Below are 57,671 nucleotides of genomic sequence, written 5' to 3' on the forward strand. Positions count from 1 at the left end.
GAACCCGCCGCGCGAAACAACGGCAAGCTCTACCGAATCCTTACCCAAGAATGTGCCGGCCACTACTACCTCCGCGTGAATGGAAACAACTTAGCCATGCTACGCCGTCTACGGCCTGCCGCTAGCGTGGGAGAAGCAGCAAGGAGGAAATCCACCATGACTCAAACCTCGCGTCGAGTGCTCGTTTTGGGATCTACCGGTTCAATCGGTACGCAGACCCTCGACATCATTCGGCAGCATCCTGAACGATTCACCGTGGTGGGATTGAGCGCGGGCAGTGACTCGGAAGGACTTTCGCGGCTCGCAAGGGAATTTCGGGTGCCGACCGAACGGACAGCGCTCGGGGCTGTGGCCGCCGAGGCACTGACCCGCGAGATGGACTCCGATGTTGTGGTCAATGGCATCACCGGCTCGGCCGGCCTCGGCGCAACCCTGGCGGCACTTGAGTGCGGTAGCACCCTCGCCCTGGCAAATAAGGAATCCCTGATCGTCGGGGCACCGCTAGTGCGAAAACTTGCGGGGCCAGGGCAAATTGTTCCCGTAGATTCAGAACATTCCGCCATCGCACAGTGTCTTGGCGCAGGTAAACGTGAGGAAGTCTCACGGCTCATCCTCACCGCATCCGGCGGCCCGTTTCGAGGTCGTACCCGAGCAGAGCTCCAAGACGTGATCCCGGCGGAAGCCCTCGCGCATCCCACCTGGAAGATGGGTCGCGTGGTCACCACGAATTCGGCCACCCTCATCAATAAGGGACTCGAAGTGATTGAAGCGCATGTGCTCTTCGAGATGCCGTTTCAGCAGATCGACATTGTCGTGCATCCGCAGTCGATCGTGCACTCAATGGTGGAATTCTGCGATGGCGCAACCATTGCGCAGGTGTCGCGGCCGGACATGCACCTCCCGATTGCTTTGGGGTTGGACTGGCCGGAACGCATCCCGGGCGCGGTAGCGGCCATGGACTGGACCCGCGCACAGGAATGGACCTTCGAACCGCTAGATGAGCAGGCGTTCCCCGCCGTACAGCTCGCGAAAGAGGTCGGTTACGCGGGCGGCTCCTATCCGGCAATCTTCAATGCTGCCAATGAAGAAGCCGTGGATGCCTTCCATGACGGCGCAATCGGATTCTTAGAAATCGTCGACACGGTGCGTGCAGTGGTTGATGAGTGGGCGCAGGAGGAAGCCGAGGTCACCCTCGAGTCGCTCCTTGCCGCAGAATCCCGGGCACGCACAGCCGCTCATCAGCGGATCCGAGCGTAGGCTAGTCGTCCGTGACCGGAGTACTGCTGTTTATCGTTGGCATCGTCGCGGCCCTCATCGGACTGGGACTGTCTATTGCCCTGCACGAAATCGGGCACCTCTCCTTCGCGAAACTCTTCAAAGTTCGCGTACCGCAGTACATGGTCGGCTTCGGGCCGACAGTCTGGTCCAAACAGACCAAAGAAACCGAGTACGGAATCAAGCTCCTTCCGCTGGGTGGCTATATCTCGATGATCGGCATGTACCCACCCAAACAGGGGGAGCACGCCACCGCGCAGGGAACCGGATTTGTTTCGCAACTCATCGAAGACGGCCGCCAATCGAGCGCGGAAAGCATCCCCGAGGGGGAAGAAGACCGAGCGTTCTATAAGCAGGCAGTCTGGAAGCGACTGCTCATCATGCTCGGCGGCCCCTTCATGAACTTCGTGATCGCCGCCGTGTGCTTTGCGATTGTGGCCTTTGGTTTCGGCGTCTATCAGCCCACCACCACCGTGAGCGAGGTGTACCAGTGCGTGGTGCCAGCCGGGACTGAAGAGGTGCCAGAGGAATGCGCGGAACCCGCTCCCGGCTACGCCGCGGGGCTCGAGCCAGGTGACACCGTGACCGCGGTCAACGGAGTGGAAATCTCCGGCTGGGATGAACTGCAGGGGATTATCCGCGAGAGCGTCGATGAACCCCTTACCCTCACGGTGGAGCGCGGCGAGACCGAGCTGGACCTCACCGTTACACCGCGGCCAAACGAAGTGTATGTTCTCGATCAAACCACCGGGCAGATCCTCGAAGACGATAACGGCAACCCGGTCACCCAGACGGTTGGGTTTGTGGGGTTCACCGCAAGCAGTGAACGTGCCCAACAAGACATGGCCTATGTCGGTGAAATGTATGGGCAAACGGTCTCCGGTGTGGTGAACGTGGTTGTGACGCTCCCACAGCGTGTGGTGCAGATGTTCCAGGCGGGTTTCCTGGGTGCCGAACGTGATCCCAACGGTCCCATGAGCGTGGTTGGAGTGGGCCGCATCACCGGCGAGATTGCCGCACAAGACGAAATCCCGGTGATCGATCGCATTGCCACGATCGTGCAGATTATCGGCTCCTTGAACATTGCCTTGGCAATCTTCAACCTGATTCCGCTACCGCCACTCGACGGTGGGCACGTGGCCGCCGCCCTCTTTGACGGGCTGCGTCGCTGGTTCGCGAAACTGCGCGGTAAGCCCGACCCGGGGCCGTTCGACGCCGCAAAACTGCTCCCCATCACGATGGTGATGGCCGTGGTGTGGATGGTGATCGGTGTGCTCTTCATCTTCACCGACATCGTGAATCCGATTCATCTCTTCCAATAACGCGGTCGACGAAGCGCAGCAGACAGACAGGCCACGCAGGGCTGGCACAGCACCGTGATATCCGACACGTAGACTGTGCCGCGTGAGCACAGTGCACCTTGGTATTCCCGAACTTCCAGAACTGATCACACCGCGGAAAAAAACCCGCAAGGTGAAGGTCGGCTCACTCTATGTGGGAGGGGATGCCCCGTCACGGTGCAATCAATGACCACGACGCCCACGCACGATATCAACGCCACGCTGCAGCAGATTGCCGAGCTCACTGCCGCCGGATGCGACATCGTCCGCGTCGCAGTACCGCGCAAAGAGGATGCGGAAGCTCTGGGGATCATCGCCATGAAGAGCCCCATCCCGGTGATCGCCGATATTCACTTCCAACCGAACTACGTATTCGCCGCGATCGACGCCGGCTGTGCCGGGGTGCGGGTAAACCCCGGCAATATTCGCAAGTTTGATGACCAGGTCGGTGCCATTGCGAAGGCCGCGAAAGCCGCCGGTGTGGCATTGCGCATTGGCGTGAACGCGGGCTCGCTCGAACCCTCACTGCTGCGGAAATACGGTCGGCCAACGGCCGAGGCGCTCGTCGAATCGGCGGTGTGGGAAGCCAGTCTCTTCGAAGAACACGACTTCCACGAATTTGGCATCTCGGTCAAGCACAACGACCCGGTGGTCATGGTCAAGGCCTACCGGATGCTCTCCGAACGCGGAGACTGGCCCCTACACCTCGGCGTCACCGAAGCGGGCCCGGCATTTCAGGGCACGATCAAGTCGGCCGTGGCATTCGGGTCACTCCTCGCCGACGGTATCGGCGACACGATCCGCGTTTCACTGTCCGCCCCGCCGGTCGAAGAAATCAAAGTGGGTATGCAGATTCTGCAGTCCCTTAACCTCCGCGAGCGGCGACTGGAAATCGTTTCCTGCCCATCCTGCGGTCGCGCACAGGTCGACGTGTACACCCTTGCGGATTCCGTTCAGGAAGGCCTCAAACATCTGACTGTGCCAATTCGCGTCGCGGTAATGGGATGCGTGGTGAACGGACCCGGCGAGGCTCGCGAAGCCGATCTTGGCGTCGCCAGTGGCAACGGTAAGGGGCAAATTTTTGTCAAGGGTGAGGTCATCCGCACCGTGCCAGAAGCAGAGATTGTCGCCACACTGATCCAGGAAGCCGAGCGGATCGCCGCGCAGATGCCGGAGGATGCCGTCGGCGCGCCCGAGATCCTCACCTAGGGTTCGGGATCAACGACCTACGATGGAATTCATGACTTCACCACGCCAGCGTATTTCCTCGGCAGAACTCGCATCCGCGAATCAAGTCATCGGCAAGATTGTCCGGGCGTTCAGCGGAAAAGTTGTTGGCCAGCTGCCACTGCGGGAAACGCTGCTGATCGCGCTGCTGACCGGCGGTCACGTATTGCTGGAGTCGGTGCCGGGACTTGCGAAAACTACCGCTGCGGAAGCTCTCGCGGCCTCACTCGGCGGCACCTTCCGACGGATCCAATGCACCCCCGACCTGCTGCCGAGCGACATTATCGGCACCCAGATTTACGATGCGCAGCAGAACGAGTTTGTGACGAAGCTCGGCCCGGTACACGCGAATTTTGTTCTGCTCGATGAGGTTAACCGCTCAAGCGCAAAGACCCAGTCGGCAATGCTCGAGGCGATGCAGGAACGGCAGACCACGATCGGTGGGGAACGCTTTCCGCTACCCAAACCCTTCCTGGTGATCGCGACGCAAAACCCGATTGAGCAGGAGGGCACCTATGTCCTTGCTGAGGCGCAACTCGACCGATTTATGTTGAAGGACGTCTTGGACTATCCAACGCCCGCCGAGGAAGCCGAGATCCTGCGCCGAATTGATGCGGGAGTATTCGAAGACGACCAAGAACCCGTCGCGAGCCTCGAGAATATTCTCGAGCTGCAGCGGCTGACCAGGCGCGTATATGTTGACCCGGCCATCACCGAGTACATCGTCTCATTGACGTATGTCACTCGCCACGTCGAGCAGTATCTCGAACCGGAACTTGCTCGCCTGGTAGAAGTAGGCGCCTCGCCACGAGCCGCGATCAACCTCACCGCGGGTGCGCGTGCCAGCGCGCTGCTGCAGGGACGGGACCATGTTATTCCGGAAGATATTCGCCGACTCGGCCACCGCATCCTTCGCCACCGAACCCTGCTGAGCTACGAGGCGGAGGCGACCGGGGTTACTCCGGAACGAATCGTCGACGCAATTTTTGCTTCAGTGCGGACCCCCTGACGTGACCTATTCGCAGCCACTCGAGCAACCACCGCAGCCCGCCGGGCAAAGTCTGCTCCAACGCGTGAAATCGCGACTCTTCTTGCGTTCCCGCCGCAAGGCGACACACCTGCTCGACGGCCACTACGCATCCATTCACCGCGGGCGAAGCCTCGACTTCGACGATCTGCGCGAATATGTTCCGGGGGATGCGGTGGCCGATATCGATTGGAAAGCCACCGCTCGCGCGAACACCACGCTGATTCGACGCTGGGCAGACGAACGGCGCCATCGGGTGCTGTTCGTGGTCGATTCGGGCCGGAACATGGCCGCAAGATCGCTCGGCGACGATCTGAAGCGAGACATCGCGGTGACCGTCACCGGCACGCTCGGCTACCTCTCGCTCCGTCACGGGGACGAGATCGGGCTGATTACTGGGGATGCGAACGGGATTCGCCAGCGCCCATTTCGCAGCAGCGAAGCCGCGCTGGAAGCGTTGCTGCGGGACATCCACGACGCCGCAACCCTTGCGGCACCGATTTCGGACACCCAAGCCTTGCTGGACCGAGCCCGATTGACGCTCCGGCAGCGTGCGCTCATTGTCGTGGTGACCGATGAGATTGGCCTCAGCGAAGACTTGGAAACGAGCATCATCGCACTCGCCGCACAGCATGAACTCGTCTGGGTGGAAGTGCTCGATGCGGACCCGACCAATCACGCTCGGGGAAGTGCGCGCATCTTCGATGTCGATGGTGAGTGGGAGCTGCCCGCGGCCCTGCGAGATAATTCGCGCTTGCAGCGAGAATTCGAGCAGCAGGCTGTCACCAGGCGCGAACGGATGCGCGATCTCCTCGAGCATCGCGGGATCACTGTCGCGCGGATCGGTCGCCACGAGGATGCCGTGCCCGAGTTGCTGCGGGCACTGAAGGCGAGGCAATATGCTCGCCGCTAGACCGCTCGCGCTCGATCCGCTCGCCACGCGTCCTTTCGGCGGGCCGTATCTATCGCAAAGCACGCCAACTCCGGAACCGAACCCCGGGGAAGTCATGCCCCTGGTTGGTTACAGTCCGTTTTGGCTCGTACTCGGGATCGCCATCCTCGCGGTGATCGCGTTGTTTTATGTAGTGGTGTTGCTGCTGACCACCGAGCGAAAGCCGCGAGCCAAAATAGCCACACCGCCAGAACCACCGGTGGATGTCGCCAAGTTGCAGCAGGAAGGCTACGCGAAGGTCGCCGATATCGAAACGGCCACGATGAATGGCTCACTGGATTCCCGCTCAGCGCATGAACAATTGAGCGCCGTGGTCCGGGAATTCATTGCAGAGTCCACCGGCATCCCTGCCGATCACATGACACTCAGCGATTTGCAGCGCACCGAACTCCGAGGCACCACTCGCGCTGTGGCGCAGTTTTACCCGGGCGTGTTCGGTGCCGAACCCGAGCAGGATCTCGCTAAGAGCATCCACATGGCGCGGGAGGTGCTCTCCGGATGGCGCTAGCGTACTGGTGGCTACCGTTCGCGGTTGCGGTCATCGTGGTGATTCTGGCCGTGGTGGTATTTGTCTGGGACCCCAAGCGCAAGCACGGGGGAGTCGCGATCGCGAACTCGCAGCGATTCACGAAACTGCCCGGCTATCTCAAAGCGATTGACCGCGCGAATATCTCCGTCATTGTGGCCGCGATCGTATTGGTGTGCCTCATTGGTGTCAGTACGGTTGCCGGTGCGCGCTGGGTGTACACGAAGGTCGAGACACCCGAGAAATACAACCGCGATATTGTGCTGTGCCTGGACGTTTCGGGTTCCATGGTGGATTTCGATGCGGAAGTGATCGACCGCTACCTCGAAATGCTGCCCGGATTTGAGGGTGAGCGCATGTCGCTGGTGCTGTGGAACTCCTCCGCGGTCCCGGTGTTTCCGCTCACCGATGACTATCGGTTCATCGAGGAACAGCTGACCAAGGTACGCGATGCCATGCTCACGGGGATGGACGAGTCCTACTACAACTCGGGCACGCTGAATAATGCCGGTGCATCCCTCGTTGGTGACGGGCTCGCCTCCTGCGTGATGCAGTTCGAAGGGGCTTCACCCTCCGAGGGTAGTGAACCGGTGGATGATGGCAGGTCGCGTTCGGTGATTTTGGCTACCGATAATGTCGTCAACGGCTCACAGACGGTTTCGCTCCCGCAGGCTGCGGATTTCGCGCGGCAACACCTCGTGCACGTCTACGCACTCGATGCGAACGATCTGGGGGATGCCTACGCTGCGGAGTATCGCAATGTCATCGAGTCGCACGGAGGACAGTACTTCTCGTTGCAGGATGAAGGCGCCATCGACACCATCGTCGATGACATCACGAGTGACCAGACGAATAAGATTCTCGGTGCCCCGCAGCTGCTGGTGATCGACCGGCCGGAGACCTGGCTGTGGTGGATGCTCGCGCTCATTCCCGTCTACCTCGTGCTGGCAAGGAGGTTGCGGCTGTGATCTTCAATCCAATGCTGCCAGTGTGGCTCCTCGTGGTGATCGGCGCGGTGCTGCTTGGCTGGGTCGGGTATTGCCTCGTTCGTGCGCCACGCCGAGCGAGGATGCTGTGGTTGGGGCGCGGGGTGATGGTACTCGCGCTGATCGGCGCGTTGCTGCGACCGGGCATCGGTGCGGTAGCCACCGAGGTCGCCGATGAATCCGTGGACGTGCTGTTCGTGGTGGACACTTCGGCCTCGGCGGCGGCGGAGGATTGGGCTAGTTCGGAACCCCGACTGGCGGGCATGCAGAGTGATATTGCGTCCCTGGCACAGCAACATCCGGGCGCTCGCTACTCACTCGTGAGCTTCGGTTCTGGTGCGGTGCAGCGACTGCCATTCACCACCGATGTGAGCGCGCTCGAGCATGCGGTGTATAGCCTGCAGCCGGAGGAGCTGCTCTTTGCCTCGGGAACTTCCATTGGCGCCGCCGCGGAACTCGTCACAGAAATTCTCAGCAGCGCCGCAAGAGAGTATCCGGATCGAGTTCGGGTGGTGTATTACCTCGGTGATGGTGAGCAGACCGCCGACGGTGCGCCAGAATCCTTCGCAGACTCCGCGGACCTGCTTCAGGGTGGCGCGGTGCTCGGCTACGGCACGAGTGAAGGTGGTCGGATGCTCGAATATGACCGTTACGGGTCCACCGGCAGCTACGTGCGGGGGATCGGTGGCGAGGAAGCAATCTCCCGAATCGAGGAAGCGAATCTCCAGGACATCGCCGAACAGCTCGAAGTGCCGTACACCCTGCGCACCGCGGCAGAGGGCCCATTGGCCGCGGAAGTGGACCCCGGGCGGGGCCAATCACTGGATGGTGCGGCCACGCAACTGACGACCTTCCCGCTGTACTGGGTATTCGCACTCATCGTCTTGGTATTCCTACTCATTGAGGTGTGGGCGCTGGGACGTGCGGCACGCGAATTGCGTGATGCGAGGGAGCTGGTCGAATAATGCGAAAACTGCGTCGACGGATCCTCCTTTGGAGTCTGCCGGTGGTCTTGCTCGCGGGAGCCTTCGGGCTGCTGATGATCGGGCAGCACGTGATTGCTCAGAACGCGATTGCGCAGCACTTCGAGGACAAGCACGAAGAAGCGCTCAACACCTCCGGGCAACTAGCTCTGGTGAACCTTGTCGAGCGATGGAAGCCCCACTACAACATGGGCACGAGCTATCTTGAACTCGATGCCCTCACCGAGGCGGGGGAGCAGTTCACCGTGGCCCTCGACCTCGCGGTGCCCGCGGAACAATGCCCCATCCGAGCAAACTACGCAATCACCTTGGAGCGTGAGGGTGATGATCTTATCGCCGCCGAGAACGCGGAAGCCGCGTTCTCGAAATACCAGCAGGCGATCGAGGTAATCGAGGCTCAAGACCCGACCTGTGATGCATCCACCTCGAATCGTTCCCTCGACGACAGCTACGAGCGCATCCTGGAAAAACTCGAGCAGTTCCAGCAGCAAAACCCGCAACCGGATGACGAGCCTGAGGAGAGTCCGTCGCCGGAGTCGCAGCCGAGTCCAGACGCTTTGGACGAGCTCGAGGACGGCATGGACAGCAATAAACAAGACCGTGATCAAGACCTCGACGACAACCAGAACTACGGTGGTGGCGGCGGGAACGTGGACGAACCCTGGTAGGCCAGCACTTGGTATTGCGGACCGGCGCGAGGGTTGCTCGTGATCGATGCAAATCCGCGGTCAATTGTCGGTCTCGATGGGCGGTACGATTGCTGGCGTGATTGATCGCCTTTCCTCTTTGTTTGTTCGCACGCTGCGTGAAGACCCGGCGGATGCGGAAGTTGCCAGCCACCGTTTGCTCGTCCGTGCCGGATATATCCGGCGGCAGGCACCGGGCATTTTCGCCTGGTTGCCGCTCGGCCTGCGGGTGAAGAACAAGGTCGAGACCATCATCCGCGAGGAAATGGCGCGCGCCGGTGCCCAGGAAATGTCCTTCCCGGGCCTGCTGCCCGCCGAAACCTACGAAGCTACGGGGCGTCTCAATGACTTTGGCGACTCGATGTTCCGCCTCGAAGACCGCAAGGGTGCACCGATGGTGCTCGCACCCACGCACGAAGAGGCCTTCACTGTCGTTGTGAAAGACCTCTACTCTTCGTACAAAGATCTGCCGCTGACGATCTATCAGATCCAAGACAAATTCCGTGATGAGGCTCGTCCCCGGGCGGGCCTGCTGCGCGGACGCCAGTTCACGATGAAGGATGCCTACTCCTTCGACGTGGATGACGAGGGTCTTGCCGAGAGCTACCAGCGTCAGCGCGACGCCTATGAGCGCATTTTCCAGCGGCTCGGCCTCGAATATGTGATTGTGGATGCGCAGGCCGGCGCCATGGGCGGGTCGAAGTCGGAGGAGTTCCTGCACGCCACCGAAGTCGGGGAAGACACCTTCGTGCAATCGCCGGGCGGATACGCGGCAAACGTAGAAGCGTATGTCTCCACGCAGGCACCGGCGCGTGATTTCTCGGCCGACGCTGCGATTGAGACCTTCAGGACTCCCGGATCCACCACCATCGCGACGCTCGTCGATGCGGCAAACCGTGAGGTTCCCAGGGAACGCCCCTGGGCTGCCGTCGACACGCTCAAGCACGTCGTACTCGCGGTCGTCGACCACGAGGGTAACCGCGAAGTTATCGTCGTTGGTGTGGAAGGCGATCGGGATGCAGATCTCGGCCGGATTGAGGCCGCGTTCACTCCTCGCGAGGTCGAAATGGCGACTGAGGAAGATCTCAAGGCGTACCCGCAACTGGTTCCCGGTTATATCGGCCCTTGGCTCGACGGCCGCCAGGTCCTGGGTAAGGACCAAGAGTGGGGCATTCCCTACTACCTGGATGCGCGCATCGGCGAAGGTTCGACATGGATTTCCGGCGCCAATGCTGCTGACACGCACCTGCACTCGCTTGTCATCGGCCGTGATGTCGTCCCGGACGCGCGGATTGAGGCTGCGGATGTTCGTGACGGTGACCCCGCCCCGGACGGTTCCGGCCCGGTCACTACCAAGCGCGGCACCGAAATTGGCCACGTGTTCCAACTCGGTCGCAAGTATGCTGAGGCGCTCGACCTGCGAGTGCTGGACAAGAACGGCAAGCTGGTTGTTGTGACCATGGGCTCCTATGGCATCGGTGTTACCCGGGACTTGGCCCTGGTTGCCGAACAGAATCACGATGACCGCGGGCTCATTTGGCCGGAAGCTGTTGCTCCCTACGATGTGCATGTGATCGCCACCGGCAAGGGTGAGGTGCCATTGCAGGTAGCCGAGCAGCTCGCTGCAGAAGCCGAAGCTGCCGGACTTGAGGTGCTTCTGGATGACCGCCCCAAGGAATCGCCGGGCGTTAAATTCGGTGACGCCGAGCTCATCGGTGTGCCATGGATCCTGATCGCCGGCCGCAACGCCGCCGATGGCACCGTCGAGCTGTGGAATCGTCGCACGAATGAGCGCAATCAGGTAGCTGTCACGGAAGCCGTTGCTGCGCTACTCGCAGCTCGTGAGGTATCCTTAGAGGCTGCTGGTAAGTAGTGGGGCCCTGGCCCCTCGCACAGCAAATACTTGAATACCGTCATAGCTGAATAAGGAGCGCCAATGAAGATTGACCTGGCTGTACTACGTACGCTCGAACGCGAACGCGAGGTTCCGTTTGATGAATTGGCATCGATCCTCGAACAGGCGATCCTTACCGCCTACCAAAAGCACACCACTCAGGAAGCTGGGCAGACCCCGCCACCGGCGGGTTCGCGTGTGCACCTCGACCGCAAGACCGGGGAAGTGAATATCTTCATTCCGGAGCTGGACGAGGAAGGCGAAGTAATCGGTGAGGCGATCGAAGAACCGGAAGACTTCGGCCGAATCGCGGCTGCAGCTGCCAAGCAGGTAATTACCCAGCGACTTCGCGACCTGGGTGATGACAAGGTGCTCGGGGAATTCCGCGGCCGCGAGGGCGATATTCTCGTCGGCGTAATTCAGCAGGGTCCGAACCCCCGCATGATCCAGGTGGATCTTGGCCCCGTGGAAGCAATTCTGCCGCCAGAAGAACAGGTGCCGGGTGAGGACTACTCGCACGGTACCCGGCTACGCGTATTCGTGACCAAGGTTGAACGCGGTATGAAGGGCCCACAGATCACGGTCTCGCGTACCCACCCGGGCCTTGTGCGGAAGCTCTTTGCCCACGAAGTGCCGGAGATTGCGGATGGGGTGGTGGAGATTATCTCGCTGGCTCGCGAAGCCGGTCACCGATCCAAGGTCGCGGTACGTGCCAATGCCGAGGGCATTAATGCCAAGGGTGCTTGCATCGGTGAGCTCGGTGCCCGCGTTCGTGCGGTAACGAATGAGCTCTCGGGGGAGAAGATCGACGTGGTCGACTACTCGCCGGATCTTGCGACCTTCGTGGCGAATGCACTGAGCCCAGCCAAAGTCTCCAGCGCCTTTGTGTTGGATGAAAAGGCGAAGGCTGTCCGCGCCTTGGTCCCCGATTTCCAGCTCTCTCTGGCGATCGGTAAAGAGGGCCAGAATGCGCGACTCGCCGCAAAGCTCACTGGCGCGCGAATCGACATTCAGCCCGATAGCATCTTGGAAGACTCCGAATAGTCGTTCGGAGGAGTAGTATGGGTCAAGTGCGAACGTGCATTAGCTGCCGATCGCAAGCCCCAAGGTCAGAACTCACGCGCATTGTCGTCTCTGAGGGAAGGCTCCTGGTTGACCGGGAGGCCTGCCAATCTGGACGCGGGGCGTGGCTGCATCCGAAGCTTGAGTGTGTGCATAACGCACTTGAGCGGCGGGCCTTTCGAAGGGCTCTGCGCATTCGAGATGTAGACGACACGGAAGTACGAAAGTACGCCGAACAATTGGCCGAAGCGACCGCTTCGGCTCAGACAGCAAAGGTTGTTGATCGGACTATGGACCAATCATGAGTGGCTCACGATGAGGCACAACCGAAGTTATTAGGTCTGCTCCCCACCGGGGCAGACCCTGGTGAGGAGAAAAGTGGCAAAACCACGCGTACATGAGATCGCCGCCGAACTTGGCGTCGAATCGAAGGTCGTACTGTCGACCTTGCAAGAAATGGGCGAGTTCGTAAAGACGGCTTCGTCCAGCGTTGAGCCTCCGGTTGCTCGACGACTGCGCGACGAATTCAAGCGTCGCGCCGAAGCTGGCGATGGCGCATCGAAGGCAGCTCCCGCTGCGGCAGAAGCTGCAGAGAAGCCCGCGGCACCGGCTGCGAAGCCCGCAGCGAAGCCGAGCGCAACGCCTGCGGCAACCCCGGCGGCTCCGAAACCCGCACAGGCTGCTGCACCCAAGCCCGGTCAAAAGGCTGCGGCTCCAAAGCCGGGTCAAAAGGCTGCGGCTCCCAAGCCTGGCCAGAAGGCTGCGCCCAAGCCCGGTCAGAAGGCTGCACCGAAGCCCGGTCAGGCTCCGGAACCGCGTCCACGTTCGGGCGTCGCGCCAACGCCGACACCGGCTTCGACCCCCGCGCCGGCAGCTCCGCCGACTCGTTCGGCAGTCGCCCCGACGCCAACTCCGGCCGACACTCCCGCACAGGAGCAAGCAGCTCCCGCGGCAAAGCCCGGTCAGAGCGCCCCGAAGCCTGGCCAGTCGGCTCCCAAGCCGGGTCAGGCGGCACCAAAGCCCGGTCAGGACAGCGCAAAGCCGAGCCCGAACGCGATCCCGCGCCCGCGTGGTCCGCGCCCCGGCAATAACCCCTACGCTTCGGCGCAGGGCATGGGCCGTCCTCGCGGTGGTAACAACCCGTTCAGCTCGAAGCAGGGTGGCGGTCAGCGTTCCGGCGCGCCGCGCCCCGGCGGTGGCGGCGCTGCTGCACCGAAGCCAGGTCAGGCCCCGCGTCCCTCGGCACCTCGTCCGGGTCAGCCGCGCGTGCTGCCCGGTGAGCGCCCGCAGGGTCCCGGTCGCGGTCGCGGCGGTGCCGGTGGTGGCGCACGCTCCGGCGGTCCCGGTGGCGGCGGCGGTTTCACGACCGCCCGTCCCGGTGGTGGTGGCGGTGGCCGCGGCGGTGGTCGCCGTGGCGGTACCGCTGGTGCCTTTGGTCGCGGTGGCGGCAAGTCCAAGGCACGCAAGTCGAAGCGGACGAAACGGGCAGAGTTTGAGATGCGGGAGGCACCGTCGATTGGCGGTGTAAAGGTTCCCCGCGGCACCGGTGAGACGCAGATCCGTCTGCGCCGCGGTGCATCCATCTCGGACTTTGCCGACAAGATTGACGCTTCGCCCGGCGATCTCGTAACCGTACTGTTCCACCTCGGTGAAATGGCCACGGCTACCGAATCGCTTGACGAGGCCACCTTTGAGATCCTCGGTGAGGAACTCGGCTACCGGATTGAAATCGTTTCGCCTGAGGACGAGGACCGTGAGCTCCTCGAGGTCTTCGACATTGACCTTGAAGGTGAAGAGGCCGCGGAATCCGATGACGTGCTTGAGGCACGTCCGCCGGTGGTAACCGTGATGGGTCACGTTGACCACGGTAAGACCCGACTGCTGGACGCGATCCGTCGCGCCAATGTCGGTGCCGGTGAAGCCGGTGGCATCACCCAGCACATCGGTGCCTACCAGGTCTGGGGCGAGCACGAAGGTGTTCGCCGTGCGATTACCTTCATCGACACCCCGGGTCACGAGGCGTTCACGCAGATGCGTGCTCGCGGTGCGAACGTCACTGACGTCGCGATCCTGGTGGTTGCGGCAGACGACGGCATCATGCCGCAGACGATTGAAGCCTTGAACCACGCACAGTCGGCCGGAGTGCCGATTGTTGTCGCGGTCAACAAGATCGATGTCGACGGCGCGAACCCGCAGAAGGTTCGTTCGCAGCTGACCGAATACGGCCTTATCGCCGAAGAGTTCGGTGGCGACACGATGTTCGTCGATGTCTCGGCGAAGCAGGGTGACGGTATCCGCGAACTGATCGACTCGGTGCTGCTGACCGCAGACGCATCCCTTGACCTGCGCGCGAACCCGAATAAGGACGCTCGCGGTACCGCAATCGAAGCGAAGCTCGACCGCGGTCGCGGCTCGGTTGCTACCGTGCTCATCCAGTCGGGAACGCTGCACGTCGGTGACTCGATCGTCGCCGGTACCGCTCACGGTCGCGTCCGCGCGATGGTGGACGAGAACGGTGACCCGGTCGAGGCCGCAGGTCCGTCGCGTCCGGTGCAGGTGCAGGGCCTCAGCTCAGTGCCGCGCGCCGGTGACACGTTCATCGTGACCGATGATGACCGCACCGCACGTCAGATTGCCGAGAAGCGTGAAGCGGTTGAGCGTAACGCTCAGCTCGCGAAGGCTCGCAAGCGCATGTCGCTGGAAGACTTCACTCGCGCCCTCGAAGAGGGCAAGGTGCAGTCGCTCAACCTCATCCTCAAGGGTGACGCCTCGGGTGCTGTGGAAGCCCTCGAAGACTCGCTGCTCAAGATCGAGGTTGACGACACCGTTCAGCTACGCATCATCCACCGTGCGGTGGGTGCGATTAGCGAATCGGACGTGGACCTCGCAACCATCGACAACGCGGTAATCATCGGCTTCAACGTTCGCCCCGACCAGAAGGCTCGCGCAAAGGCAGCCTCGGAAGGCGTGGACATCCGCTTCTACTCGGTCATCTACGACGCCATCGAAGACATCGAGAAGTCCCTCAAGGGCATGCTCGAGCCCGAGTACGAAGAAGTTCAGTCCGGTGTGGCAGAGATCCGCGAGATCTTCCGCTCGTCGAAGTTCGGCAACATCGCCGGTGCGCTCGTACAGACCGGTACGATCACCCGCAACGCCAAGGCGCGCATCCTGCGCGACGGCGTCGTGGTGGCAGACGGTCTCGCAATCGAGTCGCTGCGTCGCTTCAAGGACGACGTAACCGAGGTCCGCGAGGGCTTCGAGTGCGGTATCGGCCTTGGCAAGTTCAACGACCTGCAGATCGGCGACGAGATCGAGACGACCGAAATGGTGGAGAAGCCTCGTGACTGATAACGGCCGCGCCGCTCGCCTGGCCGATCGCATCAAGGTGCTGGTGGCGAAGATTCTGGAGCGAGGGATCCGCGATCCTCGCCTGGGCTTCGTCACCCTCACCGATGTGCGAGTGACCGGCGACCTGCAGCATGCAACCATCTTCTACACGGTCTATGGCACCGACGAAGAACGGAAGAGTTCCGCCGTGGCGCTCAAGCGGGCCACCGGACGCATCCGCTCGGAAGTCGGCAAGAACCTGAACATCCGTCTCGTGCCGACGATCGAATTCGTCCACGATGCCCTGCCCGAAAACGCAGCGCACCTGGAAGACCTGCTCGCCAAGGCGAAAGCCCAGGACGAACAGGTTGCCAAGGAACGCGAAGGCAAGACCTTCGCGGGGGATGAGAATCCCTACGACATTGCCGACGAAGACTAATCTTCGCCAGGCATAGGCAAGTGCCCCGTATCGAATCACTTCGATATGGGGCACTTTGCTCTTCGCAGGGTACGACTGGTGTGGATGGCTGGCTTGCGCTGCTGGCTAGTGCGGCAGCTTAGTGTGGCAGGCGGATGCGCTCGGCCGCGCGGGTGGCGAGCCCGTCACGGATGAGATCTTCCGCGAGTAAGAGGGTCCGTTCGGCGTGGCTGATATCAACGCTTGTGCCACTGTCCGCCGCGAGCGGTTCCACGAGGTCAGGGAGCGAATCGAAGAGCACGCCTTCCGGATGTCTGCGGAGTATCGCCATCACTCGCCCGCGTAATTGTCGATCTGAACCCGCAAACTTTGCCTGACCGCGAGCCTTGCGGGTGGAAGCTGGATAGTTGCGCGCACGCCACTCACACAGCTGCGCGATTGGGCAGACTTCGCACTGCGGTTTCTTTGACGGGCAGACAATGGCGCCAAGCTCCATGGCCCCGGCATTCCACAGTTTTGCTCGCTGCGGATCCTCGGGGAGCAGCTCCGACATTTCGGCATCATCGCGGCGGGGATTCGCATCCCAAGCGATCGCTTCGCCGTGTATCGCGCGGGCAAGCACCCGGCGGATATTCGTGTCAACTACCGGTTCGCACCGCAAGAACGCGAAGGACGCCACTGCGGCAGAGGTATACGCGCCGATTGCAGGGAGCGCGAGCAGCGCATCCCGGTCACTGGGCACCTCGCCACCGTGGTTCTCAACGATGGCCGTGGCACAGCGATGCAGATTCACCGCACGACGCGGATAGCCGAGTCGATCCCAGCGGCGAATGACTTCGGCAACGGGAGCCGCCGCCATATCGGCGGGTGTGGGCCATAGCGACATGAACTCATGCCATTTCGGCTCCACACGGGACATCTGCGTTTGCTGCGACATCACCTCGCTCACAAGAATGCCCCAGGGGCTACATTCGGGCTCGCGCCAAGGGAAATCGCGCTGATTTGCGCTGAACCAGTCGATCACTCGATCGACGATCTCGGTGCGTCGGCTGCGCTCACGAAGGCTCATGAGCGGCCCACGGTAGGTGTCTTACGCGCGGGGCGGCCTGGCGTTCGATCGTGGCCGCAAGACGGCATTTCAAGCCCGTTGTCATTCGAAGCGCTGGCAATCCACGCAGTCACCCGCCTAGCTACCGCCGTGGCGGAAAAGAATTGACCCTTTAGAGCCACCTCGTGTACGAGCGTCACCATGGCTTCGTGTACGGGCGCCCGCATCCTCACCTCGGCGGCGGCTCGAATGACGGCCCCGTCAAGATCATCAATCTCAGTGGGGTCGCCGCGACGCAGCGATTGCAAGGTGGATGCGGGATTCGGCACATACCCAAATGCCGTGGCGAGCCGTCCCGTTACGACCTGGAGTGCTTGCCCGGCGCGGATTTGCGCCACGTGGGCCGGTTCGATTACCCCGACACCCCCGAAGCGAATTCGCTGCGCGTCTCCCACCCGCACCGCTTCGGTGAGTGACTGGGCCAGAATTCCGCGCAGCAGCGGGTGCCGACACACCGCCTGCACGCTCAAGTCGGTGATCGCGGGCAACGCGTTCACATGGTTTACCAACAGCTTCGACCACAGGGCGCCCCGCAGATTCGAGATTGCCACGCTCGGGATCGCGGAATTCAATATCGTCGCAATCTGAGCCGCGAGGGCCTGCTCACCGGGATGCGCGTGTCCGACCCGGAGTCCGCCGAGCCCGGTGAGGCGAACCGCAGTCGAAGACAGCCGAGTGGCTGGAAACAGCGCGAGCCCAGCGAAGACACCGGCCCCATCGGGGCGTCCGAGAAGCTCGGCCGCGAGATCGGGACCTGCCAAGCCGTTTTGCAGCAGCAGCACTGGCCTATTCTCGATGCCCTCTGCGTGATCTCGCAGGGCACTCTCGGTGGCGTAGGTGCGCACCGCAAGAAGTACGAGTTCCGCGTCTTCCGGAACCGTCTTGGAGACGGGGAGCTGCGCACGGTGTTCACCGCGCGCTCCGGTAAGCAGCAGTCCAGTTGCGGCCAATTCGGCGGCGGTCTGCGGCCGCACCACCGCGGTGACCTCGTGGCCGGCCCGATCCAGCAGCGCAGCGAGGGCGCCGCCAACGGCACCGACACCGATTACCGCAATGCGCATCCTCACCCCAATAGTTTGCCGAGCCAGTACAACTCCGTGAGTGTATCGCCCGCCGGGTGCCAGCACCGAACTAGACTGGCCAGACTATGTCAACGCGTTCCGAAGCTCCCCACGGGCTCCTTGTACTCAATAAGCCCGGCGGCATCACCAGCCACGATTTAGTTGCTCGCACTCGTCGAGCGCTCGGAACCCGCAAAGTCGGCCATGCTGGCACCCTCGACCCCATGGCCACCGGGCTGATGCTGCTCGGAGTGGGCGACGCGACGCGGCTATTGACCTTCTTTGTCGGCGCAGACAAAACCTATGAAGCCACGGTGCGCTTCGGCCTCGGAACGAGTACCGAGGATGCCGAGGGTGAGACCACCGCGATCGCACAGGACGGAACGGTCGAAGCAATTAACACCGAACGCATCCTGGGCGCTGCCCGCGAACTCACCGGCGAGATTGAGCAAGTTCCCAGTGCGGTCAGCGCGATCAAAGTCGACGGGCGGCGGGCCCACGAACGGGTGCGCGCGGGGGAGGACGTGCAACTCAAAGCACGGCCGGTCACTATTCACGGTATTGAGTTACTCGAAACCCGCGCAGCCGAGGCGACCCTCACATCCGGGAAGAGACTGCAAGTACTCGATGCGGATATTCGGGTGGATTGCTCCTCAGGCACCTATGTGCGGGCCCTTGCGCGCGACCTCGGCAATCTGCTCGGCGTGCCGGCGCACCTCACCGCGCTCAACCGCACTCGAATTGGGGATCTCACGCTCGCGGATGCACGCATCCTGCCCAGCCGGGAAGAAATTGATGCCGGCGCCCCGGCCCCCGAACTCATGCCCCCTGCAGCGGCGATCCAACAGCAATTTGCATCGGTGGTGGTCGATTCAGCCCAGGCCAAAGCCCTGCGATTCGGGCAACGCATCCCGGCTCCAGACGGGTATGCGGAATACCGCGAACCAATCGCGGTGATCGACGAGAAAGGCAGCCTGATCGGCGTTGTCGAGATTATTGCCGGTAAGACGAAAACCGTGATGAATATGCCAGAACAGCAGGACACGAAGGGGCAGGCAACCAAGTGATCGAATGGTTCACGTGGATTCAGTTTGGCGTGGGAATCCTCGCGGGGCTGTTTTGTCTTGTGGCGGCCTTTGCCAACCGAAAACCAAGTGACTATACGGCGGGCGCAGTGCTGATCGTGGCGATTCTGACCGTCGTGCAGCTGGTCGTCGCGCTCCTGGCACCACTTTTTGGAAACCCCTGCCGCGGTGATGGACTGGAATTTTGGATGTACATGATTACCGCGGTGATCATCCCGCCGGCGGCGATTCTGTGGGCGTTGATTGAACGGTCACGCTGGTCGAACGCGGTGCTCGGGGTTGCGGCCCTGGCCATTGCGGTGATGGTCTTCCGAATGCAACAAATTTGGTTGGCTGCGTCACCGTTCATTAGCGCCTAAAACTGGTGGGATACTTGAGGAATTATGTCGATCGCCACTGCCACTGAAACCGAGTCGAAAGCCGGAGCCTCGCGCATTCTCGTCGCGGTGTATGTCGTACTGTTCTTAGCCGCCACGGGGCGGAGCGTGGTGCAAATCGTTCGTGATTTCGACACAGCTCCGCTCGCCTATTCGCTGAGTACCGTGGCCGCCGTGGTTTACCTGATTGCGGGAATTTGCTTGGCGATGGCGCACCGTTCGGCGACTTGGCGACCCCTTGCGTGGCTGGCGCTGATATTCGAACTTGCGGGAGTGCTCATCGTGGGTGTCCTTTCCGGCACCCATCCGGAACTTTTCCCCGCGGATACCGTATGGAGCGGATTCGGTCGCGGATACGTGTACATTCCTTTCGTGCTCCCTTTGCTGGGCATTTCCTATCTTGAATCGATGCGCGCCTCGCGTGGGAAGGTGGTCACGGCGTGAAAATAGTGACTGACCCGGCGGAATTTCCTGCCGAACTCGAGCCGACTGCGATCACCATTGGCAAGTTTGAGGGTCTACACTTCGGGCATCGTCGACTGATCTCTGAACTGCGGCTGGTCGCGCAGAAGCGCCAATTGAACCCCGTGGTGGTTACCTTCGACCGGCATCCACTAACGCTCGTGGCGCCAGAAAAGGCACCGGTACCGCTGGTGTCTGTAACCCAAAAGACCGACCTGATCGCCAGGCAAAACGTAGCCGCGACGGTCGTCCTGGCATTTACCCGCGAACTTTCCTCGCTCACGCCACTTGAATTTGTTCGGGATCTGCTTGTCCGTCAATTGCGGATGCGTGCCATCGTGATCGGCCGCGACTTCAAGTTTGGGAATAAGGGTCTTGGCAATGTGGAGTTCCTGCAGGACCACGCGCACGAGTTTGGCTACGAAGTAATTGTGGTTGATGACGAGCTGGGTGATAACGGCCGACGCGCATCCTCGACCTGGGTGCGTGAGTGCCTCGACATCGGTGACGTTGAAAACGCCACGGAGGTGCTCGGTCGCTACCACGAGGTGCGTGGCACCGTGGTGCACGGCGCCAAGCGAGGCCGCGAACTCGGCTTTCCGACCGCAAATCTTGAACCGGAGACCCTCGAAGGATTTATTCCAGCTGACGGCGTGTATGCCGGTTGGGTGCACATCGGTGCGGATGCGCATCCCGCCGCTATCTCGATCGGGAATAATCCGACGTTTGAGGGTGTGCCACAAAAGCAGGTGGAAGCGCACATCATCGATGTCACCGGCATCGACATTTACGGAGAACAGGTGCGCGTCTCATTCGTGCGTCGACTGCGAGGCATGAAAAAGTTCGACTCGCTCGACGCGCTCATCGATCGGATGCAGTTGGACGTGGATGAGACCCGGCTATTGCTGCAGGGCGATCAGAACGACCGCGGCATCTGGTAGCGAAGACGTAGCGCAGCGAGCGACTACACCAGCGAGCGTCGGCCAAACAGGTGCATCAGGATTTCACCGGCCGTCGCGTCAATGGGGGAGCCTGTGCCAACCAACCAACGCGCATCCGTGGCCCGCAGCGAATTTGTTCGAGCGATGCGCGTGTGCTTGTTACCGGGCACCGCATTGGCCTGAGCTCGAGCAATTGCGCCGGTGGAGCGAGGGCTTAGCCGCAGCGGAATATCCAGTGCCTCGGTAATGTCATAGGAATGCACAACGGCCTCAATGAGCTCGATAAAGCCGGTGCGACCCTCACCCTGTAACTTGGCCGCCGCAATCTCATGCAAGCGGGCAATGAGTTCCTCCGGGGAACCATCGCCATGCTCGACACCGATTGTGGCGACCACCTTCGAAAACCGAAAACCGCCACGGCCGATGGCCCGCAAGCCGGTGCGTAGCATCGTACCGTTAGCTTCGCCCACACGCCAAATAATGTGGCCGACCACATCCCGCACCCGCCATTCCGAACACAGGCTTTGCGCATCCCATTGCTCGGGAGTCAGGGTTTCGAGTACCTCAGCGAGGCGTTCGAGTGTGGTGGCAATGTGCGCGCTCCAGTCACCGGTGCTCTTTTTCGTGGGGCGCGAGAAAGTCTCGTCGTTCACTGGCAGGTGCTCTGGTTCAATCGGCGTTGTCACGCGGGCAATTATTGCACCGACCACTTGAAGACCTGCCGCCAGCAAAATTCGCTCATGTTGATTCGCAGGCGGTACACTATTGGGGACGCCCGCATTCCCGGGATCTCTCTATGTCCTCGAGGCCGCGTCACCACGCAGTTGGTCGTAACCACGGCACAGTTTTTTTCGTCGCTTGGCCGAGAACGCCAGGAGGCGTCGACAACGGCATATTTTGCTGAATTGTTCACCGAAGGAGGGGCATGACGCCCAAAACCCGATCGCGCTTGAACCACCACGCTTCGCGCCGTCGCCATCGGAATCCCGTCGATAACACCGGGATTATTCCGCAGCTCGCTAAAGCTGCGCGTGAAGTCGAAGCGGCAGCGGCTCGCGGTCGAGTCTCACCCGCAAATCGCACCAAGTTTCAAGTTGCTGCCCTCCTCATGCGCGAGGAGAAGGCTCGGCTGAAGACCGATTCGAGTGTGAGCGATCGGGAGCGTGACGAGTCGATGAAGCGACTCGACGGGCTCGCGGCGATCCTCGCGAAAACGGCCGCGCGGGACACGAGCCTGATCGCGCTACTGGACGCCAAGGCCCCCACCACCCCGCAGGCACGCGAGATGCGGAAGCAGATGCTCTTTGCCGGTGGCGTGGAAATGGTCGTGGATGAACCAGAGGAAGCGGAGGAGCCCAAGGAAGGGCTCGAGCAGAAGATTCTGGAACGCCAGGTGCTGCCGGTGAGCGTCAAGACCCGAGTACGCTCTTCGCCGTTCTTGGCGCCCGATCTCAGCAAGATCCGCCCGCTCGAAGAGCACTATTCACGTCTGCGCAACTGGGAACTGCTCAGTCCCATGCTCAAGGCCTTCGAAACCGGTGCCGGTGGGGGAGCAGCATCCATGTACCTACCCGAACCGCCGCGTTTTGACCGAGTCGCCCCGCAGGGGCAGGAGCTCATGCCGCACCAGGCACAGCTGATCGAATCGGTGCGCGAGGGACATCGAACCTTCCTGCTTGCCGACGAACCGGGCCTCGGTAAGACTGCGCAGAGCATCCTAGCCGCCTCGGTGGCCGACGCCTACCCTCTTTTGTGTGTCGTACCCAATGTCGTGAAGACCAACTGGCAACAGGAAGTGCATCGCTGGACGCCGGGCCGCCGCGCCACGGTCATCTCGGGCGACGGCCACGACGTGGATGCGTTTAGTGACGTGTTCATCGTCAACTACGAAATTCTCGACCGGCACATCGGCTGGCTGCGCAAGATCGGCTTCCGCGGCATGGTGGTCGACGAAGCACACTTCATTAAGAATCTGCAGTCGCAGCGCTCGCGCCTCGTACTGCAACTTTCGCAGGCGATCCGCCAGCACATCCCCGGGGTCGACCCGCTATTGATGGCACTGACGGGTACGCCGCTGATCAACGATGTAGAAGATTTTAAGGCGATCTGGCAGTTCCTAGGCTGGCTCGATGGCGATAAGCCGGCGCCGAAGCTGATGGATGCGCTCGACGAGACGGGTTTGGTCCCCTCGGACCCGGGCTTCCTCGCGGCCGCACGCCGCGCGGTAATCGATATGGGTATCGTGCGTCGCCGCAAGATCGATGTTGCAAAGTCGCTCCCCTCGAAGCGAATTATCGACATGCCGGTGGAACTTGACAGCGAAGAGGGCAATTCAATCCGCAAGGCCGAGCGGATGCTCGTGGAGCGACTGCTCGCTCGCTACGACCGGATGATCGCGGCGGCAGATTTGCCTGCGGACACGGTGGACGAGAATCGACTGCGCATGCTCGCGCGTCAAGAAGTCGAAGAATCGAAAGCCTCATCCGCGGGAGATTCCATCTTCTCGATGCTGCACCGTATCGGTGTCGCAAAATCCGAGTTGGCAGCTGAATACACCGCGCAGCTGGCGCACTCGGTTGGCAAAGTCGTGTTCTTTGCGAAGCACATTGAAGCGATGGACCGCGCCCAGACCGTGTTCGAAAACGAGGGCGTACGAACGGTCGCGATCCGGGGCGATCAGACCCAGGCGGCTCGTGACCGCGCAATTGAAGCTTTCCAAAAAGACCCCGAAGTGCAAGTCATCATCTGTTCGCTGATGGCAGCGGGTGTCGGTATCAACCTGCAGGTCGCAAGCGACGTGGTGCTCGCTGAACTCAGCTGGACCGCTGCCGAACAGACCCAGGCGATCGACCGCGTGCACCGCATTGGTCAGGATGAACCGGTTACCGCTTGGCGCATCCTGGCATCTCAGACCGTGGATGCGCACGTTGCCGAACTCATCGACTCGAAGCAGGGCCTTGCCGCCCGTGCGCTTGAAGGTACCGATGAGGGCGAAATCCAGAGCGAGGACATCCAGGTTGAGGCGATCGTGACGATGCTGCGGGAGGGTCTGCAGCACCGATTGGGCAACTGAACAACTTCCGAGAATTTCGCTGTGGCAATTCGACACCGGTAGCTCGGTAGGGGCGACGTAGACTCGATGGCGGCAGTGTAGCCATCGAATCTACGAAGGTGAGTTCAATTCAAATGACTGATCAGCAGTTCCGTGTCGAGCAAGACTCAATTGGGGAAATCAAGATCCCTGCGGATGCCTATTGGGGTGTGAATACGGCCCGAGCAGTCGAAAATTTTGATATCGCGCGTCGGCAGATCAACGTGTATCCCGACTTTCTCGTCGGTCTCGCACAGGTCAAGCAGGCCGCCGCGCGTGCGAACCTGGAAACGGGCGAGCTGGATGCGGAGCGGGCCGAGCTGATCGATCGTGCGTGTCAGGACATTATTGACGGCAAGCTGCACGATCAGTTCATCGTTGGCGTGATTCAGGGTGGTGCCGGTACCTCCTCGAACATGAACGCCAATGAGGTCATCGCAAATCGCGCGCTTGAACTCGCTGGTCGCCCGCGAGGTGACTACGCCTACATGTCACCCAATGACCACGTGAACCTCTCGCAGTCCACGAACGATGCGTATCCCTCGGCGCTCAAGCTCGGGCTCGTGCACACCACGCACAACCTCATTGCCGAATACCAGCTGCTGCAGGACGCGTTCCGCAAGAAGGGACACGAGTTCCGGGAAGTGCTCAAGGTCGGTCGCACCCAGATGCAGGATGCGGTACCAATGACCCTGGGGCAGGAGTTCCACGGGTTCTCGGTCACGATTGGTGAAGACATCCAGCGACTGCGGGATGTCCAGCCGCTGCTTTTGGAACTCAACCTCGGGGCGACCGCCATCGGTACCGGGATCAACACCCACCCCGGGTATCGGGAGTCCGTGATCAAGCACCTGCGCGAGATCACCGGATACGACTACCTGCAGACTGCCACTGACCTCATTGAGGCAACCAGCGACACTGGTGTGTTCATGTCGCTGTCCTCGGTGATGAAGCGTGGTGCGATGAAGCTCTCGAAGATCTGCAATGACCTTCGCCTCCTCTCCTCGGGTCCGCAGGCCGGGTTCGGCGAAATCAACCTGCCGGCGCGCCAGGCGGGGTCATCCATCATGCCGGGCAAGGTCAATCCTGTTATTCCCGAGGCAGTTAGCCAGGTGGCCTTTGTGGTTGCCGGCGGTGACGTCGCGATTTCCTTCGCTTCGGAAGCGGGCCAGCTGCAGCTGAACGCCTTCGAACCGGTGATGATGCACACGCTCATGCAGAACTCGGTCTGGCTGCGTCGCGCCATGCGCACCCTGCGAGTGCACTGCGTGACCGGTATCACCGCCAACGCGGAGAAGACCGCCGCACAGGTGGCGTCAAACATTGGTCTCGTTACCGCACTCAACCCGCTGATCGGCTACGCGGCCGCATCCCGTGTGGCCAAGCTCGCACAGAAGACCGGCGAGAATGTCGGCGACCTCGTGGTGGCAGAGGGACTGTTGACTCGGGAACAGGTTGATGCCATGCTCGTCCCCGAAGTCCTCGCCGGCCCACACCCGGATTCTTCCGGTGAGTTCCTCAGCGAGGAAGAGATCGCCGAGCGCGAGCGCAAGATCGACTCGCTGGACACGACCGAACTCGCGCACTTTTTCTAGACTCGCGTAGTTCTACTCCCTAAAATGCCGGATGCCCGCAATTATTTCGATTGCGGGCATCCGGCATTCTTGGGGCTTGGCCCGAGTGTTATTCCTTGAGATTGCGCTCGTCGGCGCGACCCTCATCGACCATCTCGTCCTGCGCATCGTCAAGCTCAGCTAAGGCTTCGGCGCGCATATCGCCGACCGCGACCACGTTCTGAGCCTGGAATTCGATGCTTCGCTCCTTCGTGGTGTCTACCCACTCTTTGGCGGAGCTGCGGGCCTCATCGAGGCTGGACTTTGCATCCTCGGTGCGACGTCGGAGCTCTTCACGGAGTTCCTCGGCGGTGTGCACCACCTTGGACTCGAATTCGCGGGAGGTCTCTGAGACGCGACCGGAAAGTTTGGCCAGCTGGTCGGCAGCCGAATCCGTGCCCTGCTGCGCGAGGTCGAGTGCCCGCTGCGCCGGTGCAGATTCAGCCGCGGCGGTCGCGGCACGTTTGATCTGCTCGTAACGCTCTCGCCCGGCGCGTGCGCCCAAGACGAAACCGATACTCGCACCGACGACAAACATCAATCGCTTCATGGTTCTAATCTACCCGGCGGATTTCACAAGTCGTGCAGCCGAAGCAAGGTAAATGTCGGTAGATCCCCGATTGTCGGGGTGCTGCATGATCGATAAGACTGCGGTCGCGATACCCTTGGGGTTCGTCCTCAACTATTCGACTCGTAGTGGAAGCTTTTGAATTCAACTCCCGTTGACGCAGGTGCCCGGCACAACCGCTATATCCGCCTCCCAAGGGCACCGCTCATTTGGTGGTCGGTGCTGGCGGTAGTTCTCATCATCGGGCTCATTGTCGTCGGTTGGCTACTGGTGAACTGGCAGGTGAACGCAATCATCATGGCGGTGCCAGCGCTCATTCCGCTGGCGATCTCGCTCGCGGTGGTGCGATGGCTTGATCGTTGGGAACCCGAGCCGCCGATTCTGCTGACGCTGTGTTTTATCTACGGCGCCGGGGCTTCAATTCTTGGCACGCTGATTACCGGTAACTTCCTGCTGGACGTCGCTCGGGAGTACATGGTCGATGACGGCGCGGTGGATGCGTTCTCGGTGCTGGTGCAGGGGCCGATCACCGAGGAAGTGATTAAAGGCGCCGGACTCATCGTGCTGCTCTTGATTGCTCGCCGAGAGTTCAACGGACCGCTCGACGGTTTCATCTACGGTGCAGTGATTGGTGCCGGGTTCGCGTTTACCGAGAACATCGTCTATTTCGCATCTTCTGGCTCCACTGGGATTGATTTCGTCTGGCTGCTTGTGGTGCGGTGCATCCTCTCGCCGTTCGCGCACGTGCTCTTTACCGGGATGATCGGGATGCCGATTGGCTGGGCCGCGCGCCGAAGCGAACCCTGGCGCTACGTGGTTGCAATTATTGGTGGGCTCGCCTTTGCGATCGCGCTGCACGCGCTCTGGAACGGTGGCAGCGTGTTGGTGCTGCCACTGCTCGGGCTCGAACCGACCGACCCGATCGGCTGGATCGTGTATTACGCAGTGGTGCAGGTGCCACTTTTCCTCCTTGCCGGTTGGTTTCTAATCAAGCTGCAGGAGCACGACCAGCAAGTCATCCAGATGCGCCTGGGGGAGTACCGCAAGGCTGGCTGGTTCACTGCGGGCGAAATTCGGATGATTACCGACTGGCCGGTTCGTCGCTCCACGCTGCGTTGGGCACGTCATCAGCCTGAGGACGTCGGGGATGCGATGCGCGGGTTCATCGCCGATGCCACGGCTCTAGCCTTCGCCCGAGAACACGCCGCAGTCGACAAGAAGGACCCCAACCGTCGTTCCGCTGAGAAGCGCCTGTTGGAGTCCACTCGCACCCACCGTGAGGTGCTCGCGGAGGCCCGAAAGAAGCGTCACGCCGACAAATAAGAAAAAAGTGTGGTTCGCTTGTTCGCATGACTGAACTGCAGAAACCCGAGATCGAATTTCCCGAAGGTCCAGCTCCGACGATGCTCGAGATCGAAGACATCGTGGTCGGCGATGGTGTAGAAGCCACCAAGGGCGGCACCGTCAAGGTGCACTACCTCGGCGTCGATTATGAATCTGGCGATGAATTCGACTCCTCGTGGTCACGTGGCGAAGCGGTCGAGTTCCCACTCGGCATGCTGGTCAAGGGCTGGCAGATGGGCATCCCAGGGATGCGTGCCGGCGGTCGCCGCAAGCTGACGGTCCCTCCGGCCCTCGCATACGGCGAGGCAGGCGGGCACCCGCTGTCCGGCCGTACGCTGATTTTTGTGATTGACCTGCTTGACGCAAAGTAGTCCCGCCCGCTGGCTTTCCTGGTACCCTAGGGAGGTTGCCGTGAACCGGCCGCGGATTCAGAGAGTTTACGAAAACAGATCGTAAGCGCCGCGCAGCGAACGAAAGGGGCTCCCCGCCAATGGCGCTGAATGCAGAAAAGAAGAAGTCCATTATCGATGAGTACGCAACTCACGAGGGCGACACCGGTAGCCCGGAGGTCCAGATTGCGCTGCTCTCCGCTCGTATTAACGAGCTGACCGAGCACCTCAAGTTCCACAAGCACGACTTCCACTCGCGTCGCGGCCTGCTGCTGCTCGTGGGTCAGCGTCGTCGCCTGCTGAGCTACCTGACCGACGTCGACATCAACCGCTACCGCTCGCTCATCGAGCGTCTCGGCCTGCGTCGATAGCGTTCACTCGCTTGCTCGGTCCGCTTGGGCCGAACAGAATTGCCGTCACCTTCGGGTTGGCGGCAATTCTGCTTTCCGGGGCAACTCTGCTTTCACGGGGCAACTTTAGACCGTGAAAATATGACTCTCTTGGTCGATGGATTGTGACGGCATGAGTCATTTTGGACCCGTCCAAGTTCCCGCGGTCATACAGTCGAAGCATCAGCCATCCGGCAATGTGCCTTGACCAACCAATGACTAGGAGTAGTGAGTCATGACTGAATTTTCCAGCCTGACGCGAGTTATTCGCGCGGGAATTGAGACCGATTCGGCTCAGGGCGCTGTCGTCCCGCCGCTATACAACTCGTCCAACTACACGTTCGCGCAGTTCGGTGTGCCGCGCGAGTTCGACTACACGCGTTCTGGCAACCCCACGCGTGCGATCCTCGGGGATGCACTGGCTGAGCTTGAGGGTGGCGCTGGTGCCACGATCGTGGCCACCGGCATGGGCGCCGTAACGCTAAGCCTGCTTGCGCTGCTCAACCCCGGCGACGTCGTCGCGTATCCGCACGACTGTTACGGCGGTAGCTGGCGCGTATTCGAACAGCTCGGTGCCAAGGGGCACTACACTTTCGTTGCTGTGGACTTCTCCGACACCGAGTCCGCCGCGGCACAGCTGCGAGAGCTGAAGCCGAACCTCGTTTGGCTCGAGACCCCATCGAACCCGCTGTTGCGCATCACGGACGTCGCCGCGATCTCTGCGGTAGGGCACGAAGTCGGGGCTGTGGTCGTGGCGGACAACACCTTCCTGCCACTTGTGCAGCGCCCCTTCGAGCTCGGGGTTGATGTAATTGTGCACTCCGTGACCAAGTACCTGAACGGTCACTCGGATGTCGTCCAGGGCGCTGTCATTGCTAAGACCCAGTCACACGCAGACCTCTTTAACTGGTGGGGGAATGTGCTCGGCCTGACCGCGAGCCCCGCAGACTCCCACCTGGTGCTGCGCGGTCTGCGCACCCTCGACGTACGCCTGCAGCGTCACCTTGAAAACGCAGAGGCCGTGGTGGATGCAATCAAGGACCACCCGGCTATCAAGAACCTGTACTTCCCCGGCCTCAAGACGCACCCGGGTCACGAGATTGCCGCGAAGCAGCAGTCAAGCTTCGGCGCCATGCTTTCCTTCGAACTCGTCGGCGGCGAGGACGCCGCGCGTCGCTTCGTGGAAGCCGTGGATCTCTTTAGCCTCGCCGAATCACTCGGCGGCACCGAATCGCTCGTGGCGCACCCCGCGACTATGACCCACGCATCCATGACCCCCGAGGCCCAGTCAGCCGCCGGGATCACCGCCGGGCTGCTGCGCTTCTCGATCGGCATCGAGCCAGCTGAGGACCTGATTGCGGACATCACCGCCGGGCTTGACGCAGCCAAGCAGGCCGCTGAGGTTTTGGAGACGGTCGCCTAGCGCGTCGGCCGTCCAGCGCGTTAGCTGCTGGGAGCGTGTCGGAAAAGTGCACGCTACGAGAATCTGCCCGGTGTGTCGCCGGTGTGTCGCTCGTGGCGTGCACTTTTCGCTTGGGTGTGAGGTTGGGAGGGCTGCAGGGCGGTGCGCTGGGCGCGCTAAGGCGGGGTGCAGTCTTGCCCTGGTACAATCGATAAGTTCGTATTCACCCGCGCGCGGATTGGCTCTTGCTGATCTTCGGTGGCGGCACCCCGGCCTCACAGTTGTGCAGCACCGGTGAGCTCCTACTGACGGTCAGCCCTGTTCCCAAAGAATGGCACAGGTCGATGCTTTGCGCGTGCGGACGACGCAAGGAGATGACCTTTGGAAGGTCCAGAAATCAAATTTGCCGAGACCGTGATTGACAACGGTCGCTTCGGCACCCGCACGATTCGTTTCGAAACCGGTCGCCTGGCACAGCAGGCACAGGGTTCGGCAGCCGCCTACCTCGACGGTGAGACGATGCTGCTGAGCGCCACGAGCGTTTCGAAGAACACGAAGGAAAACTTCGACTTCTTCCCGCTCACCGTGGACGTTGAAGAGCGCAGTTACGCAAAGGGTGAGATCCCCGGTTCGTTCTTCCGTCGTGAAGGCCGTCCGTCGACCGACGCGATCCTCGCCTGCCGACTCATCGACCGCCCGATGCGCCCGTCCTTCATCGACGGCCTCCGCAACGAGGTGCAGATCGTCGTCACGGTCATGTCGATCGCACCGAACGAGACCTATGACGTGCTTGCCGTGAACGCGGCCTCGATGTCCTCGCAGATCTCCGGCGTGCCCTTCTCGGGCCCGATCGGTGCCGTACGCGTGGCGCTCATCGAAGGTCAGTGGGTTGCATTCCCCACCTACAGCCAGGTTGCTGAAGAAGCTACCTTCGAGCTCACCGTTGCCGGTCGCCTGATCACCCGCAAGGACGGCACCGAAGACATCGCGGTGATGACTGTGGAAGCACAGGCTCCCGAAAACGCCTGGAACCTCATCCAGGGCGGCGGCACCAAGCCTGACGAGACCGTCGTGGCACAGGGGCTCGAAGCATCCAAGCCCTTCATTACCCAGCTGATCAAGGCGCAGCTCGATGTTGCCGGCCAGGTCAACAAGCAGGTTCAGGAATACCCCACCTTCCCGTCCTACACCGACGAGGTGCTCGAGGTCGTCACCGAACTTGCTCAGGCAGAGCTCGGCGAGGTTTACCAGATCGCCGACAAGATTGCGCGCCAGGATGCTGACGACGCACTCAAGACTCGGGTCAAGGAAGCGGTCGCCGCAAAGGTAGAGGCGGGCGAGCTTCCGGAGAGCGCGATCGCTCAGGTTTCGGCAGCATACAAGTCGGTCACCAAGGACATCGTCCGCGGTCGCATCCTCCGCGAGGGTGTACGTATGGACGGCCGTGGCGTCAGCGACATCCGCCAGCTGGATGCCGAAGTCGACGTGATTCCGCGCGTTCACGGTTCGGCAATCTTCCAGCGTGGTGAGACCCAGATTCTCGGTGTCACGACGCTGAACATGCTCAAGATGGAACAGCAGATCGACTCGCTCTCGCCGCAGACCGCGAAGCGCTACATGCACCACTACAACTTCCCGCCGTACTCGACCGGTGAGACCGGCCGTGTGGGTTCGCCCAAGCGCCGCGAAATCGGTCACGGCAACCTGGCCGAGAAGGCGCTCGTCACCGTGCTCCCGGCTCGGGAAGAGTTCCCGTACGCGATCCGTCAGGTTTCGGAAGCTCTCGGCTCGAACGGTTCCACCTCGATGGGTTCCGTCTGCGCATCCACGCTGTCGCTCCTCAACGCTGGTGTGCCGCTGCGTGCACCGGTTGCGGGTATCGCGATGGGCCTCGTTTCAGCTGAAGTTGACGGCGAGACGCAATACCGTGCACTGACTGACATTCTGGGCGCCGAGGATGCCCTCGGCGACATGGACTTCAAGGTGGCAGGTACCGGAGAGTTCATCACCGCACTGCAGCTTGACACCAAGCTCGACGGAATCCCCTCGGCAGTCTTGGATCAGGCACTGCAGCAGGCCCACGATGCCCGCATCCAGATTCTCGAGCAGGCGATCAACCCTGTCATCGACGAGCCCGACGAGATGGCGGACACCGCACCGCGCATCATCTCGGTGCAGATCCCGGTTGACAAGATCGGTGAGGTGATTGGGCCCAAGGGCAAGATCATCAACCAGATTCAGGAAGACACCGGCGCCGACATCTCGATTGAGGATGACGGTACGGTCTTCATCGGCGCCACCAACGGTCCCGCCGCGGATGCCGCTCGCGACGCCGTGAACGCCATCGCGAACCCGCAGGTTCCCGAGGTTGGCGAGCAGTACCTCGCTACGGTCGTGAAGATCGCGTCCTTCGGTGCGTTCATCTCGCTGCTTCCCGGTAAGGACGGTCTGCTGCACATCTCCGAGGTGCGCAAGCTCGTCGGCGGTAAGCGCGTGGAGAACGTCGAAGACGTGCTCTCGGTCGGCCAGAAACTGCTCGTGCGCATCACCAAGGTGGATGACCGCGGCAAGCTCTCGCTCGAGCCAGTCAGCGAGGAAGACGACGTCCCGCACGACGCCTAAGGCTAAGGCCTAACACAGGCCCCACAGCCGTGAAGAACGCGACCCGTTCCCGAAATATTCGGGAACGGGTCGCGTTTTTTTGCCAGTGCGCTATTCCGCCGGTTGCTCGAACGTAGCCATAATGTGGCCGCGCGCGATCACGTGCTCGCGCAACATGAAGTGCACGCGGGCGGCGGTGAGGTCGGCGGGCAGATCTAAGCGCGCATCCAGTGCCTGCACGGTGAAGAAGTACCGGTGGGGGCCGTGACCGGCCGGGGGAGCAGCACCGATGAACTCGCGGCCGAGTGCCTCGTTGTACCCGAGCGCGGTGCCGGCGGGGAGATCTGCGAGGTCACCGGTGCCCACACCCTCAGCAATGCTGGTGCAATCTTCGGGCAGGTTGTAGACCACCCAGTGCCAGAAGCCCGACATGGTCGGCGCATCCGGGTCATAGGCCGTGACGGTGTAAGACTTCGCGCCAGGGACCGCGTCCCAGCTCAGCTGCGGTGACAGTGCCTCACCGCCGTGCGAGGCGCCGACGTGTGTGAGCGGCAGCACATCACCGTGGTTGAAGGAGCCAGCTCGCACTTCGAGCGGCGGTGCGTCGAATACTTGCTCGTAGGGGTCGTTCTTGGGGAGGCGGGAAGACTGCGCTTGCGTCATGGGACTCCTTTGATCAAATGCAATTCCGGATCGGACTTCATCAGCATGCCAGAGCGGCCCTGCGAGAAGCTGCAGTGGCTCGTCGGAGGCACGTCGACAGCGCTAGAAATCACGAATCACGTGCGTGCATCAGCGGGCGTCGGTGGGAAGGGGTAGGCTTTGGCACGCTATGACCACGCCGATTCAGTTGCCATTAGATCTTCCGTACCTTGACGAACAAGTAGCGGGAGGTGCAACGCTAAGGCGAACCATCCTGCCATCCGGAGTTCGTCTCATTACCGAGGATGTTCCCGGTGCCGCTTCGGCTGCGATCGGTTTCTTTGTGCCATTGGGCTCCCGTGACGAGAATGATCGCGAGTACGGCTCCAGTCACTTCCTTGAACACCTGCTGTTCAAGGGCACGCCAACGCGTTCGGCGCGTGACGTGGCTCTGGAATTCGAGCGAGTTGGTGGCGATTTCAACGCCGCCACTTCGCGGGAGCAGACTGTCTACCACGCGCGGGTGCGCGATAAGGACCTCGGCATGGCGATCGACGTGCTCAGCGACATGATCACCTCTTCGCTCTTGGAGCCAGCCGAGTTCGAGCTCGAGAGTGGCGTGATTCTCGAAGAGATCGCGATGGCGGAGGATGACCCGACTGATGTGCTGTGGGAGAAGTTTTACGAGAACTTCTTTGGCGAGCATCCGCTTGGACGCCCTATTGCGGGCACGCCCGAATCGATCCTCGCGGTCTCACGGGATGAGGTGTGGGATTTCTATCAGCGCTATTATCGGCCCGATCAGCTAGTCGTCTCTATCGCCGGTCGGGTGGACCACGAGGATGCGCTGCGACGTCTCGAGTCGGGCCTGCGCAAGGGCGGTTGGAACCTCGACACCACGGTAAGTCCGGTTGCTCGCCGAGGCGCGACCCCGGCTGTGTACGAGCGTCGTGCTCGTATCCAGTCCATTGAACGCGAGCTGGAGCAGACGCATCTGATTCTCGGCACACAGGGCATTGATGCCCGGGATGATCGACGCACGACTTTTGGACTGCTGCATCACATTCTCGGCGGCGGAATGTCCTCGCGACTCTTCCAGGAGGTTCGCGAGAAGCGGGGCCTGGTTTACTCAGTATTCTCCTTTGGTGCGAGTCACGCGGATGCCGGGGTTACCGGTGTCTCTGCCTCCTTCCTCCCCAACAAGGCGGCCGAAGCGGTCCGGGTAATTCGCGGGGAGCTCTCCAAGATCGCCGATGCCGGGGTCACAGCCGAGGAATTGGCGGATGCCCAGGGCGCAGGAGCCGGAGCCGGCGCACTCGCGCTGGAATCGATGAACGCACGGATGCATCGCCTCGCGCGAGCGGAACTTGTGCTGGGGGAGTACATCGACCTCGATGCTTCGATCGAGAGAATGCGCAGCACCTCACTCGAGGACATCCATGCGCTGGCGCAGGAAATCATGACCAAGGCAATGACCGTGGAGACCATCGGCCCCCTTACCGAGGAAGCCAAGACTGAGCTGGAGGCGCTTTAATGAGCCACTTCCTCTACCTGGTACGACACGGGGAACAGGAAAACGCCGAACACGGCATCGATGAGGGTCCGCTTTCGGAGCGCGGTCGCGCCCAGGCGCATGCAATCGGAAAGAAGCTAGCCCGGGTACCGTTTACCCGCCAGCTGACCTCGCCACTCGAGCGCGCGGTTGACACCGCCGGGATCATCGACAGCTACACGCAGGGACCCGCCTTCGAAGCATCCAATCTGCTGTTCGATTGCGTGCCTTCCTCAGGCGAGTCAGCCCCCGCGCACTATGACAGCTTCTTCTCGGGTGTCGACCCGGTCGCGATTGAGGCCGGCCAGGCCCAAATGAACGACGCGATCACAGCACTGTTCACCCGAGCTCGGGACGACGAACACACACTGCTCGTGACCCATAATTTCGTGATCGGCTATTTCGTGCGCGAACTCCTGGGCCTGCCGGAATGGAATTGGCTCACCCTCAGTACCGGGCACACCGCGTTGACGGTGCTGCGGCTGCGCACCAAACGACCTGATGAACTCAAACTCTTTGGCGACCTCTCGCACCTCGAACCCGAGGATCGCACCGGGATTAACTGGTACGCGGACGTCTAGCGAGAGGCCACCGAGCGGTACTCGCGAGGTTCAGGGCGAGGACGTCCACGCGGTACGGTAGAAGTCATGACTATTTCTGTGGCAGTTGCCGGTGCCAGTGGCCGGATGGGCACACTCATTCAACAGATCATTGCCAATAGCGAAAACCTCAAGCTTCATGCGGCTCTGACGAGCACCTCGTCACCCGAGGAAATGCTCGGCGCCGATGTGCTCATCGATGTTACTCGCATTGAGGCCTCGGAAAAGAACGTGGCTTTTGCCCTCGAGCACGGCATCAACGCCGTAGTCGGTACCAGCGGCTGGAGCCAAGAGCGACTCACCGGGCTCGAGCAGCGCATCCCCGAGGGACGCGGTGTGATTGTCGTGCCGAACTTCTCGGTGGGTTCGGTGCTGGGCACGCACCTCGCCACGATCGCCGGCAAGTTCTACGACTCCATTGAAATTCTCGAGGCACATCACGATAAGAAGGTTGATTCGCCTTCTGGCACGGCGGTGCGCACCGCCGAAGCGATCTCGGCCGCACGCGGCAGCGAACCGGTACCGCCGAACGCCGACCAGCGCTCCCGCGGGGAGGTTGTGGCAGGTATCCCGGTGCACGCACTTCGACTGCGCGGGGTGGTCGCCGACCAGCAGGTGATTTTCGGGGGCACCGGCGAGACCCTCACGATCCGGCACGAGACGTTTTCCAACACGGCGTACACGCAGGGTATCCAGCTCGCGCTCGAGGCAGCGACCACGGCCACGGGGTTGACGGTCGGTATCGACGGGCTACTCGGCATCGGCGCGGCTGCGTGAACCGCTGGTCCGGCGCGCGGGTAGGGGTTTATGTCCTGCTTGCGCTAATTGTGATTTACCTCTTCGCGATTGGCGGCATGGTGTGGGGGATGATCTCGAGCGGTACGCTGCTCGGCATCATCATGGGCACGGCACTCATCATCTTCCCGTTGATCGGCGTGATCTTCATTTGGAAGGACGTGCGTTTTGCGATGCGGGGGGATGCCCTGCTCGCGAAAATGGCCGCCGCCGGAGACCTCCCGGAAGACAACCTTCCAAAACAACCTTCGGGGCGTCCGGTTCGAGCGGTGGCAGACGCCGAATTTAACCGTTGGAAAACCGAGGTCGAATCCGCCCCGGAAGACTATCGAGCCTGGGCCCGACTCGCCCTGGCGTACCGCGCATCCGGCGACACCGCCCGAGCCCGGCAGGCGATGCGCAAGGCCATTGCCCTTGACGCCGGGCAAGATCCCCAACCCCCTCGAGACCGATAGGCTATTGCGGTGACAGAAGAGATTGAATTCCGTAGCGACGTAACTGTCGAACTTGTGCGCTCGCAAGCGCAAGATCGCGATGTGCTTTTTGCAGCTCGCGTGTCCACCATTGGCGAACAGAGCCGTCCGGAAGCGGACGATGCCGAAGATCTACACAAGCGCGACCGTGGACTGATTAACTTCCTGATGCGGGACCGCCATGGCACCCCCTTTGAACACAACTCGTTGACCTTCTACGTACAGGCGCCGATTTTTGTTTTCCGTGAGTTCCAGCGTCACCGCATTGCCAGCTACAACGAGGAATCGGGACGCTACCGGCAGCTGCAGCCGACCTTCTATGTGCCTGCGCCCGAGCGCAACCTGCGCCAGGAAGGCAAACCCGGCAAGTACGAGTTCTTTCCCGGCACTCCCGAACAGACTGAACTCGTCGCCGCTGAGGTTCGCGCGACATCCGAGGCCGCATATGCCAGCTATTTGAAGATGCTGGATGCGGGTGTGGCTCGTGAGGTAGCCCGGATGGTGCTGCCGCTGAACATTTACTCGTCCATGTACGTGACGATGAACGCCCGCTCGCTGATGAACTTCCTCTCCCTTCGTCGTCTCGTGCCGGGCTCGCAGTTCCCGTCATTCCCGCAGCGGGAAATCGAGATGTGTGCGGAGCAAATGGAAGCGCTTTGGGCCGAGCAGATGCCCATCACCGCCGAGGTCTTTAACACGAACGGTCGAGTTGCCCCCTAGCGTGCTTCCCGATGGACTGCCGGTACCTGCCGATGGAGCCCTTCCCGCGAGCGTGCGGGAAGGGCTTGGCGGTCGTCAATTCGGGGCATACGTGCACATTCCGTTTTGCCGCGTCCGCTGCGGGTACTGCGACTTCAACACCTATACCGCCACCGAACTCGGATCGGTCTCGCAGGAGTCCTACCCGGATGCGGTGGTCAAGGAAATCGCGCTGGCACAGCGCGTGCTCAACGATCGCGGGCACAACTCGGCCCTGAGTACCGTGTTCTTCGGCGGCGGCACACCGACGCTCCTTCCTGCCAGCGCACTCGTGGATGTGCTGGAGCGACTCCGCGATACCTTCGGCATTATTCCCGGCGCCGAAATCAGCGTGGAGGCGAACCCGGACTCCGTGGATCGCGATTATCTCGCAGAGCTTCACGCCGGTGGTGTGACGCGCGTGAGCTTTGGGATGCAGTCGGCAGTGCCGCATGTGCTCGCCACACTCGATCGCACCCATGACCCGGCTCGAGTGCCCGAGGTCGTGCAGGCGGCGAAGGACGTCGGGCTCGAAGTCTCGGTGGACCTCATCTATGGCACACCGGGGGAGAGCCTGGCGGACTGGCGGACGTCGCTGACGCAAGCCATTGCCATGGCGCCGAACCATATCTCCGCCTACGCGTTGATTATTGAGACCGGTACGGCGATTGCGCGGCAGATTCGTCGCGGTGAGATCGCCGCGGTGGATGATGATCTGCAGGCAGAGATGTATGAGTTGGCCGATGCCATGCTCGCCGAGGCTGGCTACGAATGGTACGAGCTGTCGAATTGGTCCAAGGGCGGTGCTTACCCCTCGCACCACAACCTCGCCTACTGGCGGGACACGGACTGGTGGGGTTTCGGGCCGGGCGCGCACAGTCACGTTAACGGAGTGCGCTTCTGGAATGTGAAGCACCCGGCTGCCTATGCGAATCGTCTGAATGGCGAACAGAGCCCAGCCGCGGGCTATGAGGAGCTCACCCCAGAAGAGCGTTTCGAGGAAGTCGTCCTCTTGCGCACGCGACTGCGTGAGGGGATGCCCACGAAGGATCTCCCGGGTGCGACACGAGAGAAAGTTGCGCAGCTGATCGCTGACGGTCTGGTGGAGCCAGCGGCAGCGTTCCGCGGGCAGATCATCCCCACCCTGCGAGGCCGCCTGCTCGCCGATGTGATTGCGCGCACACTGACATAGTCGGGCAAGCACCGAACCTTTACGCTTCTGGCGTGGGATCCGGCTGGATGCGCTCGCTCGCAGCGTACGCCGCGTGCTGCTTGACGCAGTTGCGGTCGAATAAACCGAAGTAGACTTAGCACTCGTACCAGAACAGTGCCAGCTGCGAGGCAGTCCTCGCCGCGCGGCCAAGTGCCCCCGAGCAATTGAGAACCGAGGTGATGTCAGTGGTGAGTGAACGCGGCCTTGACGTGCTTCGCGCCATCATTGGTGACTACGTTGAGACGAAGGAGCCGGTGGGCTCCAAACGTCTCGTGGAGCGCCACAAATTCGGGGTTTCTGCGGCAACGATTCGCAATGATATGGCGCAGCTCGAAGAGGCGGAGCTGATTGCCGCACCGCACACGTCTTCGGGCCGAATCCCTACTGACAAGGGCTACCGTGTGTTCGTTGACCGACTCTCGGGCATTCGGCCGCTGACCGCGGTGCAGCGCAAAGCCATTGAAGAATTCATGGAACGCTCGAGTGACCCGGAAGAACTGGTCCTCAAATCGGTTCGTACCCTCGCGAGCCTCACGAACTCGGTGGCGATCGGACAGCTGCCGTCGCTGCTGACGTCCTCGATTCATCGACTCGAACTCGTCTCGCTCAGCGATAAGCGCATCCTGACGGTGCTGATTACTGACTCGGGTCGTGTCGAGCAGCGCATCATTGAAATCGAACGCGAGATCAATGAAGAGATGCTCGTCAAGCTGCGACATCACTTCAATGAGACGCTCGTTGGTCGCACGCTGCAAGAGGCCGCGGGCCAGCTTGCCACACTGACAGACCCGTTCACGGGCACCGAAGAAATGGTCGCCGTGCAACTGGTCACAGCATTCATCGACCAGATGAACTCCAACCGGGAAGACCGATTGATTATTGCCGGTGCCGCAAACCTCGCCCGCACCGAACGTGACTTTTCGAGCATCCTGCCGGTGTTCGAAGCGATGGAAGAGCAGGTCGTACTGTTGAGGCTGGTTGGTGAACTCGATCTGCAGGACCACGAGGTGGCGGTGTCGATCGGGCACGAAAACGAGGAAGCCTCGTTTGAAGAGACGAGCATTCTGGCATCCGGATACATAGCCGACCGAGGTGAAGCCCGACTCGGCATCCTCGGACCCACTCGAATGGATTACCGACGTAATATCGCGGCTGTTCGCGCAGTCGCCCGTTACCTATCGCGCGTGTTCAACGACACGACCGAATAACCAAGGAGGCAGCCAGTTTTGGCAGACCACTACGAAACACTGGGCGTCAGTCGCGAAGCCTCGCAGGACGAGATTAAGAAGGCCTATCGCAAGCTTGCCCGGCAACTGCACCCCGATGTGAATCCCTCGCCGGAGGCAGAGGAGAAGTTCAAGAACGTCACCGCAGCCTATGACACCCTGTCTGACCCACAGCGTCGCCAGCAGTACGACATGGGTGGCCAAGAGGGCATGGGAGGCTTTGGCTTCGGCGACATCTTCGATGCCTTCTTCGGCGGCGGTCAGGGCGGTGGACGGGGACCTCGTTCGCGTGCGCAACGCGGGCAGGATGCGCTGATCCGCATTGATCTTGACCTCGACGAGGTGATCTTCGGCACTCACCGTGACGTAGAAGTCCAGACTGCAACCCACTGTGATGACTGCGGTGGTAGCGGTGCCGCTGCGGGCGCCTCGCCGGTGACCTGCGCGGACTGTGGCGGTACGGGTGAAATTCGCCGTCAGGTTCGTTCCATCCTGGGACCGGTGATTTCCACGTCCCCCTGTGCCACTTGCCAGGGTTTCGGCACGATCATCGAGCACGCCTGCGAAACCTGCCACGGCCAGGGCCGCGTGCGCGCTACCGTGACGATTCCTGTGGACATCCCCGCCGGTGTCGACTCGGGTCTGCGCTTGCACCTGCCGGGACACGGTGAAGCCGGCCCCGGTGGCGGCCCGAACGGTGACCTCTATCTTGAGGTTCGCGTCCGGGACCACGATATTTTTGCCCGTAATGGTGACGATCTCGAGTGCCTCCTCGAAGTGTCGATGATCGACGCGATTTTCGGCACCACTACGACGCTGCCGGGGCTTGACGGCGACGTCGAACTCGAGATCCCCGCGGGTGCCCAGTCGGGCGACGTGCTCACGATCCGCGGTCGAGGCATTACTCGGCTGCGTTCCACCCAGCGCGGTGACCTCGAGGTCACCCTGCAGGTGCGCACCCCGACCAAGCTCGACAACAAGCAAAAGGACCTGCTGAAGCAATTCGCCGAGCGTTCCAAGCACGAGGCCGGGCCCACCCTCTCGCGTGAGAAGCCCGGGCTGTTTTCGAAGCTGCGCGGAAAGTTCGGTCGCTAGTGGCGCACGCTTACCTGCAGCCCGATTGGCAGACCGCCGCGCCCGGGGATGAAATCACCGTCAGCGGTGACGAAGCTCGGCACGCGGTGAAAGTTGCGCGGCTGCGGGTGGGCGAAGAAATCACGCTGCTCAATGGTCGCGGCAGCCGGGTAGGGGGCGTTGTGACCGCCACCTCTGCCGGCGAGTTCGTCGTGCGTGCACTCGAGGATGCGGTGGCCGAACCGGCACCGAGCCCACGGCTTGTGCTGGTGCAGGGCCTCGCGAAGGGTGGTCGCGACGAGATGGCACTGCAGGCTGCGGTCGAGCTCGGTGTGGATGCGGTGGTGCCCTGGCAAGCGCAACGGTCAGTCTCAAAGTGGGTCGGCGAGAAGGCGCGAAAGAACCGAGCGCGCTGGGAGAGCATCGCTCGCGAAGCTGCCAAGCAGTCCATCCGAGCCTGGATTCCCGAGGTGCATGAGGTCGCGACCACCGCAGCGCTGGCGACGAATTTCTCGACCGGGCTGGTTCTCGCGCTCGACCCGAGCGGTGCAGTACGTCTTGGTGAAGTGCCCTTGGATGATCTCGCACCAGGGGACTCGCTGACGCTGATCGTTGGTCCCGAAGGTGGCGTTTCGGACGCAGAAATAGCGAAGTTCGAGAGCGCCGGGGCAGTCACGGTGCGCCTGGGGGAGAACGTACTGCGCACATCCACCGCGGGCCCGGCCGCAATCGCCGCGCTGTTAACGCGGCTACGTCGGTGGTGACCAGTAGAATCGCCGACATGGCCGACAGCATCTTTACCAAGATCATCAATCGAGAAATCCCGAGCGAAATCCTGTTTGAGGATGACCGCGTCATTGCGATTCGCGATATCAACCCGCAGGCTCCCGTGCACCTATTGGTGGTGCCCAAGACCGCGGCGTATGCCAATGTGAGCGAACTCGCGCAGGGTGACGCGGAACTGCTCGCGCACGTGGTGGCAATGGCGCAGCAACTCGCGAATGAGCACACCGGCGGTCAATACCGTCTCATTTTCAACACTGGAGCCGAGGCCGGCCAGACCATCTTCCACGTGCACGCGCACGTGCTCGGTGGCGACCTCGAGGAAGGCACTCTTGCCGCAATCTGATCACACTGCAGCCGAGGACCCAGCAGAACTCGAACACATTGAACGGTCCATCGTCATCGACGATGTGCCGATGGTGAATCTGCTGGGCCCGGGGGACCAAATTCTTCGCACGATAGAGCGCGAGCACCCGCGTGTGCGAGTGCTCGCGCGGGGGAACAGGCTCACGATCTCCGGGCATCGAGACGATGTGTCTCGTGCCGAATCGCTCGTGCGGGAGATCGCCGAGATGGTGAAGACGGGTACGGTGGTCGACCCGCAGGCAGTCAGCCGTTCGAACCAGCTACTCGAAACTCCCGGTGCACCGGCACCTTCTGAGGTCCTCGGCGAGTCAATCATCACCTCGCGGGGGCGGACCATTCGGCCGAAGACGCTCGGGCAAAAACGATATGTGGATGCGATCGACGAGCACTCAATCACCTTCGGGATCGGCCCGGCCGGCACCGGCAAGACCTATCTTGCGATGGCGAAGGCTGTACAGGCCCTGCAACGCAAAGAGATCGCTCGGATCGTATTGACCCGCCCCGCTGTGGAAGCGGGAGAGAACCTCGGGTTCTTACCGGGAACGCTGACCGAGAAGATCGATCCCTATTTGCGGCCACTGTTCGACGCGCTCGGTGAAATGCTTGAGCCCGACCTGGTGCTCAAGTTGATGTCGACGAATGTGGTTGAGGTGGCACCGCTGGCGTATATGCGCGGTCGCACACTCAACGATGCGTTTGTCGTGCTCGATGAAGCGCAGAACACCACGCCCGAACAAATGAAGATGTTCCTGACACGTTTGGGGTTCGGCTCCCGAATGGTGGTCACCGGGGATATCACCCAGATTGACCTTCCGAGTGGCGCTTCGGGGTTGAAGCAGGCATCGGTCGTTCTTGACGGCATCGAAGATATTCACTTCTCCACGCTCACCAGTGCGGACGTTGTCCGGCACACCCTCGTCAGCGAAATTGTCGACGCATACACAGCCCACGATGCGCGCACCCAGGCCGGGAATGAGCGGAAGAAAAGCGGAGGCCGATTTTGAGTATTGAGATCAATAACGAGTCGAATATGGCAGTCGACGAGGCCAAGATGCTGCGCCTCGCGACCCACCATTTGGATCAGCTGCGCATCCACCCCGATGCCGACCTGAGCATCGTGTTCGTCGGCATCGGCCCAATGGAAGAACTCCACGTTCAGTGGATGGATGAGCCGGGACCCACCGACGTATTGAGCTTCCCGATGGATGAGCTTCGTCCGGGCTCCATCGAACGCCAGACCCCGCCGGGCTTACTCGGCGACATCGTGGTGTGCCCGCAGGTTGCCGAAACCCAGGCGCAAGCGGCGGGCCACAGCACCGTGGATGAGATTCTGCTGCTGGTCACCCACGGCATCCTGCACCTGCTCGGTTTTGATCACGCCGAACCGGAAGAACATAAAGAAATGTTTGACCTGCAGCGCGATCTCCTCCTGAGCTTCGCGACGGCAGAAAGAAAGGCCGGTTTCCGCAAGTGACCTGGTTACTCGTGATCAGCATCCTGATTGTCCTGGTGCTGATCTCGACCTTGCTCTCGGCAGCGGAAGTTGCCCTTGAAACCCTGCCGCGTGCCGACATCGCGGATCTTGCGGAAAGCAAGCCGCGGAATCGATTCCTGCCGGGGATCGCGAACAACCCCGAGGGCCATGAGCACTCGGTGAAGTTCACCCGTGCCGGGGCTGAAACCCTCGCCACGGCCCTACTCGCGGTCTGGTTGGGAGACCAGCTCGAAAGCCTCTGGTTAGCGTTCGTGATTACCGCGGTGATCATGCTGATCGTGCACTTCTTGCTCAGTGGCTCGAGCGCGCGATCGATCGGCCGTGCCTACGCCCCGGTAACCGTTGCCGCTCTGGCCTGGTTGATCAGAGGTTCGCGGGTACTGACCGGACTCGTGGCTGATTTGTTGACCGCAATTGGCGACTCAGTGACCCCGAACAATACTTCGCGAAGCGGCTCGCTCTCGAGTGAAGAACAACTCCTTTCAATGGTGGACGAAGCCGCTGAAGACGATGTTCTCGAAGAGGAAGATCGGGAACTCATTCACTCAATATTTGATTTTTCGGATCGACTGGTCCGCGAGGTGATGGTCGCCCGCACAGACATGCTCACGGTGGATGCATCCGCCACGATAGGCGATGCGCTCACCGAACTGTTGGCTGCGGGCATCTCCCGAGCACCGATTATCGGGCGAGACAGCGACGACGTTCGGGGGATCGTCTACCAGAAGGATCTTGCCCGCGAAATGATGCAGCGGACGGCTATCGACCGCGCGAACATCGCGAGCGTGGCCCGCCCCGCAACCTTCGTGCCGGAATCGCTTGCCGCAAGTGATCTCTTGCGAAGGATGCAACGTGAGTCCACTCACTTTGCGATCGTCATCGACGAATACGGTGGCGTTGCGGGCCTGGTGACCTTTGAGGATCTCATCGAAGAATTGGTGGGCGAAATTAGTGACGAACACGATCGTGACAGTGAAGAAATCGAGCTCCTCGCGGACGGCGGTATGCGGGTCTCTTCGAGAATGTCGACCGCTGATCTCGGCGAATTATTCGACATCGAGATGGATGACGAGGACGTAGACTCAGTCGGTGGTCTGCTCTCCAAAGCACTAGGGAAGATTCCCGTGCTCGGTGATCGCGTTGTCGTGGATCAACTTGAACTCACCGCCGATCGTGTGGGGCGTCGCCACCGGGTGACCGAAGTGACCGTCCGTTTCATTGGCGGCGCTGCGAAGGATGCGCAGCTGTCGGAGCCACTGGCGGACTCTCTCACCGCGGTGCTGCATGATCGCAACGACGGCCAGGGGCGACCCACGGCCGTGCACAGCAACCGCAAGCGCAATCACGATACGACTGAGGAAGATGCAAGATGAACGAGGCAGAAACACAGCCCACAGGTGCGGAGCCCGCAGCGTATCGGGCCGGATTCGTGACCTTCGTTGGGCGACCCAATGTCGGGAAATCTACCCTCACAAACGCGCTCGTGGGGGAGAAGATCGTGATCACCTCGGATAAGCCACAGACCACGCGGCGCGCGATCCGCGGTATCGTGCATCGCCCCAACGGTCAAATCATCATTGTCGATACCCCGGGCATCCACCGGCCCCGGACGCTCCTCGGCCAACGACTTAATGACATTGTCGAGGAAGTGCTGACCGACGTGGACGTCGTTGGTTTCTGCATCCCGGCAGACGAACCCATTGGCCCCGGCGACCGAATGATTAATGAATGGCTTGACCGTGCGCCCCAAGCCAAGAAGGTCGCCCTCGTTACCAAATGTGAACTGGTCCCCAAGCCGGAAGTTGCCAAGCAGCTCATGGAGATCGAAATGCTGCGCGACTGGGACGTCATCATCCCGGTGTCTTCGACTGAGCAGATCAACCTCGAGCCGCTGATCGAAGAACTCATTGGTCTCTTCCCGGAATCCCCGCAGCTGTACCCGGATGGCATGATCACCGAAGAAACCTACTCGCAGCGCGTTGCCGAACTCATTCGCGAGTCAGCTCTGCACGGTGTGCACGATGAGCTGCCGCACTCGATCGCGGTCATGATCGAGGACATGTGGGATGAAGAAGACGAGGGCGAGGAACCCGGTCGACGCCAGATCCATGCAAATATTTATGTCGAACGGGACAGCCAAAAGGGCATCATTATTGGCAAGAACGGTCAGCGGCTGAAGAACGTGCGCCAGTTTGCGAGCAGAGCAATCACCGCGATCAGCGATCGCCGGGTTAGTCTAACGCTGCACGTAAAGGTGGCAAAGGATTGGCAACGTGACGCAAAGCAGCTTGGTCGACTCGGTTTCTAACCCGTCGCTGCGCGGCCCCAAGTGGCTTCGGCGCCTGGAGGAAGCCCAACCGCGTCACGCGCGAATTACCGACCTGATTGTCGGACTAGTGGTCATGCTCACCATTGGTCTGCCACTTTCAGTCGATCAAGACTGGCAGGTATTTTTTGACTGGCGGCTCTTAGCGAGCTGGGTGCCCTACACGATCGCCATTGTTACCCGGCGTACCCACCCGTGGCCGTCATTTCTCCTGGTGACATTTGGGTTCAATATCAAGCTGCTCGTGGGTGCCCCGCCTTCCTTCGGCGACTTGGCGCTCCTCGTAGTCTTGTTTAGCTGCGCCGCAAACGGCAGTCGATTGCGTATCTGGCTTTCCGGTATTGCCGCGGTGATGTTTCCGCTAATAGAGTCGATCTTCCTTTCGTTATTTCCGGTAAGTCTGCCGCTGTTGCGAGACTACGCGGGGAGCGGTTTCTATGGCTCCACGGCGTTCCTCGTTACCTCATTGATTTTTGCAGTGCCGCTGGTGCTGGTCACGCTCCTGGTCTGGCTGGCCGGGATGGTCCAGCGGGTGCAGATTCAAGCCCATGAACTAACCCACTCCGCAGAGCTCGCTGAAATTGAGTATCAGCGGACGCAAGAGCAGCTCATTGTTGAGCAAGAGCGAAATCAGATCGCGCGAGACATGCACGATGTGGTGGCGCACTCGCTGGCCGTTGTCGTGGCACAGGCTGACGGTGGCCGGTACCTAATGAAACGAGATCCCGTCAAAGCTGAGCCGGTTCTCGAGACAATTTCTGAGACCGCGCGCGAAGCCCTGGCGGATGTGCGCGGCCTGCTCGCGCAACTGCGTCACACGCAGGGTGAAGGACCCTCGAAGGGTATCGATGATATTCCTGCCGTCCTCGACAGAATTCGCGCCGCCGGGCTGCGTCTGGATTTGAAGGTAATTGGGGTACGGCAACCCATTGGCGCGATTGCCGAACTCGCGGTGTATCGCGTGGTTCAAGAAGCACTTACCAACGCGCTCAAATACGGTGACCGCAAGAGCGTGACCTATCTCGAAGCCCGATGGGAAGACACGCTGCGCATCATCGTGCGAAACCGGATCGCCGATGTGCCAAAGATTAAGGCTGGCGGTGGCCACGGGTTGATCGGAATGCGGGAACGTTTGCTTGCCGTGGGCGGTGATACCTCCGCGGGACTCGAGGGCTGCGAGTGGGTGGTGCGGGCAGAAGCGCCCTACATATCGCCTGCCACCACTCTGGAATGCGATCTGCCGAGCGACCCCGGGGCCTACGTCACTGGGGAGCATCCTCCGGTGCGCGAAGCCCTGCATCATTCGGTGTCGAGTCCGCCTATATCGCAATCAGAAGAGGCGCCTCAGATTCCTTTGCAGCACACCCAACCTATTGTTGATGACGTAACCGTGCCCCGCGCACCGAGCCAGAAATGAGCATCCCGTGAACACCACCACCGAAACCAGCGCCCCGATTCGAGTCGCTCTCGTTGATGACCAGCAGCTCTTCCGAGGCGGCATTCGGATGCTCGTAGAGAGCCAGCCCGATATGAAATTCGTCGCCGAGGCCTCGGATGGAGTCGAAGCGGTGCGTCTTGCGCAGGCAGCAAAACCCGATGTCATTTTGATGGATGTGCGGATGCCGGTGATGGACGGCCTGGAAGCAACTCAGCAAATTATCGCGCGCGGCCTTGACACCCGCATCCTCATTCTCACCACCTTCGACCTCGATAAGGCAGTCGCAAAAGCGGTGGCCGCAGGAGCCTCGGGCTTCGTACTCAAGGACGCCGATCCGGAGTTCTTGCTCGCCGCGATCCGCACCGTGCACTCGGGCTCCGAAGTATTTGCCGCGCAGGCTACTGCGGACTTGATTCGACGCTTTTCGCAGTCCCCAAACCGCCTCGGCGGGGAACCGGAAGAATTCAAGGCGCTCACCGAACGGGAACGTGAGATGTTCTTCCTTGCCGCGAAGGGTATGTCGAACGGTGAAATCGCAGCACAGGAGTTCCTCTCGGAAGCCACCGTGAAGACCCACATTTCCCGAATCCTTGCGAAACTTTCGCTGCGCGACCGCGTGCAATTGGTCGTCTTCGCATACGAGCACGGGCTGCTCTAGCGCTCCGTACTCGAGGGTGACAACCACTCACGTTTGATCATCCTGATGGATGATGCGGCTTCCCTATGCCTGCCGACGTAACCTAAAGTGCTTCTCTTTACTGTTGAGGCATGTCCGCGCCGCTTCTATCACCACGCTCGCTGGGTGGTTCGGGGACGGATCTTCAGGTTTCTGGGCTGTACCGAAGCGGCATTGCGCCACTCATTGATGCGAGCTTCACGGCGGCGGCTGGGGAGCTCACGGTCTTGTATTCACAAGACACTTCGGGTCAGTCGCTGCTGCGTGCGGCAATCGGTATTGATCCGGTGGAGCGTGGCGACAGCGCACTGCAAGGTTGCCGTCTTTCGCGAACGGCGCAGGAAGCTAATTCGCTCACCCCACTGCAGGCGGGCATCCTGACCCCGAAGCCGTACTCGCTCGCTGGGCAAACGGTGGATAGCGCAATCGGGCAGTGGCTTGATCAGGCTCCGGAGCTGGACCGACAAGCGCGCATTCGACGCGTGGGGGAGTCACTTGGCTTTGGTGGTTTAGGAACTGCACCGGTGGCGAATCTGCCGCTAGCACTGCAACACCGAGTGGCAATCGGCCGTGCGCTCGCACCGGCACCGGCGATGATTGCGGCTGAGAATCCGTTCGCGCAGCTGCCCATTCGCGAGCGCAATATGCTCGAAGGACTCCTTCGAGTACTGGCAGCTGACTACGGCCTGCCAGTGGTGTACGCGGCCGCAGAAGCGAGTAGCGCCACCCGTGCCCATCACGTGGTGCAAGTGGTCGGCGGTCGCGTTGTGGCACAACTGCACGGTTGGTCTGAAATCCAGCGCGTCTTTAGCGAAAATCAGCAGTAGGAAGCCGGTACCAGAACCTCAGCACTAGGAGCTTGGAGCACCGGCGGATTTGACGGCGGACATTGCATACAGGTCATTGCCAGGTTCTAACGGTGCTACTCTTGACCCATGCTCGTTTTCGGCACTCTCCTCCTTCTGTGCCGCGACGAGGCTTAGCAACTAAGCCTTCCTCGTCGCGGAGTTCGGTGTTGGCTTAGCCACTGAAACACACAAAACAGGAGCACTCCGAAAATGGAAAACCGTCAGAAGCCCTCGAACATGCCAATCGACCGCTACGTGTCGTACGACAAGCTGTTCAACACAAAGCTTCCCGACCGCACGTGGCCCGACAAGGTCATCACCGAGGCACCTCGCTGGTGCGCCGTCGACCTGCGTGATGGTAATCAGGCGCTGATTGACCCGATGTCGCCCGAGCGGAAGATGGTCATGTTCGACCTGCTGGTTCGGATGGGTTACAAGGAGATCGAGGTCGGATTCCCTTCGGCAAGCCAAACCGATTTTGATTTCCTCCGTCGTCTGATCGACGAAGAGAAGATCCCCGAGGATGTCACGATTCAGGTGCTGACACAGGCGCGCGAGCACCTGGTGAAGCGCACCTACGAGTCGCTGCGCGGCGCGAAGCGCGCGATCGTGCATCTCTACAACTCCACCAGCACCCTCCAGCGCGAAGTGGTCTTCCGCCAAGACCGCGAAGGCATCAAGCAGATTGCACTTGAAGGCGTGCGCATGTGCAAGCGCTTCGAAGATCTGGCTCCGGGTACCGAGATTTACTACGAGTACTCGCCCGAAAGTTTCACCGGCACAGAACTCGATTACGCACTCGAGATCTGCAACGCCGTTACCGAAGCCTTCGACCCCTCGCCGGAGCGCAAGCTCATCCTCAACCTGCCATCCACCGTGGAAATGGCAACCCCGAACGTCTACGCGGACATGATCGAGTACATGCACCGTAACCTCGATCGACGCGACTCGATCATCCTGTCGCTGCACCCGCACAACGACCGCGGCACCGCAGTGGCCGCAGCCGAGCTCGGCTATATGGCAGGCGCGGATCGAATCGAAGGCTGTCTCTTCGGCAACGGTGAGCGCACCGGTAACGTCTGCCTCGTCACCCTAGGCGTGAACCTCTTCACGCAGGGCGTGGACCCGCAAATCGATTTCTCGAACATTGACGAGATTCGCCGCACCGTGGAGTACTGCAACCAGCTCAAGGTCGGCGAGCGTCACCCCTGGGGTGGCGACCTCGTGTACACCGCGTTCTCGGGTTCACACCAGGACGCCATTAAGAAGGGCTTTGAAGCACTCGACGTCAAAGCCGAAGAGCAGGGCAAGGTCGCAGACGACATCGAATGGGAGGTACCGTACCTGCCCATCGACCCGCGCGACCTCGGCCGCACCTATGAGGCGGTGATCCGGGTCAACTCCCAGTCTGGTAAGGGTGGCGTGGCCTATCTGCTCAAGGAACACCACAATCTCGATCTGCCCCGTCGCCTGCAGGTGGAATTTTCGGGCATCGTGCAGCAGCACACTGACTCGGAAGGTGGTGAGGTCACCGCGGATGAGATCTGGAACCAGTTCATCCATGAGTACCTGCCTGCCGAGCAGGTAGAGGACAAGTGGGGCCGGCTGGAAATTTTCGGCACGCGCACCCAGACCGAAATGGACGGCACTACCGTGCTCGACGTGAAGCTGCGCGTGGCGGATGAGACCCGTGAGATTTCCACGGCCGGTAATGGTCCGATTGACGCCTTCCTGAAGGCACTCGAGGGCAAGGGGTATGAGGTGAAGCTCTACGACTATGTCGAGCACACGCTCTCGGCCTCGGGGGATGCGCTCGCTGCAGCGTATATCGAACTCGAAACCAATGGTCAGCGCCTGTGGGGTGTCGGAATTGACCCCGATATTTCGAACGCCTCGCTCAAGGCAATCGTGTCCTCGGTAAACCGAGCCTTGCGTAACACCGCAAAGTAATTCCGCAAAGCAGGTTACGTGGCAGCACAGCGGTCCTATGGCGACGAGGTCGTTGTGCTGCGCACGACACAACTCGGGGAGGCCGACCGGATCCTCACACTCTTCGGGCGCGAGCGCGGCAAGATCCGCGCCGTCGCCCGAGGCGTGCGCCGCACCACTTCGAAGATGGGTGGCCGACTCGAGCCTTTCGCCGTGGTGGATGCGCAGCTCTACTCAAAAAATCCCGAAGATCGGTCTCGGCTCGAGACGGTCACGCAAGCGGTAACGGTCGAGAGTTTCACCGAGGCGATCATCGCCGACTTCGAGCGGTACGCCGCGGCCAGTGCGATGGCCGAATCTGTGGACGAGATCATCGACGCGGAACCCGCACCGCTGCAATACGCGCTGCTGATTCAAGGGCTGCGCTCGCTCGCAGGTGCCGAACGGGATCCGTTACTGGAGCTCGGCTCCTATCTGCTGCGTTCGCTTTCACTCGCGGGCTGGGAGCCGAGTTTCAATGAGTGTGCCCGGTGCGGTGAACCTGGGCCGCATGCGCGAGTTTCCTTCGCCGCCGGGGGAGCGGTCTGTGCATCCTGTGGCCCCAGTAGCGGTGCCACCACGGCCGCGCATATCGACACCATGCGCCTGCTATGGGCATTACTCGCGGGAAACTGGCGCGTCGCCCTGGCGAGCGATGCCGAAACCCGCGCCGATGCATCCAGAATCGTGAAGGCCTATACGAACTACCATCTCGACCGTCCGCTGCGGTCATTTGCCGCGGTGGATGAAGCCTGGCGAATGCGCGGCGCTGCGGGAACGTAATCTATTCCTATGCCTAACCCAAGCTCCTCCGTGTTCAAGCCCCTGGACTGGACTGGAATTACCCCGCCCGATTTTCCCGCCTCAGCCGTGCCCAAGCACGTGGCGATCGTGATGGATGGCAACGGCCGCTGGGCGAACCGCCGGGGTCTCCCTCGAACCGAAGGGCACCGTGCCGGTGAGGAAGCCCTGCTCGACGTGGTGGCCGGGGCCGTACAAGCCGGGGTTCAGCACCTATCCGTCTATGCCTTTTCGACCGAGAATTGGAAGCGTTCGGTGGAAGAAGTCCGATTCTTGATGGGCTTTAATCGCGAGGTGCTGCATCGGCAGCGGGATCAACTCAACGAGTGGGATGTCCGCGTGCGCTGGTCTGGCGCCGAGCGGCGGCTCTGGAAAAGCGTCATCAAGGACCTCAAAGCGGCCGAGGAACTTACCCGCAATAACACCACGATGACGCTCAATATGTGTGTGAACTACGGCGGGCGTGTTGAAATCGTCGAGGCAGTCCAGCAGATTGCGGCGGAGGTCGCCTCGGGCCGCATCAAACCCGACCGAATCCGCGAGCACACGATTGCAAAGTATCTCTACCAACCGGAGCTGCCGGACGTAGACCTGTTTATTCGTTCCTCAGGGGAGCAGCGCACCTCAAACTTCTTGCTCTGGGAATCGGCCTATGCGGAAATGGTGTTCCTCGACACGCTGTGGCCCGACTTCAGCCGGCAGGACCTCTGGCACGCGATTGGTCTCTATATCGACCGGGACCGACGCTTTGGTGGCGCCATCGACAAACCCTCGCCGATGTCGGAAACCGCTGACTAATCTCGTAACACTGCGACCGGTTGGTGCGACACTATTGCATCCATTCTGCTTTACTGGACGCCGTGCAACTATTAAATTTACTCTCGGAAGCACCCAGTAAGTACCTCGAGATCGATGTCGGTCATCGCGAGCTTCACGCGGCGGTGGCGGCCGGGCAATCACCGGACACGGTGATCTACACGGAGTTCGAACCCGTTTACACGGCGGGGAGCAGCACCTCGGACGAAGACACTCCGGATAAGTCGGTGCCCATCGTGCGGATCGATCGTGGTGGCTCGGTGACCTATCACGGTCCCGGACAGCTGGTTGCGTATCCGATCATTCACGTTCACGGTCGACAGGATGTGGTTGCCTACGTGCGGGCGCTCGAGCAAGCGGTCATCGAAATGGTCGCCGAACTCGGCATTGCCACCGAACGTGTCGATGGCCGCTCGGGTGTCTGGCTGCGAACGCAGGGAACGCCCGATAGAAAACTCTGCGCGATCGGAGTTCGCTTCGCGAAGCGCACCACGATGCACGGGCTGGCGCTAAATGTCAGGACCGATCTACGCGACTTTGAGTGCGTGGTGCCCTGCGGGCTGCGCGACGCGGGCGTGATTTCGCTGGCAGAACTCGGAATCGAGCTGACCGTGGCGGAGGCAGCCGAACTCCTGCATCCACACCTGGAGCGCGAACTCGCGCGCTTCCGAGACCCCAAGGAAGTGGCCACCGAACGCGCGGTGGCCGAAGCCTTTACGCCGACCTTGCTGGCCTAAGGCGAGTAGGCAGACGGAACGAACAGGAAGAGGGAGAGAATGAGCGTGCCAGCACCAGAGGGTCGAAAGCTACTTCGCATTGAGGCGAAGAACATGCAGACCCCAATTGAGAAGAAGCCTGATTGGATCCGCACCCGAGCCACCGTCGGTAAGGAGTATCAAGACGTACGTCGCCTTGCGCGCCAGAGCGAATTGCATACGGTTTGTGAAGAGGCAGGTTGCCCGAATATCTACGAGTGTTGGGAGGATCGCGAGGCAACCTTCCTCATCGGCGGTGATCAGTGCACCCGCCGCTGCGACTTCTGCATGATCGCGACAGGAAAACCCGTCAGCTACGACCGCGACGAGCCACGCCGCGTCGCCGAATCGGTACGCGAACTCGGGCTGCGCTACGCGACCGTCACGGGGGTTGCCCGGGATGATCTGCCGGATGGCGCATCCTGGCTCTACGCCGAAACGGCACGGCAGATTCACGCGCTCAATCCCGGCACCGGAGTCGAGTTGCTGGTGGATGACTTCCGTGGCGGCAGCGGTGCGATTGAAACCGTCTGTGAAGCGACGCCCGAAGTATTCGCACACAATCTCGAGACCGTGCCGCGAATTTTCAAGCAGATTCGCCCGGCCTTTCGCTATGACCGCTCACTCGAGATGCTCGCGCGAGCGAGCGAACTCGGCATGATCACCAAATCGAACCTCATTCTTGGCATGGGGGAGACCCGCGAAGAAATTGCATCCACCATGCGGGACCTGCGAGACCGAAACGTGGACATTCTCACCTTGACCCAATACCTGCGGCCCTCGAAGCTGCATCACCCGATTGACCGCTGGGTGAAGCCGCAGGAGTTCATCGAGCTCTCCGAGTACGCGCGGGAACTTGGCTTCGCCGGCGTCATGGCCGGGCCGCTGGTGCGTTCCTCATATCGCGCGGGAAGACTTTGGGCACAGGCAATGCAGGCCAAGGGGCGGCAGGTACCGGATGCGCTGGCTCACCTTCGCGACACCACGCCGGCTTATCAGGAGGCAAGTTCAATCCTCGCGCGGCGGCCCGAACTTGCGCTGGAGCGGTAGACTGGGACGTTGATTGTCACGGCCTGCAGCCAGCAGGCCCTCACCCACAATGCCCAGGAGTGTTCTTTAGATGGCAGCCTCGAAGCTCGACCAGGTAATCGCTCTCGCGAAACAGCGAGGATTCGTGTACCAGGCGGGTGAAATCTACGGCGGTTCGCGTTCCGCCTGGGACTACGGCCCCCTCGGTGTTGAGCTCAAGGAAAACATTAAGCAGCAGTGGTGGCAGACCTTCGTGCGCGGCCGCGCCGACATGGTCGGACTCGACTCCTCGATCATCCTCCCGAAGGCAGTCTGGGAAGCCTCCGGGCACGTGGAAACCTTTACCGACCCGCTCGTTGAATCGCTGCACACGCACAAGCGCTATCGTGCCGACCACCTCATCGAGGCCTACGTCGCAAAGCACGGTAAGGAGCCCGAAAACGGTCTCGCCGATATCCGCGATCCGGAAACCGGTCAGGAAGGCAATTGGACCGAACCGCGCCTGTTTTCGGGCCTGGTAAAGACCTACCTCGGTCCGGTGGATGACGCGGCGGGCCTGCACTACCTGCGTCCCGAAACCGCGCAGGGTATTTTCGTGAACTTCATGAACGTGCTCACCACGGCGCGGAAGAAGCCACCATTCGGTATCGGCCAGGTCGGTAAGGCCTTCCGCAACGAAATCACCCCGGGCAACTTCATCTTCCGCACCCGCGAGTTTGAACAGATGGAGATCGAATACTTCGTCAAGCCTGACGAAGCGGGCCAGCACTTCGACTCCTGGGTTGAGGCGTGCCTCAACTGGTTCTACGACCTCGGTATAAATCCCGAAAACATCCGCCAGTTGGATGTTCCGGAGGACGAGCGCGCGCACTACTCGGAGCGCACCATCGACTTCGAGTACCGCTTCGGTTTCCAGGGCGGCGAGTGGGGCGAACTCATGGGGATCGCCAACCGTACCGACTTTGACCTGTCCTCCCACACGAAGGCCTCGGGCGAAGAGCTCAGTTTCTTCGACCAGGCTGCGGGCGAGCGGTTCACCCCGTACGTGATTGAACCTTCCTTCGGGCTTACCCGCTCGCTGATGGCCTTCCTCGTGGACGCCTACGCGGAAGACGAAGCACCCAACGCCAAGGGGGGTGTCGACAAGCGTAAGGTGCTTCGCCTCGACCCCCGCCTGGCACCGAACAAGGTTGCGGTCCTGCCGCTGTCACGCAATGAGAAGCTCACGCCGCTCGCCAAGGAAGTTGCCGACGAAATCCGCAACGGCGGTCGCTGGAACATTGACTTTGACGACGCCGGTGCGATCGGTCGTCGTTACCGCCGTCAGGACGAGATCGGTACTCCCTTCTGTGTCACCGTTGACTTCGATTCGCTCGAGGACCGCGCAGTTACCGTGCGCGAACGTGACACCATGCAGCAGGAGCGCGTCTCGATTGATCGACTCTTCGGCTACCTGGCCGAACGACTGCGCGGCTGCTAACGAGCTGAATCACCACTGCAGGAGCATATGAGCACTACGCTTTCACCTACCGCCGCCCCGGCGCTCAAGATCGGTCCGATCGAGATCGCCTCACCGGTCGCGCTCGCGCCAATGGCGGGCATTACCAATGAGGCATTCCGTCGACTCTGTCAGGAGTACGGCGCGGGCCTGTATATCACCGAGATGGTGACGACTCGCGCGCTCGTGGAAAAGAACCCCACGGCGCTGCGACTGATTCGTCACCATCCCGAAGAGCAGATTCGTTCGATCCAGCTCTACGGCGTCGACCCCAAAATCGTCGGCGACTCGGTGGCAATGCTGGTGGATGAAGACAAGGTCGACCATCTCGACCTCAACTTCGGTTGCCCGGTGCCCAAGGTGACCAAGCGCGGTGGCGGTAGCGCCCTGCCGTGGAAACGCGACCTCTTCGAAGCGATCTGCACCGAAGCGGTTCGCCGCGCGGGGGATGTCCCCGTGACGGTGAAAATTCGTAAGGGCATCAACGAAGAGCTCGAGACCTACCTCGAAAGCGCTCGCATTGCCGAGGGCGCGGGTATTGCCGGAATCACCCTGCACGCCCGCACCCTCGAGCAGCAGTATTCGGGGAAGGCCGACTGGGCCTCGATCGCGCGGCTGAAGGAAGCAATCACCTCGATTCCGATCCTCGGTAACGGTGACGTATTTGAGGGTGAGGATGGCGTCCGGATGGTCCGGGAAACCGGATGCGACGGTATCGTCGTCGGCCGTGGTGTGCTCGGCCGTCCCTGGCTCTTTGCCGACTTGGAAGCTGCCTTCGCCGGCCGTCCCGAACGGGCACAGCCGGGCCTTCGTGAGGTTGGCGCGGCCATGATTCGGCATGCCGAGCTCCTCGTCGATTTCTTTGAAGATGAGTTCTACGGTTGCCGCGACTTTCGTAAGCACGCCGCGAATTACTTCAAGGGCTACCCGGTCGGTGGTGATGTCCGGCGAGCCTTCGCGCTCATCGAGAGCCTGGATCAATTGCGTGAACTCGTATCGCAGCTGCCGGATGAACCCTGGCCCGGGTCGAGCGCCATGGGCCCGCGTGGGCGCGCCGGTTCGCCGCGGCGCGCTGCGCTACCGCAGGGCTGGCTCGCTTCTCGCACCATGAGCACGGCCGACACGGATGACATCGCCGGCGCCGAGCTCGATATCTCTGGAGGCTAGGCGACGTGACCTTCGCGACCCTCGGCATCCCTGCACCGAAGTATGAAGCGGCAGACGCCGAGCGATTCCTACCCGAGCACCACGAGAATCGCAACCGCTCCGAGTTCGCGCGGGACCGCGCCCGGTTGCTGCACTCATCCGGCTTGCGGCGACTGTCGCAAAAAACGCAGGTGCTCTCACCGACCTCGGGAGTGGACTTCGCCCGTAACCGCCTAACCCACTCCCTCGAGGTGGCGCAGGTGGGCCGGGAGATTGCGGGCGTGCTTGACCTCGACCCGGATGTGGTTGACACCGCCTGCCTCGCGCACGATATCGGCCACCCGCCGTTTGGTCACAATGGCGAGCGGGCGCTGTCAGAGTGGGCCGCGGATATTGGCGGCTTTGAGGGTAATGCCCAGACGCTCCGACTGATTAGCCGCCTGGAACCCAAAGTGATCGGTGAGGACGGGCGCACCTACGGGCTGAACCTCACCCGCGCCTGCCTCGATGCATCCTGCAAATACCCGTGGGACTACGCGGCGGCACAGACCAAGGGCACGCGCAAGTTCGGGTTCTATCAGGACGACCGCGAGGTGTTCGAATGGCTGCGGCAGGATGCGCCGGAAGACCGAAAGTGCATCGAGGCGCAGGTGATGGATCTCGCGGACGATATCGCCTATTCGGTGCACGATCTCGAGGATGCTGTGGTCGAAGGTTATATTCCACTCGAAGAGATCGAATGGCCGGAGAACCGCGAGGCAATTCTCTATAACGCCGTTGAGTGGTCCGGCGACGCCTTCAGCCAGGAAGAGATGGCCCAGGCACTCGAACGGCTCACCGCATCCGCGTATTGGGTCCACGAATATGACGGCACGATGCGCAGCCAGGCAGCGCTGAAGAACCTTACCTCGCAGTTGATCGGCCGGTTTGCCCAGTCCTCAACCCACGCCACGCTCGAGCACTACGGTAAGGATGCGCGGCTCACTCGGTTTGCCGCGGATGTGATCATTCCGCGCGAAACCGAGGCGGAGATCGCGCTGCTGAAGGGGACCGTATCGGGCTTTGTGATGTCGCTACCGACTCGTCAACCCGTGTATGCGCGTCAGCGGCGGCTGCTGACCGAACTGCTGGATGGGCTGTGGACCACGGGGGAGCGCTTCCTCGATGAGGCCTACACCAGGCTCTTCCGTGAGGCGCCCGATGATCACGCCAAACGGCGCGTCATCGTCGACCAGGTGGCTTCGCTCACCGACCAATCGGCGCTCACTCTCCACAGT

At 61.3% G+C, this 57,671-nt stretch carries 55 protein-coding genes and 1 pseudogene (2 of these 56 only partly in view); 50 read left to right on the top strand and 6 right to left on the bottom strand.

Features of this window, described 5'->3' with window-relative positions; genetic code table 11:
• Window positions 1–63 carry the 5' end (the start) of an asparaginase gene (locus F8O05_RS06850; protein WP_158052004.1) on the bottom strand. Its footprint begins 954 nt before the window's first position, so only the first 63 of its 1,017 coding nucleotides appear in the window; its start codon is at window positions 61–63; its stop codon lies beyond the left edge, outside the window.
• Between the two features lie 93 nt (window positions 64–156).
• Between F8O05_RS06850 and F8O05_RS06855 the strand changes: the two genes are divergently transcribed.
• The 14 genes and pseudogenes from F8O05_RS06855 (at window position 157) to rbfA (ending at window position 15,727) form a co-directional block, all read left to right on the top strand.
• Window positions 157–1,257: a 1-deoxy-D-xylulose-5-phosphate reductoisomerase gene (locus F8O05_RS06855; protein WP_158052005.1), complete on the top strand. Its 1,101-nt coding sequence runs from the start codon at window positions 157–159 to the stop codon at window positions 1,255–1,257.
• 11 nt (window positions 1,258–1,268) lie between these two features.
• On the top strand, window positions 1,269–2,597 hold the full coding sequence (locus F8O05_RS06860) for a M50 family metallopeptidase (RefSeq protein WP_158052006.1): 1,329 nt from the start codon (window positions 1,269–1,271) through the stop codon (window positions 2,595–2,597).
• 82 nt (window positions 2,598–2,679) lie between these two features.
• Window positions 2,680–3,824 (top strand): annotated as a pseudogene (ispG, locus tag F8O05_RS06865) (flavodoxin-dependent (E)-4-hydroxy-3-methylbut-2-enyl-diphosphate synthase).
• A gap of 22 nt (window positions 3,825–3,846) precedes the next feature.
• Window positions 3,847–4,851: an AAA family ATPase gene (locus F8O05_RS06870; protein ID WP_158052007.1), complete on the top strand. Its 1,005-nt coding sequence runs from the start codon at window positions 3,847–3,849 to the stop codon at window positions 4,849–4,851.
• A 1-nt stretch (window position 4,852) separates the two neighbouring features.
• Window positions 4,853–5,782, top strand: coding sequence for a DUF58 domain-containing protein (locus tag F8O05_RS06875; protein WP_192497073.1), 930 nt, complete (start codon window positions 4,853–4,855; stop codon window positions 5,780–5,782).
• Window positions 5,769–6,329: a hypothetical protein gene (locus tag F8O05_RS06880; RefSeq protein ID WP_158052009.1), complete on the top strand. Its 561-nt coding sequence runs from the start codon at window positions 5,769–5,771 to the stop codon at window positions 6,327–6,329. Before F8O05_RS06875 ends, F8O05_RS06880 begins: the two co-directional genes overlap by 14 nt.
• The gene (locus F8O05_RS06885) at window positions 6,320–7,315 is read left to right on the top strand and encodes a VWA domain-containing protein (protein ID WP_158052010.1); all 996 of its coding nucleotides are present in this window, start codon (window positions 6,320–6,322) and stop codon (window positions 7,313–7,315) included. Before F8O05_RS06880 ends, F8O05_RS06885 begins: the two co-directional genes overlap by 10 nt.
• Complete coding sequence (locus F8O05_RS06890) at window positions 7,312–8,298, top strand: vWA domain-containing protein (protein WP_158052011.1); 987 nt, start codon at window positions 7,312–7,314, stop codon at window positions 8,296–8,298. The genes F8O05_RS06885 and F8O05_RS06890 overlap by 4 nt, the downstream gene beginning before the upstream one ends.
• Window positions 8,298–8,984, top strand: a complete 687-nt coding sequence (locus F8O05_RS06895; protein ID WP_158052012.1) for a hypothetical protein — start codon at window positions 8,298–8,300, stop codon at window positions 8,982–8,984. Before F8O05_RS06890 ends, F8O05_RS06895 begins: the two co-directional genes overlap by 1 nt.
• A gap of 97 nt (window positions 8,985–9,081) precedes the next feature.
• Window positions 9,082–10,875, top strand: a complete 1,794-nt coding sequence (locus tag F8O05_RS06900; RefSeq protein ID WP_192497074.1) for a proline--tRNA ligase — start codon at window positions 9,082–9,084, stop codon at window positions 10,873–10,875.
• Between the two features lie 63 nt (window positions 10,876–10,938).
• Window positions 10,939–11,940 carry a transcription termination factor NusA gene (nusA, locus tag F8O05_RS06905; RefSeq protein WP_158052014.1) on the top strand — a complete coding sequence of 334 codons (1,002 nt, stop codon included), beginning with the start codon at window positions 10,939–10,941 and terminating at the stop codon, window positions 11,938–11,940.
• A gap of 17 nt (window positions 11,941–11,957) precedes the next feature.
• The gene (locus F8O05_RS06910) at window positions 11,958–12,263 is read left to right on the top strand and encodes a YlxR family protein (protein WP_158052015.1); all 306 of its coding nucleotides are present in this window, start codon (window positions 11,958–11,960) and stop codon (window positions 12,261–12,263) included.
• Between the two features lie 73 nt (window positions 12,264–12,336).
• The gene (gene infB, locus F8O05_RS06915) at window positions 12,337–15,309 is read left to right on the top strand and encodes a translation initiation factor IF-2 (protein WP_158052016.1); all 2,973 of its coding nucleotides are present in this window, start codon (window positions 12,337–12,339) and stop codon (window positions 15,307–15,309) included.
• The gene (gene rbfA, locus F8O05_RS06920; RefSeq protein ID WP_158052017.1) at window positions 15,302–15,727 is read left to right on the top strand and encodes a 30S ribosome-binding factor RbfA; all 426 of its coding nucleotides are present in this window, start codon (window positions 15,302–15,304) and stop codon (window positions 15,725–15,727) included. The genes infB and rbfA overlap by 8 nt, the downstream gene beginning before the upstream one ends.
• 118 nt (window positions 15,728–15,845) lie before the next feature.
• Here the strand turns inward: rbfA and F8O05_RS06925 are convergent, their stop codons facing one another.
• Together F8O05_RS06925 and F8O05_RS06930 are read right to left on the bottom strand one after the other, a co-directional pair.
• Window positions 15,846–16,775 carry an HhH-GPD family protein gene (locus tag F8O05_RS06925; RefSeq protein WP_158052018.1) on the bottom strand — a complete coding sequence of 310 codons (930 nt, stop codon included), beginning with the start codon at window positions 16,773–16,775 and terminating at the stop codon, window positions 15,846–15,848.
• The gene (locus F8O05_RS06930; protein ID WP_225735788.1) at window positions 16,772–17,875 is read right to left on the bottom strand and encodes a ketopantoate reductase family protein; all 1,104 of its coding nucleotides are present in this window, start codon (window positions 17,873–17,875) and stop codon (window positions 16,772–16,774) included. Before F8O05_RS06930 ends, F8O05_RS06925 begins: the two co-directional genes overlap by 4 nt.
• A gap of 86 nt (window positions 17,876–17,961) precedes the next feature.
• Here F8O05_RS06930 and truB point away from each other — a divergent pair, with 86 nt between their 5' ends.
• Genes truB through F8O05_RS06950 form a run of 4 tightly spaced genes read left to right on the top strand, consistent with a single transcriptional unit; the run spans window position 17,962 to window position 20,740 of the window.
• Window positions 17,962–18,942, top strand: a complete 981-nt coding sequence (gene truB / locus F8O05_RS06935) for a tRNA pseudouridine(55) synthase TruB (RefSeq protein WP_158052020.1) — start codon at window positions 17,962–17,964, stop codon at window positions 18,940–18,942.
• Window positions 18,939–19,319, top strand: coding sequence for a hypothetical protein (locus tag F8O05_RS06940; protein WP_158052021.1), 381 nt, complete (start codon window positions 18,939–18,941; stop codon window positions 19,317–19,319). The genes truB and F8O05_RS06940 overlap by 4 nt, the downstream gene beginning before the upstream one ends.
• 24 nt (window positions 19,320–19,343) lie before the next feature.
• Window positions 19,344–19,781 (top strand): hypothetical protein, encoded by a 438-nt coding sequence (locus F8O05_RS06945; RefSeq protein ID WP_158052022.1) that lies wholly within the window; start codon window positions 19,344–19,346, stop codon window positions 19,779–19,781.
• Complete coding sequence (locus F8O05_RS06950) at window positions 19,778–20,740, top strand: bifunctional riboflavin kinase/FAD synthetase (RefSeq protein ID WP_158052023.1); 963 nt, start codon at window positions 19,778–19,780, stop codon at window positions 20,738–20,740. Before F8O05_RS06945 ends, F8O05_RS06950 begins: the two co-directional genes overlap by 4 nt.
• A 23-nt stretch (window positions 20,741–20,763) precedes the next feature.
• On the opposite strand, the gene F8O05_RS06955 is transcribed toward F8O05_RS06950, so the two are convergent.
• Window positions 20,764–21,426 (bottom strand): maleylpyruvate isomerase family mycothiol-dependent enzyme, encoded by a 663-nt coding sequence (locus F8O05_RS06955; protein WP_192497075.1) that lies wholly within the window; start codon window positions 21,424–21,426, stop codon window positions 20,764–20,766.
• A gap of 239 nt (window positions 21,427–21,665) precedes the next feature.
• Here F8O05_RS06955 and F8O05_RS06960 point away from each other — a divergent pair, with 239 nt between their 5' ends.
• Window positions 21,666–23,813 carry a DEAD/DEAH box helicase gene (locus tag F8O05_RS06960; protein WP_158052025.1) on the top strand — a complete coding sequence of 716 codons (2,148 nt, stop codon included), beginning with the start codon at window positions 21,666–21,668 and terminating at the stop codon, window positions 23,811–23,813.
• A 113-nt stretch (window positions 23,814–23,926) separates the two neighbouring features.
• Window positions 23,927–25,426, top strand: a complete 1,500-nt coding sequence (locus tag F8O05_RS06965) for an aspartate ammonia-lyase (protein ID WP_158052026.1) — start codon at window positions 23,927–23,929, stop codon at window positions 25,424–25,426.
• 88 nt (window positions 25,427–25,514) lie between these two features.
• Here the strand turns inward: F8O05_RS06965 and F8O05_RS06970 are convergent, their stop codons facing one another.
• Window positions 25,515–25,994 carry a hypothetical protein gene (locus F8O05_RS06970; RefSeq protein ID WP_158052027.1) on the bottom strand — a complete coding sequence of 160 codons (480 nt, stop codon included), beginning with the start codon at window positions 25,992–25,994 and terminating at the stop codon, window positions 25,515–25,517.
• Between the two features lie 156 nt (window positions 25,995–26,150).
• Here F8O05_RS06970 and F8O05_RS06975 point away from each other — a divergent pair, with 156 nt between their 5' ends.
• The 5 genes from F8O05_RS06975 (at window position 26,151) to F8O05_RS06995 (ending at window position 32,158) form a co-directional block, all read left to right on the top strand.
• Window positions 26,151–27,335 (top strand): PrsW family intramembrane metalloprotease, encoded by a 1,185-nt coding sequence (locus F8O05_RS06975; protein ID WP_158052028.1) that lies wholly within the window; start codon window positions 26,151–26,153, stop codon window positions 27,333–27,335.
• Between the two features lie 26 nt (window positions 27,336–27,361).
• Entirely contained in the window at window positions 27,362–27,727 is a 366-nt protein-coding gene (locus tag F8O05_RS06980; RefSeq protein ID WP_158052029.1) for an FKBP-type peptidyl-prolyl cis-trans isomerase, read from the top strand.
• Between the two features lie 119 nt (window positions 27,728–27,846).
• A complete protein-coding gene (rpsO, locus tag F8O05_RS06985) occupies window positions 27,847–28,116 on the top strand; it encodes a 30S ribosomal protein S15 (protein ID WP_158052030.1) in 270 nt (89 codons plus the stop codon).
• Between the two features lie 253 nt (window positions 28,117–28,369).
• On the top strand, window positions 28,370–29,557 hold the full coding sequence (gene metB, locus F8O05_RS06990; RefSeq protein WP_158052031.1) for a cystathionine gamma-synthase: 1,188 nt from the start codon (window positions 28,370–28,372) through the stop codon (window positions 29,555–29,557).
• Window positions 29,558–29,917: 360 nt separating this feature from the next.
• Entirely contained in the window at window positions 29,918–32,158 is a 2,241-nt protein-coding gene (locus F8O05_RS06995) for a polyribonucleotide nucleotidyltransferase (protein WP_158052032.1), read from the top strand.
• 90 nt (window positions 32,159–32,248) lie between these two features.
• Here F8O05_RS06995 and F8O05_RS07000 read toward each other — a convergent pair whose 3' ends face one another.
• A complete protein-coding gene (locus tag F8O05_RS07000) occupies window positions 32,249–32,800 on the bottom strand; it encodes a YbhB/YbcL family Raf kinase inhibitor-like protein (RefSeq protein WP_158052033.1) in 552 nt (183 codons plus the stop codon).
• 169 nt (window positions 32,801–32,969) lie between these two features.
• On the opposite strand from F8O05_RS07000, the gene F8O05_RS07005 reads away from it, so the two are divergent.
• The 25 genes from F8O05_RS07005 to F8O05_RS07125 form a co-directional block, all read left to right on the top strand.
• Entirely contained in the window at window positions 32,970–34,313 is a 1,344-nt protein-coding gene (locus tag F8O05_RS07005) for a M16 family metallopeptidase (RefSeq protein ID WP_158052034.1), read from the top strand.
• The gene (locus F8O05_RS07010; protein ID WP_158052035.1) at window positions 34,313–34,912 is read left to right on the top strand and encodes a histidine phosphatase family protein; all 600 of its coding nucleotides are present in this window, start codon (window positions 34,313–34,315) and stop codon (window positions 34,910–34,912) included. Before F8O05_RS07005 ends, F8O05_RS07010 begins: the two co-directional genes overlap by 1 nt.
• Before the next feature lie 66 nt (window positions 34,913–34,978).
• Window positions 34,979–35,707, top strand: a complete 729-nt coding sequence (dapB, locus tag F8O05_RS07015; RefSeq protein ID WP_158052036.1) for a 4-hydroxy-tetrahydrodipicolinate reductase — start codon at window positions 34,979–34,981, stop codon at window positions 35,705–35,707.
• Window positions 35,704–36,180 (top strand): tetratricopeptide repeat protein, encoded by a 477-nt coding sequence (locus F8O05_RS07020; protein WP_158052037.1) that lies wholly within the window; start codon window positions 35,704–35,706, stop codon window positions 36,178–36,180. Before dapB ends, F8O05_RS07020 begins: the two co-directional genes overlap by 4 nt.
• Before the next feature lie 9 nt (window positions 36,181–36,189).
• Window positions 36,190–36,918, top strand: coding sequence for an FAD-dependent thymidylate synthase (gene thyX / locus F8O05_RS07025; protein ID WP_158052038.1), 729 nt, complete (start codon window positions 36,190–36,192; stop codon window positions 36,916–36,918).
• Window position 36,919: 1 nt separating this feature from the next.
• The gene (hemW, locus tag F8O05_RS07030; protein ID WP_225735785.1) at window positions 36,920–38,128 is read left to right on the top strand and encodes a radical SAM family heme chaperone HemW; all 1,209 of its coding nucleotides are present in this window, start codon (window positions 36,920–36,922) and stop codon (window positions 38,126–38,128) included.
• Window positions 38,129–38,334: 206 nt separating this feature from the next.
• The gene (hrcA, locus tag F8O05_RS07035) at window positions 38,335–39,357 is read left to right on the top strand and encodes a heat-inducible transcriptional repressor HrcA (protein WP_158052040.1); all 1,023 of its coding nucleotides are present in this window, start codon (window positions 38,335–38,337) and stop codon (window positions 39,355–39,357) included.
• 18 nt (window positions 39,358–39,375) lie between these two features.
• The gene (gene dnaJ / locus F8O05_RS07040) at window positions 39,376–40,470 is read left to right on the top strand and encodes a molecular chaperone DnaJ (RefSeq protein WP_158052041.1); all 1,095 of its coding nucleotides are present in this window, start codon (window positions 39,376–39,378) and stop codon (window positions 40,468–40,470) included.
• Window positions 40,470–41,213 (top strand): 16S rRNA (uracil(1498)-N(3))-methyltransferase, encoded by a 744-nt coding sequence (locus tag F8O05_RS07045; RefSeq protein WP_158052042.1) that lies wholly within the window; start codon window positions 40,470–40,472, stop codon window positions 41,211–41,213. The genes dnaJ and F8O05_RS07045 overlap by 1 nt, the downstream gene beginning before the upstream one ends.
• Before the next feature lie 17 nt (window positions 41,214–41,230).
• Window positions 41,231–41,578 carry a histidine triad nucleotide-binding protein gene (locus F8O05_RS07050; RefSeq protein WP_158052043.1) on the top strand — a complete coding sequence of 116 codons (348 nt, stop codon included), beginning with the start codon at window positions 41,231–41,233 and terminating at the stop codon, window positions 41,576–41,578.
• Between the two features lie 70 nt (window positions 41,579–41,648).
• Window positions 41,649–42,602, top strand: a complete 954-nt coding sequence (locus F8O05_RS07055; RefSeq protein ID WP_158052101.1) for a PhoH family protein — start codon at window positions 41,649–41,651, stop codon at window positions 42,600–42,602.
• On the top strand, window positions 42,599–43,072 hold the full coding sequence (ybeY, locus tag F8O05_RS07060; protein ID WP_158052044.1) for an rRNA maturation RNase YbeY: 474 nt from the start codon (window positions 42,599–42,601) through the stop codon (window positions 43,070–43,072). The genes F8O05_RS07055 and ybeY overlap by 4 nt, the downstream gene beginning before the upstream one ends.
• On the top strand, window positions 43,069–44,466 hold the full coding sequence (locus tag F8O05_RS07065) for a hemolysin family protein (RefSeq protein ID WP_158052045.1): 1,398 nt from the start codon (window positions 43,069–43,071) through the stop codon (window positions 44,464–44,466). The genes ybeY and F8O05_RS07065 overlap by 4 nt, the downstream gene beginning before the upstream one ends.
• A complete protein-coding gene (gene era / locus F8O05_RS07070; RefSeq protein WP_158052046.1) occupies window positions 44,463–45,401 on the top strand; it encodes a GTPase Era in 939 nt (312 codons plus the stop codon). The genes F8O05_RS07065 and era overlap by 4 nt, the downstream gene beginning before the upstream one ends.
• A complete protein-coding gene (locus F8O05_RS07075) occupies window positions 45,367–46,836 on the top strand; it encodes a sensor histidine kinase (protein ID WP_158052047.1) in 1,470 nt (489 codons plus the stop codon). The genes era and F8O05_RS07075 overlap by 35 nt, the downstream gene beginning before the upstream one ends.
• A gap of 7 nt (window positions 46,837–46,843) precedes the next feature.
• A complete protein-coding gene (locus F8O05_RS07080; RefSeq protein ID WP_158052048.1) occupies window positions 46,844–47,515 on the top strand; it encodes a response regulator in 672 nt (223 codons plus the stop codon).
• Window positions 47,516–47,625: 110 nt separating this feature from the next.
• A complete protein-coding gene (locus F8O05_RS07085) occupies window positions 47,626–48,360 on the top strand; it encodes a P-loop NTPase family protein (protein WP_158052049.1) in 735 nt (244 codons plus the stop codon).
• 231 nt (window positions 48,361–48,591) lie between these two features.
• Window positions 48,592–50,331, top strand: a complete 1,740-nt coding sequence (gene leuA, locus F8O05_RS07090; protein WP_158052050.1) for a 2-isopropylmalate synthase — start codon at window positions 48,592–48,594, stop codon at window positions 50,329–50,331.
• Window positions 50,332–50,349: 18 nt separating this feature from the next.
• Window positions 50,350–51,132 carry a DNA repair protein RecO gene (gene recO / locus F8O05_RS07095; RefSeq protein ID WP_158052051.1) on the top strand — a complete coding sequence of 261 codons (783 nt, stop codon included), beginning with the start codon at window positions 50,350–50,352 and terminating at the stop codon, window positions 51,130–51,132.
• Between the two features lie 9 nt (window positions 51,133–51,141).
• A complete protein-coding gene (locus tag F8O05_RS07100) occupies window positions 51,142–51,948 on the top strand; it encodes an isoprenyl transferase (protein WP_158052052.1) in 807 nt (268 codons plus the stop codon).
• Window positions 51,949–52,010: 62 nt separating this feature from the next.
• Entirely contained in the window at window positions 52,011–52,703 is a 693-nt protein-coding gene (lipB, locus tag F8O05_RS07105) for a lipoyl(octanoyl) transferase LipB (RefSeq protein ID WP_158052053.1), read from the top strand.
• 39 nt (window positions 52,704–52,742) lie between these two features.
• The gene (gene lipA / locus F8O05_RS07110) at window positions 52,743–53,771 is read left to right on the top strand and encodes a lipoyl synthase (protein ID WP_158052054.1); all 1,029 of its coding nucleotides are present in this window, start codon (window positions 52,743–52,745) and stop codon (window positions 53,769–53,771) included.
• 70 nt (window positions 53,772–53,841) lie between these two features.
• Window positions 53,842–55,230, top strand: a complete 1,389-nt coding sequence (locus F8O05_RS07115; protein ID WP_158052055.1) for a glycine--tRNA ligase — start codon at window positions 53,842–53,844, stop codon at window positions 55,228–55,230.
• Window positions 55,231–55,257: 27 nt separating this feature from the next.
• A complete protein-coding gene (gene dusB / locus F8O05_RS07120) occupies window positions 55,258–56,415 on the top strand; it encodes a tRNA dihydrouridine synthase DusB (protein ID WP_158052056.1) in 1,158 nt (385 codons plus the stop codon).
• Between the two features lie 5 nt (window positions 56,416–56,420).
• Window positions 56,421–57,671 carry the 5' portion of a deoxyguanosinetriphosphate triphosphohydrolase gene (locus tag F8O05_RS07125; protein ID WP_158052057.1) on the top strand. 30 nt of this gene lie beyond the right edge of the window, so 1,251 of the gene's 1,281 nt are visible here — the first part of the coding sequence; the start codon lies at window positions 56,421–56,423; its stop codon lies beyond the right edge, outside the window.

Source organism: Gulosibacter chungangensis (assembly GCF_008831155.1).
GTDB lineage: Bacteria > Actinomycetota > Actinomycetes > Actinomycetales > Microbacteriaceae > Gulosibacter > Gulosibacter chungangensis.

Excerpts from the sequence above, each read along its gene's own strand:
- F8O05_RS06855 (WP_158052005.1), top strand. The coding sequence starts at position 157 with ATGACTCAAACCTCGCGTCGAGTGCTCGTTTTGGGATCTACCGGTTCA.
- F8O05_RS06870 (WP_158052007.1), top strand. The coding sequence starts at position 3,847 with ATGGAATTCATGACTTCACCACGCCAGCGTATTTCCTCGGCAGAACTC.
- F8O05_RS06880 (WP_158052009.1), top strand. The coding sequence starts at position 5,769 with ATGCTCGCCGCTAGACCGCTCGCGCTCGATCCGCTCGCCACGCGTCCT.
- F8O05_RS06885 (WP_158052010.1), top strand. The coding sequence starts at position 6,320 with ATGGCGCTAGCGTACTGGTGGCTACCGTTCGCGGTTGCGGTCATCGTG.
- F8O05_RS06895 (WP_158052012.1), top strand. The coding sequence starts at position 8,298 with ATGCGAAAACTGCGTCGACGGATCCTCCTTTGGAGTCTGCCGGTGGTC.
- nusA (WP_158052014.1), top strand. The coding sequence starts at position 10,939 with ATGAAGATTGACCTGGCTGTACTACGTACGCTCGAACGCGAACGCGAG.
- F8O05_RS06910 (WP_158052015.1), top strand. The coding sequence starts at position 11,958 with ATGGGTCAAGTGCGAACGTGCATTAGCTGCCGATCGCAAGCCCCAAGG.
- F8O05_RS06925 (WP_158052018.1), bottom strand. The coding sequence starts at position 16,775 with ATGAGCCTTCGTGAGCGCAGCCGACGCACCGAGATCGTCGATCGAGTG.
- F8O05_RS06930 (WP_225735788.1), bottom strand. The coding sequence starts at position 17,875 with ATGCGCATTGCGGTAATCGGTGTCGGTGCCGTTGGCGGCGCCCTCGCT.
- truB (WP_158052020.1), top strand. The coding sequence starts at position 17,962 with ATGTCAACGCGTTCCGAAGCTCCCCACGGGCTCCTTGTACTCAATAAG.
- F8O05_RS06945 (WP_158052022.1), top strand. The coding sequence starts at position 19,344 with ATGTCGATCGCCACTGCCACTGAAACCGAGTCGAAAGCCGGAGCCTCG.
- F8O05_RS06960 (WP_158052025.1), top strand. The coding sequence starts at position 21,666 with ATGACGCCCAAAACCCGATCGCGCTTGAACCACCACGCTTCGCGCCGT.
- F8O05_RS06965 (WP_158052026.1), top strand. The coding sequence starts at position 23,927 with ATGACTGATCAGCAGTTCCGTGTCGAGCAAGACTCAATTGGGGAAATC.
- F8O05_RS06970 (WP_158052027.1), bottom strand. The coding sequence starts at position 25,994 with ATGAAGCGATTGATGTTTGTCGTCGGTGCGAGTATCGGTTTCGTCTTG.
- F8O05_RS06980 (WP_158052029.1), top strand. The coding sequence starts at position 27,362 with ATGACTGAACTGCAGAAACCCGAGATCGAATTTCCCGAAGGTCCAGCT.
- rpsO (WP_158052030.1), top strand. The coding sequence starts at position 27,847 with ATGGCGCTGAATGCAGAAAAGAAGAAGTCCATTATCGATGAGTACGCA.
- metB (WP_158052031.1), top strand. The coding sequence starts at position 28,370 with ATGACTGAATTTTCCAGCCTGACGCGAGTTATTCGCGCGGGAATTGAG.
- F8O05_RS07000 (WP_158052033.1), bottom strand. The coding sequence starts at position 32,800 with ATGACGCAAGCGCAGTCTTCCCGCCTCCCCAAGAACGACCCCTACGAG.
- F8O05_RS07005 (WP_158052034.1), top strand. The coding sequence starts at position 32,970 with ATGACCACGCCGATTCAGTTGCCATTAGATCTTCCGTACCTTGACGAA.
- F8O05_RS07010 (WP_158052035.1), top strand. The coding sequence starts at position 34,313 with ATGAGCCACTTCCTCTACCTGGTACGACACGGGGAACAGGAAAACGCC.
- dapB (WP_158052036.1), top strand. The coding sequence starts at position 34,979 with ATGACTATTTCTGTGGCAGTTGCCGGTGCCAGTGGCCGGATGGGCACA.
- F8O05_RS07050 (WP_158052043.1), top strand. The coding sequence starts at position 41,231 with ATGGCCGACAGCATCTTTACCAAGATCATCAATCGAGAAATCCCGAGC.
- F8O05_RS07055 (WP_158052101.1), top strand. The coding sequence starts at position 41,649 with ATGGTGAATCTGCTGGGCCCGGGGGACCAAATTCTTCGCACGATAGAG.
- era (WP_158052046.1), top strand. The coding sequence starts at position 44,463 with ATGAACGAGGCAGAAACACAGCCCACAGGTGCGGAGCCCGCAGCGTAT.
- F8O05_RS07085 (WP_158052049.1), top strand. The coding sequence starts at position 47,626 with ATGTCCGCGCCGCTTCTATCACCACGCTCGCTGGGTGGTTCGGGGACG.
- leuA (WP_158052050.1), top strand. The coding sequence starts at position 48,592 with ATGGAAAACCGTCAGAAGCCCTCGAACATGCCAATCGACCGCTACGTG.
- F8O05_RS07100 (WP_158052052.1), top strand. The coding sequence starts at position 51,142 with ATGCCTAACCCAAGCTCCTCCGTGTTCAAGCCCCTGGACTGGACTGGA.
- lipA (WP_158052054.1), top strand. The coding sequence starts at position 52,743 with ATGAGCGTGCCAGCACCAGAGGGTCGAAAGCTACTTCGCATTGAGGCG.
- F8O05_RS07115 (WP_158052055.1), top strand. The coding sequence starts at position 53,842 with ATGGCAGCCTCGAAGCTCGACCAGGTAATCGCTCTCGCGAAACAGCGA.
- dusB (WP_158052056.1), top strand. The coding sequence starts at position 55,258 with ATGAGCACTACGCTTTCACCTACCGCCGCCCCGGCGCTCAAGATCGGT.